The organism is Microbacterium dextranolyticum, from assembly GCF_016907295.1.
Lineage (GTDB): Bacteria > Actinomycetota > Actinomycetes > Actinomycetales > Microbacteriaceae > Microbacterium > Microbacterium dextranolyticum.
Window position 1 is genome coordinate 2,337,353 of record NZ_JAFBBR010000001.1, and the last position, 57,671, is coordinate 2,395,023.

At 70.3% G+C, this 57,671-nt stretch carries 49 protein-coding genes (2 of these 49 running past the window's edge); 19 read left to right on the plus strand and 30 right to left on the minus strand.

The window, feature by feature from the left end; genetic code table 11:
- The 4 genes from JOE64_RS10800 to JOE64_RS10815 all read right to left on the minus strand — a co-directional run.
- On the minus strand, positions 1-39 hold the 5' portion of the coding sequence (locus JOE64_RS10800; RefSeq protein ID WP_239532173.1) for an MFS transporter. It extends 1,098 nt beyond the left edge of the window; only the first 39 of its 1,137 coding nucleotides appear in the window; the start codon lies at positions 37-39; its stop codon lies off the left edge, out of view.
- A 134-nt stretch (positions 40-173) separates the two neighbouring features.
- Positions 174-509 (minus strand): thiamine-binding protein, encoded by a 336-nt coding sequence (locus JOE64_RS10805; RefSeq protein ID WP_204964257.1) that lies wholly within the window; start codon positions 507-509, stop codon positions 174-176.
- A gap of 35 nt (positions 510-544) precedes the next feature.
- The gene (locus tag JOE64_RS10810) at positions 545-1,762 is read right to left on the minus strand and encodes a glycosyltransferase 87 family protein (protein WP_204964258.1); all 1,218 of its coding nucleotides are present in this window, start codon (positions 1,760-1,762) and stop codon (positions 545-547) included.
- Between the two features lie 58 nt (positions 1,763-1,820).
- On the minus strand, positions 1,821-2,663 hold the full coding sequence (locus tag JOE64_RS10815) for an ADP-dependent NAD(P)H-hydrate dehydratase (protein ID WP_204964259.1): 843 nt from the start codon (positions 2,661-2,663) through the stop codon (positions 1,821-1,823).
- 74 nt (positions 2,664-2,737) lie between these two features.
- Between JOE64_RS10815 and JOE64_RS10820 the strand changes: the two genes are divergently transcribed.
- Positions 2,738-3,811: an NADH:flavin oxidoreductase/NADH oxidase gene (locus JOE64_RS10820; protein WP_204964260.1), complete on the plus strand. Its 1,074-nt coding sequence runs from the start codon at positions 2,738-2,740 to the stop codon at positions 3,809-3,811.
- A 106-nt stretch (positions 3,812-3,917) separates the two neighbouring features.
- On the opposite strand, the gene JOE64_RS10825 is transcribed toward JOE64_RS10820, so the two are convergent.
- On the minus strand, positions 3,918-4,976 hold the full coding sequence (locus JOE64_RS10825) for a hemolysin family protein (protein ID WP_204964261.1): 1,059 nt from the start codon (positions 4,974-4,976) through the stop codon (positions 3,918-3,920).
- On the minus strand, positions 4,973-6,301 hold the full coding sequence (locus tag JOE64_RS10830) for a hemolysin family protein (protein ID WP_204964262.1): 1,329 nt from the start codon (positions 6,299-6,301) through the stop codon (positions 4,973-4,975). The genes JOE64_RS10825 and JOE64_RS10830 overlap by 4 nt, the downstream gene beginning before the upstream one ends.
- A gap of 310 nt (positions 6,302-6,611) precedes the next feature.
- Between JOE64_RS10830 and JOE64_RS14555 the strand changes: the two genes are divergently transcribed.
- The gene (locus JOE64_RS14555) at positions 6,612-7,586 is read left to right on the plus strand and encodes a hypothetical protein (protein WP_239531748.1); all 975 of its coding nucleotides are present in this window, start codon (positions 6,612-6,614) and stop codon (positions 7,584-7,586) included.
- A gap of 103 nt (positions 7,587-7,689) precedes the next feature.
- On the opposite strand, the gene guaB1 is transcribed toward JOE64_RS14555, so the two are convergent.
- A complete protein-coding gene (gene guaB1, locus JOE64_RS10840) occupies positions 7,690-9,147 on the minus strand; it encodes a GMP reductase (RefSeq protein ID WP_204964263.1) in 1,458 nt (485 codons plus the stop codon).
- 108 nt (positions 9,148-9,255) lie between these two features.
- On the opposite strand from guaB1, the gene JOE64_RS10845 reads away from it, so the two are divergent.
- Both JOE64_RS10845 and JOE64_RS10850 read left to right on the plus strand, forming a co-directional pair.
- Entirely contained in the window at positions 9,256-12,954 is a 3,699-nt protein-coding gene (locus JOE64_RS10845) for a multifunctional oxoglutarate decarboxylase/oxoglutarate dehydrogenase thiamine pyrophosphate-binding subunit/dihydrolipoyllysine-residue succinyltransferase subunit (RefSeq protein WP_204964264.1), read from the plus strand.
- A 150-nt stretch (positions 12,955-13,104) separates the two neighbouring features.
- On the plus strand, positions 13,105-14,013 hold the full coding sequence (locus JOE64_RS10850) for a diacylglycerol kinase (RefSeq protein ID WP_204964265.1): 909 nt from the start codon (positions 13,105-13,107) through the stop codon (positions 14,011-14,013).
- A 28-nt stretch (positions 14,014-14,041) separates the two neighbouring features.
- On the opposite strand, the gene JOE64_RS10855 is transcribed toward JOE64_RS10850, so the two are convergent.
- Positions 14,042-14,287 carry a zf-HC2 domain-containing protein gene (locus JOE64_RS10855; protein ID WP_204964266.1) on the minus strand — a complete coding sequence of 82 codons (246 nt, stop codon included), beginning with the start codon at positions 14,285-14,287 and terminating at the stop codon, positions 14,042-14,044.
- The gene (locus JOE64_RS10860; RefSeq protein ID WP_239531749.1) at positions 14,284-14,928 is read right to left on the minus strand and encodes a sigma-70 family RNA polymerase sigma factor; all 645 of its coding nucleotides are present in this window, start codon (positions 14,926-14,928) and stop codon (positions 14,284-14,286) included. The genes JOE64_RS10855 and JOE64_RS10860 overlap by 4 nt, the downstream gene beginning before the upstream one ends.
- A 110-nt stretch (positions 14,929-15,038) precedes the next feature.
- Here JOE64_RS10860 and aroA point away from each other — a divergent pair, with 110 nt between their 5' ends.
- The 3 genes from aroA (at position 15,039) to bcp (ending at position 17,966) form a co-directional block, all read left to right on the plus strand.
- Complete coding sequence (gene aroA / locus JOE64_RS10865; protein WP_204964267.1) at positions 15,039-16,382, plus strand: 3-phosphoshikimate 1-carboxyvinyltransferase; 1,344 nt, start codon at positions 15,039-15,041, stop codon at positions 16,380-16,382.
- Positions 16,383-16,394: 12 nt separating this feature from the next.
- On the plus strand, positions 16,395-17,429 hold the full coding sequence (gene rsgA, locus JOE64_RS10870) for a ribosome small subunit-dependent GTPase A (protein ID WP_204964268.1): 1,035 nt from the start codon (positions 16,395-16,397) through the stop codon (positions 17,427-17,429).
- A 69-nt stretch (positions 17,430-17,498) separates the two neighbouring features.
- Positions 17,499-17,966 carry a thioredoxin-dependent thiol peroxidase gene (bcp, locus tag JOE64_RS10875; RefSeq protein WP_204964269.1) on the plus strand — a complete coding sequence of 156 codons (468 nt, stop codon included), beginning with the start codon at positions 17,499-17,501 and terminating at the stop codon, positions 17,964-17,966.
- Positions 17,967-18,025: 59 nt separating this feature from the next.
- Here bcp and JOE64_RS10880 read toward each other — a convergent pair whose 3' ends face one another.
- Entirely contained in the window at positions 18,026-18,442 is a 417-nt protein-coding gene (locus JOE64_RS10880) for a histidine kinase (protein WP_204964270.1), read from the minus strand.
- 238 nt (positions 18,443-18,680) lie between these two features.
- On the opposite strand from JOE64_RS10880, the gene JOE64_RS10885 reads away from it, so the two are divergent.
- Entirely contained in the window at positions 18,681-18,929 is a 249-nt protein-coding gene (locus JOE64_RS10885; RefSeq protein ID WP_196324119.1) for a WhiB family transcriptional regulator, read from the plus strand.
- 96 nt (positions 18,930-19,025) lie between these two features.
- Here the strand turns inward: JOE64_RS10885 and JOE64_RS10890 are convergent, their stop codons facing one another.
- The 3 genes from JOE64_RS10890 to JOE64_RS10900 are packed head-to-tail and all read right to left on the minus strand — an operon-like array spanning position 19,026 to position 22,503.
- On the minus strand, positions 19,026-20,531 hold the full coding sequence (locus tag JOE64_RS10890) for a sensor histidine kinase (RefSeq protein ID WP_204964271.1): 1,506 nt from the start codon (positions 20,529-20,531) through the stop codon (positions 19,026-19,028).
- 23 nt (positions 20,532-20,554) lie between these two features.
- Complete coding sequence (locus JOE64_RS10895) at positions 20,555-21,877, minus strand: CpaE/TadZ family protein (protein ID WP_271202580.1); 1,323 nt, start codon at positions 21,875-21,877, stop codon at positions 20,555-20,557.
- Positions 21,874-22,503, minus strand: a complete 630-nt coding sequence (locus JOE64_RS10900) for an SAF domain-containing protein (protein ID WP_239531750.1) — start codon at positions 22,501-22,503, stop codon at positions 21,874-21,876. Before JOE64_RS10900 ends, JOE64_RS10895 begins: the two co-directional genes overlap by 4 nt.
- A 96-nt stretch (positions 22,504-22,599) precedes the next feature.
- On the opposite strand from JOE64_RS10900, the gene JOE64_RS10905 reads away from it, so the two are divergent.
- Entirely contained in the window at positions 22,600-22,872 is a 273-nt protein-coding gene (locus tag JOE64_RS10905) for a helix-turn-helix domain-containing protein (protein ID WP_204964273.1), read from the plus strand.
- Between the two features lie 97 nt (positions 22,873-22,969).
- Here JOE64_RS10905 and JOE64_RS10910 read toward each other — a convergent pair whose 3' ends face one another.
- Complete coding sequence (locus JOE64_RS10910) at positions 22,970-23,566, minus strand: hypothetical protein (RefSeq protein ID WP_204964274.1); 597 nt, start codon at positions 23,564-23,566, stop codon at positions 22,970-22,972.
- A 169-nt stretch (positions 23,567-23,735) separates the two neighbouring features.
- On the opposite strand from JOE64_RS10910, the gene JOE64_RS10915 reads away from it, so the two are divergent.
- Positions 23,736-24,173: an Rv3235 family protein gene (locus JOE64_RS10915; protein WP_204964275.1), complete on the plus strand. Its 438-nt coding sequence runs from the start codon at positions 23,736-23,738 to the stop codon at positions 24,171-24,173.
- 24 nt (positions 24,174-24,197) lie between these two features.
- Here the strand turns inward: JOE64_RS10915 and JOE64_RS10920 are convergent, their stop codons facing one another.
- Both JOE64_RS10920 and secA read right to left on the minus strand, forming a co-directional pair.
- Positions 24,198-25,421 (minus strand): pyridoxal phosphate-dependent aminotransferase, encoded by a 1,224-nt coding sequence (locus tag JOE64_RS10920; RefSeq protein WP_204964276.1) that lies wholly within the window; start codon positions 25,419-25,421, stop codon positions 24,198-24,200.
- A 145-nt stretch (positions 25,422-25,566) separates the two neighbouring features.
- Complete coding sequence (gene secA / locus JOE64_RS10925) at positions 25,567-28,350, minus strand: preprotein translocase subunit SecA (protein ID WP_204964277.1); 2,784 nt, start codon at positions 28,348-28,350, stop codon at positions 25,567-25,569.
- 222 nt (positions 28,351-28,572) lie between these two features.
- Between secA and JOE64_RS10930 the strand changes: the two genes are divergently transcribed.
- The 5 genes from JOE64_RS10930 (at position 28,573) to JOE64_RS10950 (ending at position 34,870) form a co-directional block, all read left to right on the plus strand.
- Positions 28,573-29,901, plus strand: a complete 1,329-nt coding sequence (locus tag JOE64_RS10930; RefSeq protein WP_204964278.1) for a hypothetical protein — start codon at positions 28,573-28,575, stop codon at positions 29,899-29,901.
- A gap of 50 nt (positions 29,902-29,951) precedes the next feature.
- Positions 29,952-31,826, plus strand: coding sequence for a KAP family P-loop NTPase fold protein (locus JOE64_RS10935; RefSeq protein WP_204964279.1), 1,875 nt, complete (start codon positions 29,952-29,954; stop codon positions 31,824-31,826).
- 115 nt (positions 31,827-31,941) lie between these two features.
- Positions 31,942-32,868, plus strand: a complete 927-nt coding sequence (locus tag JOE64_RS10940; protein ID WP_204964280.1) for an efflux RND transporter periplasmic adaptor subunit — start codon at positions 31,942-31,944, stop codon at positions 32,866-32,868.
- Positions 32,865-33,656: an ABC transporter ATP-binding protein gene (locus JOE64_RS10945; protein ID WP_204964281.1), complete on the plus strand. Its 792-nt coding sequence runs from the start codon at positions 32,865-32,867 to the stop codon at positions 33,654-33,656. The genes JOE64_RS10940 and JOE64_RS10945 overlap by 4 nt, the downstream gene beginning before the upstream one ends.
- Complete coding sequence (locus JOE64_RS10950) at positions 33,653-34,870, plus strand: ABC transporter permease (RefSeq protein WP_204964282.1); 1,218 nt, start codon at positions 33,653-33,655, stop codon at positions 34,868-34,870. Before JOE64_RS10945 ends, JOE64_RS10950 begins: the two co-directional genes overlap by 4 nt.
- A gap of 57 nt (positions 34,871-34,927) precedes the next feature.
- On the opposite strand, the gene hpf is transcribed toward JOE64_RS10950, so the two are convergent.
- From hpf to mtrA, 5 genes are all read right to left on the minus strand, one after another.
- Entirely contained in the window at positions 34,928-35,593 is a 666-nt protein-coding gene (gene hpf, locus JOE64_RS10955) for a ribosome hibernation-promoting factor, HPF/YfiA family (RefSeq protein ID WP_204964283.1), read from the minus strand.
- 90 nt (positions 35,594-35,683) lie between these two features.
- Complete coding sequence (locus tag JOE64_RS10960) at positions 35,684-36,475, minus strand: ComF family protein (RefSeq protein WP_204964284.1); 792 nt, start codon at positions 36,473-36,475, stop codon at positions 35,684-35,686.
- Positions 36,476-36,578: 103 nt separating this feature from the next.
- On the minus strand, positions 36,579-38,267 hold the full coding sequence (locus JOE64_RS10965) for an LpqB family beta-propeller domain-containing protein (RefSeq protein WP_204964285.1): 1,689 nt from the start codon (positions 38,265-38,267) through the stop codon (positions 36,579-36,581).
- Positions 38,264-39,925 (minus strand): MtrAB system histidine kinase MtrB, encoded by a 1,662-nt coding sequence (mtrB, locus tag JOE64_RS10970; RefSeq protein ID WP_204965056.1) that lies wholly within the window; start codon positions 39,923-39,925, stop codon positions 38,264-38,266. The genes JOE64_RS10965 and mtrB overlap by 4 nt, the downstream gene beginning before the upstream one ends.
- A 45-nt stretch (positions 39,926-39,970) precedes the next feature.
- Complete coding sequence (mtrA, locus tag JOE64_RS10975) at positions 39,971-40,651, minus strand: MtrAB system response regulator MtrA (protein WP_204964286.1); 681 nt, start codon at positions 40,649-40,651, stop codon at positions 39,971-39,973.
- A 221-nt stretch (positions 40,652-40,872) separates the two neighbouring features.
- Here mtrA and aqpZ point away from each other — a divergent pair, with 221 nt between their 5' ends.
- On the plus strand, positions 40,873-41,691 hold the full coding sequence (gene aqpZ / locus JOE64_RS10980; protein ID WP_204964287.1) for an aquaporin Z: 819 nt from the start codon (positions 40,873-40,875) through the stop codon (positions 41,689-41,691).
- Positions 41,692-41,832: 141 nt separating this feature from the next.
- On the opposite strand, the gene katG is transcribed toward aqpZ, so the two are convergent.
- The 4 genes from katG to JOE64_RS11000 form a co-directional block, all read right to left on the minus strand.
- A complete protein-coding gene (katG, locus tag JOE64_RS10985) occupies positions 41,833-44,106 on the minus strand; it encodes a catalase/peroxidase HPI (RefSeq protein ID WP_204964288.1) in 2,274 nt (757 codons plus the stop codon).
- A 64-nt stretch (positions 44,107-44,170) separates the two neighbouring features.
- Entirely contained in the window at positions 44,171-44,635 is a 465-nt protein-coding gene (locus JOE64_RS10990; RefSeq protein WP_204964289.1) for a Fur family transcriptional regulator, read from the minus strand.
- Positions 44,636-45,543: 908 nt separating this feature from the next.
- Entirely contained in the window at positions 45,544-46,533 is a 990-nt protein-coding gene (locus JOE64_RS14805; protein WP_204964290.1) for a DUF559 domain-containing protein, read from the minus strand.
- A gap of 722 nt (positions 46,534-47,255) precedes the next feature.
- A complete protein-coding gene (locus JOE64_RS11000; RefSeq protein ID WP_204964291.1) occupies positions 47,256-47,462 on the minus strand; it encodes a DUF3499 family protein in 207 nt (68 codons plus the stop codon).
- A gap of 120 nt (positions 47,463-47,582) precedes the next feature.
- Between JOE64_RS11000 and JOE64_RS11005 the strand changes: the two genes are divergently transcribed.
- On the plus strand, positions 47,583-48,017 hold the full coding sequence (locus JOE64_RS11005) for a metallopeptidase family protein (protein ID WP_204964292.1): 435 nt from the start codon (positions 47,583-47,585) through the stop codon (positions 48,015-48,017).
- A 170-nt stretch (positions 48,018-48,187) separates the two neighbouring features.
- On the opposite strand, the gene JOE64_RS11010 is transcribed toward JOE64_RS11005, so the two are convergent.
- From JOE64_RS11010 to manA, 4 genes are all read right to left on the minus strand, one after another.
- Entirely contained in the window at positions 48,188-49,588 is a 1,401-nt protein-coding gene (locus tag JOE64_RS11010; RefSeq protein WP_204964293.1) for a DUF5719 family protein, read from the minus strand.
- Positions 49,585-52,497, minus strand: coding sequence for a glycosyltransferase (locus tag JOE64_RS11015; protein WP_204964294.1), 2,913 nt, complete (start codon positions 52,495-52,497; stop codon positions 49,585-49,587). Before JOE64_RS11015 ends, JOE64_RS11010 begins: the two co-directional genes overlap by 4 nt.
- Before the next feature lie 128 nt (positions 52,498-52,625).
- Positions 52,626-52,943 carry a WhiB family transcriptional regulator gene (locus JOE64_RS11020; protein WP_204964295.1) on the minus strand — a complete coding sequence of 106 codons (318 nt, stop codon included), beginning with the start codon at positions 52,941-52,943 and terminating at the stop codon, positions 52,626-52,628.
- 168 nt (positions 52,944-53,111) lie between these two features.
- On the minus strand, positions 53,112-54,278 hold the full coding sequence (gene manA, locus JOE64_RS11025) for a mannose-6-phosphate isomerase, class I (RefSeq protein WP_204964296.1): 1,167 nt from the start codon (positions 54,276-54,278) through the stop codon (positions 53,112-53,114).
- Between the two features lie 42 nt (positions 54,279-54,320).
- On the opposite strand from manA, the gene JOE64_RS11030 reads away from it, so the two are divergent.
- Positions 54,321-55,724 carry an O-antigen ligase family protein gene (locus tag JOE64_RS11030; RefSeq protein WP_204964297.1) on the plus strand — a complete coding sequence of 468 codons (1,404 nt, stop codon included), beginning with the start codon at positions 54,321-54,323 and terminating at the stop codon, positions 55,722-55,724.
- Positions 55,725-55,777: 53 nt separating this feature from the next.
- Positions 55,778-56,806, plus strand: a complete 1,029-nt coding sequence (locus tag JOE64_RS11035) for a glycosyltransferase (protein ID WP_204964298.1) — start codon at positions 55,778-55,780, stop codon at positions 56,804-56,806.
- A 61-nt stretch (positions 56,807-56,867) separates the two neighbouring features.
- Here JOE64_RS11035 and JOE64_RS11040 read toward each other — a convergent pair whose 3' ends face one another.
- Positions 56,868-57,671 carry the 3' portion of an acyltransferase gene (locus JOE64_RS11040; protein WP_204964299.1) on the minus strand. 282 nt of this gene lie beyond the right edge of the window, so 804 of the gene's 1,086 nt are visible here — the last part of the coding sequence; the start codon falls outside the window, past its right edge; its stop codon occupies positions 56,868-56,870.

Sequence of the window (57,671 nt, forward strand, 5' to 3'; positions counted from 1 at the left end):
GATCTGCGGCAGCAGCCCCATGACGACGAACTCGGTCATACCGATGCCGAAGGAGCCGATGGCGAGGGACAGGAGCGCCCAGGTCGCCGCCTGCCGCGAGCGGGTCGGGGAGGTCACCGCGCCATGCTACCGGGGCTCCGGAGCCGCGCGGGCCGTCCGGAACAGGCTCCGGGTCAGGACGCGAGGTCGTCGAGCGCCGCTTCGAGCCGCTCGATCTTGCCGTCGAGCTCGCCGGTGTGCCCGGGCCGGATGTCGGCCTTGAGCACGAGCGAGACGCGCGAGCCGAACGGCAGCACCGCCTCGGTCGCGGCCTTCACGACGGCGAACACCTCATCCCACTCCCCCTCGATCTCGGTGAACATCGAGGTGGTGCGGTGCGGCAGTCCGGACGCGCGGACGACCGCGACGGCGGCGGCCACCGCATCGTGCACCGACCCGTCGGCGGAGACCGATCCGCCGGCCGGACCAGAAGGGGCGCCGGACGGGGCGACGGAGAAGGCGATGAGCATGGGGACCTCCGGAGGGGATGGGGGGATGGCGACGGTCAGGGAGCGGCGACGGCGGGCGTCGTCGCGCGGAGAGGGGCCGGGAGGCGGATGACACGCACGACCATCCACACGAACAGCGCGATCAGCACGAGGTTCCGCAGCGTGAGGATCGTCACCGGCCCGACGGCCGGCGAGAGAATGCCGTCATAGAACACCGGGTAGACGAGCTGGGTGAGCACCGCGGCGACGAGTGAGAGCAGCGCAGGGGCGGCCCAGCGCCGGCGGGCGATGACGAGCCCGGTGACGAGCGACGGTACGAGCCAGGCCAGGTACTGGGGCGATCCGACCTTGTTGCAGACGATGAAGCCGAGCACCAGGGCCAGCGAGAGCGGTGGGAAGAGCGAGACGAATCGCACGCCGCGACGCACATGGACGATGCCGACCGCGACGAGAGCCGCCATCACGGTGAGCAGCAGCGGGGTCATCGCGGCGACGACGAGGCCGATCTGCGGTCCGTCGACCTGGTACGTGAGCAGTTCAGGCGAGTAATACACCTGAAAACCGGGCACGTGCAGCACCGTGCCCCACACGTAGGGTGTCGCGACGGGCGACTCGATCTGCAGCCCGCGGGTGGTCTGCTCTCCCACGAAGCCGAACGCGTAGGTTCCCCCGCCTGCAAGCGTCACCCCGCCGAGCGTCAGGGCGGTGAGCGCGACCGCCCCCCCGATGAGCGCGGCGCGGCGGCGAGCAGCGATCACGGCGGCGGCAAGCAGGGCCGCGGGCCACACCTTGATCCACGTGGCGGCGGCGAGCAGCAGCGAGGCCGCCCACGGGCGGCCGACGATCCACAGGCATCCGATGATCGAGAGGGCGACCGTCACCGCTTCGAGGCGGTACAGGCCCACGGGCCCCAGCGCGGCGATGAACGCGAGCCAGAATCCCCCCGCGATCACGCGCGGCCTCGACGATGCGCGCCCGACGAGCACGGCGAAGGCGGCCGCGTCGACAAGGGCGGCGACGATCGCCCACCCGACGATGTATCCCGCGATCGGATCGAACCCATGCGCGAGGATCATCGGCACGAGGGCGAGCTGCGGATACACCCACGGCTCGGTGATCCCGACGATGCCGGCACCGGTCAGCGCGTGCAGCGACCACGGTTCGTACACATGGTAGATGTCACCCATCGGCTCATTCGGCAGTGCGAAGCCGAGCCAGGCGACACCGATGTGCACGACCGCGAACGCGATCCACAGCCCTGCGCGCCTCGACACCCTCACCATCCTACGGACGCCCGCGGACGGCGCCGGGGCGCCTGAGCGTCCCGAAGGCTCACTCGCCGCTGCGCAGCATCGACCCGACGACGGATGCCACGGCATCCGCGACGTCGAGCGCGGCGACCGGGCCTCCGTTCCGCGCCTCGGACGCGGCGGCCGCGGCCTCGCCGTGGACGAGCGCGGCGGTGGCCGCCAGCGGCCCCAGGTGCTCGACGTCGCTCGCAGCGGCGGCAGCCACGAGGGCTCCGAGCACTCCACCCAGCACGTCGCCGGTGCCGGCGGTCGAAAGCCACGCCGTGGGCGCGTCGACGATCCGCGTCCATCCGGCGGGCGTCGCCACGACCGTCTGGGCACCCTTCAGCAGCACGGCGACCCCGAGCGCGCGCGCCGTGCCCACGGCGGCGGCCACCCGCGCATCGAGGGAGTCCTCGTCGATCGGAGGAAGACCGGCCGCCGCACGAAGACGCACGTGCTCCCGGGCGTGCGGGGTGACGATGACAGGAGCCGCGCCGACCCGCCCCACCACGAGATCGAGCGCGCCCGCGTCGACGACGACGGGCACGTCGCCGTCGAGGATGCTTCGGAGCGCCACCGCCTCGTCGGGGTGGCGGTCGGCGGCATCCGTTCCCGACCCGACGAGCCACGCCTGCACGCGACCGTCCGCACCGATCGTCTCGGGGCGTCGGGCGAGAACGAACGACAGCGCGCGATCGGGGCCGAGATAGCGGACCATGCCCACCCCGGCTCGGTGGGCCGCTTCGACACCGAGGACGGCGGCCCCCGGGTAGCGCTCCGATCCGGTGCGCACACCGAGCACGCCGCGGGAATACTTGTCGTCGTCGGGGGTTGGCCTCCGCAGGAGCCGCGCCGCCTCGGATCGGTTCCAGACGTGCGTCATGGCGCCACCCTATCCCCGGGGGGTGCGCCGCACACCGCCCGCGAGATCCGGACCCGCCCAGAGGAGACCCCCGCATGAGCCTGCTGTTCACCCCGATCGACGTGGGAACTCTGACCGCCCGCAACCGCCTGTGGGTCGCTCCCATGTGCCAGTATTCGGCGCACGACGGGGTGCCGAACGACTGGCACCACGTGCACCTGGCGCAGTTCGCGTCGGGCGGGGCCGGGGTCGTCATCGCCGAAGCGACGGCGGTCTCGCCCGAGGGCCGGATCTCCCCCGAGGACGTCGGCCTGTGGAACGACGCGCAGCGCGACGCCTGGGCGCCGATCGTGCGTGCGATCAGAGAGCGCGGCGCCGTCGCCGGCATCCAGCTCGCCCATGCCGGGCGGAAGGCCTCGACGTGGGCGCCGTTCGCGGCGCAGCGCGGGTCGGTGCCCGTCGCCGACGGCGGGTGGCACACCGTCGCCCCGTCCGCGATCGCCTATGAGGGCTACGCCGAGCCCGGCGCCCTGGACGAGGCCGGGATCGACGCGATCGTCGACGACTTCGCCTCCGCCGCGGCACGCGCGGTCGACGCCGGATTCGAGATGCTCGAGATCCACGCGGCGCACGGGTACCTGCTGCACCAGTTCCTGTCGCCGCTGTCGAACCATCGGGGCGACCAGTACGGCGGGTCGCTCGAGAACCGCGCGCGCCTGCTGCTGCGCGTCGTCGACGCGGTTCGCGCGGCGGCACCGGATGCCGCGACGACCGTGCGCTTCTCGGCCACCGACGCCGCCGACGGCGGCTGGGACGCCGCCCAGACGGCCACCGTTGCCGGCTGGGCCGCCGCGCGCGGCGCCGTGTTCTTCGACATCTCCAGCGGAGGCCTCGTCGCCCACCAGCGGATCGTGACCGGCCCCGGCTACCAAGTGCCCCTCGCCGCGGACGTCCGGGAGGGAGCAGGCGTCCTCGTCGGCGCCGTCGGCGAGATCACCTCGGGCCCGCAGGCCGAAGCGATCCTCGCCGCGGGCGATGCCGACGTCATCCTCGCCGGACGGGAATGGTTGCGCGACCCGCACTTCGCGCTGCGCGCCGGGGCTGAACTCGGCGATCCCACGGCGGCCCCGTGGCCGCCGCAGTACGTCCGCGCCCGCCCGCACGCCTGAGAGCCTCAGCCCTCGGGCGTTCGGGCCTCGCACGCCGGGGATGCACGCCTCGGGTGCATCGGCTGGGCGGTCGTGACGGGTGGGCCCGGCCCACCCGTCACGACGCTCAGCGGACGCCGCGACGGGTGGCGTCGTGCACTTCGCCGACGAGTTCCTCGATGATGTCCTCGAGGAACAGCACGCCGGTCGTCTCGCCGGAGGCATCCCGCACCTGGGCGAGATGGCGACTGGATCGACGCATCAGAGCGAGCGCGTCCTCGAGATCGGTGGTCTCGGTGATCGAGACCATGTGATGGATCCGCTTGGCCTTGATCGGCGCCGAACGGCGCACCTCGGCATCCGGTCCCTCAGCAACGCGCAGCACGTCCTTCAGGTGCACGTAGCCGCGCGGGGTGCCCTCGGCATCCACGATCACATAACGCGAGAAGCCGTGCTTGGCGACGGCGCGTTCGATCTCGTCGGGGGTCGTCGACTCCGGCAGCGTCACGAGCTCGGCGAGGGGCACGGCGATGTCGCGCGCCTTCTTCTCGGTGAACTCGACCGCCGCCGTCACTGCGCCGGAGGCGTCGTCGAGCACGCCCTCGATGCGCGACTGGTTCACGATCGTCGCGACCTCGTCGAGCGTGAAGGTCGAGGCGGCCTCGTTCTTCGGCTCGACACGGAACAGGCGCACGGCGTGGTTCGCGATCCAGTTCAGCGCGACGATGATCGGGTAGAAGATCTTCGAGACCCACACGAGCGGCGTCGCGAGCAGCAGCACCGCGCGGTCGGGCAGCGAGAACGCGAGGTTCTTCGGCACCATCTCGCCGAACACGACGTGCAGATACGACACGATGATCAGCGCGATCGCGAAGGCGACGCCGCCGATGACGGCCTCGCTCCACCCGGTGAGCCCGAGCGGCCCCTCCAGCAGATGGTGGATCGCCGGCTCCGACACATTCAGGATCAGCAGCGAGCAGATCGTGATGCCCAGCTGGCACGTCGCGAGCATGAGCGTCGCATGCTCCATCGCGTACAGCGCGGTCTGCGCCGACGTCGACCCGCGCTCGGCGAGCGGCTCGATCTGCGAGCGACGCGCCGAGATGACCGCGAACTCCGAGGCGACGAAGAAGGCGTTGAAGGCCAAGAGCACGACGAGCCAGGCGATTCCCGCCCAATCGTTCATCGGGTCTCACCCCCCTCGGCCTCTGCGGCATCGGGCAACGGGTGCGGCGTGAACCGCACGCGATCCACCCTCCGTCCGTCCATGCGCGCCACTTCCAGGGTGCCGTCCTCGATCTCGACGCTGTCGCCCACGGCGGGGATCCGCTCGAGCTGCGCCATCAGGAACCCTCCGACGGTGTCGTACACGTCGCCTTCCGGAACCCGGATGCCCGTGCGGTCGAGCACCTCGTCGGGCCGGAGATCGGCGGGGAAGATCACGGTGTCGGCGACGCGGACCACACCGGCGATGCTGCGATCGTGCTCGTCGAGCACCTCGCCGACGATCTCCTCGACGAGGTCTTCGAGGGTGACGACCCCGGCCGTACCGCCGTACTCGTCGACGACGATCGCCATCTGGTAGCCGCGCGAGCGCAGCTCCGTCATCACGGCGTCGAGATGGACCGCCTCGGGAACGCGCAGGGCATCTTCGGCGATCGCGGCGGCCGGTACCTCGGCACGGCGATCGCGCGGCACGCTCACGGCCTGCTTCAGATGCACGATGCCGGTGATGTCGTCCATCGATTCGTCGAACACGGGAAAACGGCTGTGCCCCGTGCGCCGTGCGAGCAGGATGACGTCCTCGACGCTGTCGCCCGCGGCCACCGCGTGCACGCTCGGGCGCGGCGTCATGACATCCGCCGTCGTGAGACGGGTGAAAGTGAGCGTGCGATCCAGCAGCGACGCGGTGTCCTGCTCGAGCACGCCGGCGCTCGCCGACCGGCGCACGAGGCTGGAGAGCTCTTCCGCGGTGCGCGCGCCCGACAGCTCTTCCTTGGGCTCGATGCCCATGCCCCGCAGGATGCCGTTGGCGCTGCCGTTGAGCACGGCGATCGCCGGGCGGAACACCGTGGTGAAGGCGACCTGGAAGGGCATGACGAGCTTCGCCGTCTGCCGCGGGATGGCGAGGGCGAAGTTCTTCGGCACCAGCTCGCCCAGGATCATCGAGAACGTCGTGGCGATGGCGATCGCCACGACCGTCGAGATCGCCCGGCCCGCGGCATCCGGCACACCGGCGGCGTGGAACAGAGGACTCAGCAGGTTCGTGAGCGCCGGCTCCATCGTGTAACCCGTGAGCAGGGTCGTCAGTGTGATGCCGAGCTGCGCGCTCGAGAGGTGCGTCGAGGTGATCCGCAATGCGCTGATGGTCAGCGACAGTCGGGACTCACCGGCGGCCTGGCGAGACTCGAGATCGGCGCGGTCGAGATTGACGAGGGCGAACTCACTCGCGACGAACAGGCCCGTTCCGATCGTCAGAAGCAGCCCCACGCCCAACATGACGTAATCCATCACACGTCACCCCCGATCACGATCGGGGAGGGTTGGTGGGGCGAGCGTCTACAACTGGGAGGGTCGTCCATTATGCGACGAGTTTACGGCACCGATTCCTGAGGCGGGGCTGGACGCCCCGCTCCGCGGTCGCGCGCTCGCCGGCGCTGTCGAAACCGGCATCCGCGCCCGAAACCAACACGGCGCGAGCAGATATCGACCGCGCGAACCGTGGATGCCTCGTCCTCCCCATGCGGGGTGGGCGAGGAGGTGTCCACAGTGGGGGCGCGCGAGCGAGGGGGTGGATGCCGCGGATGCGACGCTCGGGGGCATGACGCACGCTCCCGAGATCTCGGTCCTGCGACGACGAGAGCTCCACGATCCTCTCGACGATCGCCACGCCCGTCGGATGGTCGCGGACGGCACCTGGGTGCGCGTCGCTCCCGGCGTCTTCGTCACCGGCGCCGAGTGGCGGCGCCTGACCCCGATGGCGCAGCATCGCATCCGCGTCGAAGAGGTCATGGCGCGCAGCCGCACCCCAGCGCTGATCTCGCATTTCGCGGCGGCGGCCCTCTGGCAGATCGACGTGCTCGGAGCGTGGCCGACCCGGGTCGACGTGACCATCGATCGAGCCACCGGCGGACGCTCCGGTGGCGCGATCACACGGCGAGCGCTGGGCCGGGAGGGGCGCGCATCCGTGCCGTTTGGGCACCACCGGCTCGCCACGCCCGCGCAGACCGCCCTCGATCTCGCGCGTCTGCTCCCGTTCCTGCGGGGTGTCACGGCGATCGAGCAGGCGCTCTGGACGGGCCGCCACGGCGGCGCGCTCGCGACGGCCGCCGATCTCTCGGCGCTCCTCGATGAAGCGGCACCCGCGCGGGGCGACGCCCGCGTGCGGCGAGCGCTGGAGGCATCCGCGACTCTGGCCGCCAACGTCCGAGAGACGCACATGAGACTGCTGGTCGTGGCGCTGGGCTTTCCGACCCCGCGTCTGCAGGAGCGGCGCGTGCTCCGCAGCGGCCGGCTCGTCTACGGCGACCTGTACTTCCCCGACGCGGATCACTGGCTCGAGATCGACGGCCGCGGCAAGTACCTCAGCCCCGAGTACACGGCGGGCCGTACGCCCTCGACCGTCGTCATCGACGAGAAGAACCGCGAGAACGAGATCCGCCGCGAGGTCCGCGGCTTCTCCCGCCTCGAGGCGACCGACGCCGACCGCCCGCAGCGTGTCTACGACGTCCTCACCGCCGACGGGCTGCGCAGCACCAAACCGCGCCCGCACCCCGGCGACCCGATCCTGCGCTGACCTCCGCTCGCGCTGTCGAAACCGGCATCCGCGTCGGATATCCGCACAGCGCGAGCAGGTTTCGACCGCGCGAACGGCCAGCAGGGCACCGCGAGACTGACACTCACCAGCTGACGGGGAGCGCCTTGCCCTCCTCGTAGCCGGCGGCGGACTGCAGACCGACCGTCGCGCGCTCGTGGAAGGCCGCCACCGAGGACGCCCCCGCGTAGGTGAATGACGAGCGCACGCCCGAGGTGATCATGTCGACGAGATCCTCCACCGACGGACGCAGCGGGTCGAGGTAGATCTTCGACGACGAGATCCCCTCGGCGAACAGCTCCTTGCGGGCGCGGTCATAGGCATCCAGTCGCCCGAAGCGGCCCTGGACGGCCTTTGTGGATGCCATCCCCCACGACTCCTTGTACACGCGGCCGGCCTCGTCGACCTGCAGCTGCCCGGGGGCTTCGATGGTCCCCGCGAACCACGAGCCGATCATGACCGACGCGGCTCCCGCCGCGAGCGCCAGGGCTACATCCCGCGGGTAGCGCACTCCCCCGTCGGCCCAGACGTGCGCGCCGAGCGCGGCGGCGGCCTGGGCGGTCTCGAGCACGGCCGAGAACTGGGGCCGCCCGACGGCGGTCATCATGCGCGTCGTGCACATCGCGCCCGGGCCGACGCCGACCTTCAGGATCGACGCTCCCGCCTCGACGAGGTCGCGAGCGCCGTCGGCCGTGACGATGTTGCCGGCGACGATCGGGATGCCGAGACCGAGCCCCGACACGGTGCGGAGGGCTCGCAGCATCCCCTCCTGATGCCCGTGCGCGGTGTCGACGACGAGGACGTCGACACCCGCGGCGGCCAGGGCCTGCGCCTTGGCGGCGACGTCTCCGTTGATCCCGACGGCGGCGGCCACGATGAGTCGCCCGTCCGCGTCGACGGCCGGGCGGTAGAGGGTCGAGCGCAGGGCGGTGCGCTGCGAGAGCGTTCCGACGAGGTGGCCGTGGTGGAGGACGCAGACGGTCTCGGCCTCGGCCTCGACGATGAGGTCGAACGCGTGCCGGGCATCCGTCACGTCGTCGGCGTCGATCGACGGCGTGCGCCCGCGCACGAGGTCGCCGAGGCGGGCATCCGGGAGGGCCGTCCCCAGCCGCGTCGCCGGCACCACCCCCAGGATCTCGTCGACGTGCACACGCTCGGCGAGTGCGGAGACGACCACGATGCCGTGCCCGGCGGTCGCGGGCAGGAGCGCCGCCGCCTCGGCGACGGTGGCGTCGGCGGCGAGGACGACGGGGCTGTCCCACCGCACGGGCTGGTCCTTGACCCAGCGGATGGCCGCATCGAGATCTTGCAGCGCCATGTCCTGCGGCAGCACGCCGAGTCCCCCGCGGCGGGCGAGGGCGGCGGCCAGGCGCGGCCCGGTGACGGAGTTCATGTTGGATGCCACGAGAGGGATCGTCGCGCTCGTACCGTCGCCCGGCGAGAGGTCGACGTCCAGGCGGCTCGTGACGTCGGAGCGACGGGGCACGAGGAAGACGTCGGAGTAGGTCAGATCGACGGTGGGCTGAGCGCCGGAGAAGTGCATGACTCCACGGTACTCACCACAATCCTGGGATACCCTTGGTGGATGTGTGCGTGAGGGCCCGCACCGGCCCTCGCCTCGTGAACTTCATCGACGAAAGCAGGCGCTACCGTGTCCAGTCAGGTGACCGGCGTGGGAACTTCAAACGACGGCGATTTCGGAGCCAACGAATGGCTCGTCGCCGAGATGTACGACCAGTTCGCCAAGGACCGCAACTCCGTCGACCAGTCCTGGTGGCCGGTCCTCGAAGCCTATGAGAAGGCTCAGCGCGAGGGCGGCGCACCCGCCGCGAGCGCGCCGGCACCTGCGGCCTCTCCGGCCGCCACGGCGGAGCCGCGCCCGATGACCGCGCCGATCCCCGTCATCGGCGCCCAGCCGGTCGCACGCACGACGGCGCGTCCGGCCTCGCCGCAGCCGGTCCCGGCCCAGGCGCCCACGAAGGATCCGGCGCCCGCTCCTGCCGCGCGCGAGGACGTCGTCACCCCCCTGCGCGGCATGCCGAAGACCCTCGCCGCCAACATGGACGAGTCGCTGACCGTGCCGACCGCGACGAGCGTGCGGACGGTCCCGGCGAAGCTCATGATCGACAACCGCATCGTGATCAACAACCACATGTCGCGCACGCGCGGCGGCAAGGTGAGCTTCACGCATCTGATCGGTTGGGCTCTGATCCAGGCGCTCAAGGTCTTCCCGAGCCAGAACGTGTCGTACGCGGAGATCGACGGCAAGCCCTCCGTCGTCGCTCCCGCCCACATCAACCTCGGCATTGCGATCGACCTGCCCAAGCCCGACGGCACGCGCGCCCTCATGGTGCCGAGCATCAAGCAGGCCGAGTCCCTCACCTTCGGCGAGTACCTCTCGGCCTACGAGGATCTCGTCAAGCGCGCCCGCGGCGGCAAGCTGACCGCCGCCGATTTCCAGGGCACCACGATCTCGCTGACGAACCCGGGCGGCATCGGCACGGTGCACTCGGTGCCCCGTCTCATGAAGGGCCAGGGCTGCATCGTCGGGGCGGGAGCTCTGGAGTACCCGGCCGAGTTCCAGGGGTCGAGCGAGAAGACCCTCGTCGAGCTCGGCATCGGCAAGACGATCACGCTCACGAGCACGTACGACCACCGCGTCATCCAGGGTGCCGGCTCGGGCGAGTTCCTGAAGATCGTCCACGAGCTGCTCATCGGCCAGCGCGACTTCTACGAGAGCATCTTCGCGGCGCTGCGCATCCCCTACGCCCCCATCCACTGGGCCGGCGACATCAACGTCGACATCGCCGAGCGCGTCGACAAGACCGCCCGCGTGCAGGAGCTCATCAACTCCTACCGCGTGCGCGGGCACCTCATGGCCGACACCGATCCGCTCGAGTACGTGCAGCGCACGCATCCCGACCTCGAGATCGAGAACCACGGGCTCACCTTCTGGGACCTCGACCGCGAGTTCGTCACGGGCGGTTTCGGCGGCAAGCGCGTCATGAAGCTGCGCGACGTGCTCGGAGTCCTGCGCGACTCGTACTGCCGCACGATCGGCGTCGAGTACATGCACATCCAGGACCCGGCCCAGCGCAAGTGGTTCCAGGACAACGTCGAGGTCAAGTACCAGAAGCCGAGCCACGACGAGCAGCTGCGCATCCTCGACAAGCTGAACCAGGCCGAGGCGTTCGAGACGTTCCTGCAGACCAAGTACGTCGGCCAGAAGCGCTTCAGCCTCGAGGGCGGCGAGTCGCTGATCCCGCTGCTCGACGAGATCCTGCAGGGCGCCGCGGATGCCGCTCTCGACGGCGCCGCGATCGGCATGGCCCACCGCGGTCGCCTGAACGTCCTCACCAACATCGCCGGCAAGACCTACAGCCAGATCTTCCGCGAGTTCGAAGGGTCGGTCGCGATCGGCTCGAAGTCGGGCTCGGGCGACGTCAAGTACCACCTCGGCACCGAGGGCACGTTCGTGTCGGATGCCGGTGAGGAGCTCCCCGTCTACCTGGCCGCGAACCCGTCGCACCTCGAGACGGTGGACGGCGTGCTCGAGGGCATCGTCCGCGCGAAGCAGGACCGCCGTGCCATCGCGACCTTCTCGTGGTTGCCGATCCTCGTCCACGGCGACGCGGCCTTCGCCGGCCAGGGCGTCGTCGTCGAGACGCTGCAGATGTCGCAGCTGCGCGGCTACCGCACCGGCGGCACCGTGCACGTCGTGGTCAATAACCAGGTCGGGTTCACGACCCTCCCCCAGGACGGCCGCACGTCGGTGTACGCCACGGATGTCGCCAAGACGATCCAGGCACCGATCCTGCACGTCAACGGCGACGACCCCGAAGCCGTCGTCCGCGTCGCCGAGCTCGCGGTCGCCTACCGTCAGCAGTTCCACCGCGACGTCGTCATCGACCTCGTCTGCTACCGCCGGCGGGGCCACAACGAGGGCGACGACCCCTCGATGACGCAGCCGCTCATGACGAACCTCATCGAGGCGAAGCGCTCGGTGCGGCGTCTGTACACCGAGTCGCTCGTCGGCCGCGGCGACATCACCGAGGAAGAGTACGAGAAGGCCAAGCAGGACTTCCAGAGCCGCCTCGAGGTCGCCTTCGCCGAGACGCACGCCGCCGAGACCGGCACGACCGGCGTCGTCTCGCCGGCGACGGGCAGCATCGAGCAGGCCGTCGGCGAGCCCGAGACGACGGGTGTGTCGACCGAGGTCGTGCACCAGATCGGCGATGCGTTCGTCAACAAGCCCGACGGCTTCACGGTGCACCCGAAGATCCAGCAGCTACTGGAGAAGCGCCTGGAGATGAGCCGGACCGGCAAGATCGACTGGGGCTTCGGCGAGCTGCTCGCCTTCGGTTCGCTGCTCATGGAGGGCACCAACGTGCGCCTGGCCGGGCAGGACGCCCGCCGCGGCACGTTCGTGCAGCGGCACTCGGTCATGCACGACCGGGCGAACGGCCAGGAGTGGCTGCCTCTGGCCAACCTCAGCCAGACGCAGGGTCGTTTCTACGTCTACGACTCGCTGCTCAGCGAGTACGCGGCGATGGCGTTCGAGTACGGCTACTCCGTCGAGCGCCCCGACACCCTCACCCTGTGGGAGGCGCAGTTCGGCGACTTCGCCAACGGCGCCCAGTCGGTCATCGACGAGTACATCTCGGCGGCCGATCAGAAGTGGGGCCAGCAGTCGGGCGTCGTCCTGCTGCTGCCGCACGGCTACGAGGGCCAAGGGCCCGACCACTCGTCGGCGCGCATCGAGCGCTACCTGCAGCTGTGCGCGCAGGACAACATGACCGTCGCTCGACCCTCGACGCCCGCGTCGTACTTCCACCTCCTGCGCCGCCAGGCCTACGCCCGCCCGCGCCGTCCCCTGATCGTGTTCACCCCGAAGGCGATGCTGCGTCTGCGCGGAGCGACCAGCAGCGTCGAGGACGTCACCACGGGCCGGTTCCTGCCGGTGATCGACGACGGCCGCGGGCTCGACGCCGGATCGGTCAAGCGGGTCCTGCTGCACTCCGGCAAAATCCACTGGGACCTCGTCAGCGAGCTGGAGAAGAAGCCGAACCCCGAGATCGCCCTCGTGCGCATCGAGCAGCTCTACCCGGCGCCGATCGACGAGCTCAACGCCGTGATCGATCGGTACCCGAACGCCGAGATCGTCTGGGTGCAGGACGAGCCCGAGAACCAGGGCGCGTGGCCGTTCATCGCCCTCGAGGTCGTCAAGCACCTGCACGGCCGCACCATCCGGCGCGTCTCGCGCGCGGCCGCCGCGTCGACCGCCACGGGCTCGCCGAAGGTCCACGCCCGCGAGCAGGCCGCGATCATCGAGAAGGCGCTGACGCTCTGACCCGCTGACGTCGCGAACCGACACGAGTGAGGGGTGGATGCCGCGGCATCCACCCCTCACTCGTGTCGCGGCGCGCTCGTGATGGCCCGACACGGCAAGATGGGCGAGCACCTTCGCGCCCCGACGGGGCCCTCACACCGACAGGACGACATGGACGTCGCGCTCCTCGTCAATCCCACGGCTCGATCCGGCGGGAGCTCGCGCATGGTCGACAGCGCCGCGGAGCGCTTGCACGCGCACGGCATCCGCACGAACCTCGTCGTCGGCGCCGATGCCGCCGACTCGACGCGCCTGCTGCGCCGGGCGCTGGACACGGGGACGGATGCCGTGGTCGTGGCGGGCGGCGACGGCACCGTGAACCTCGCCGTTCAGGAACTCGCGGGCACTCCGGTCCCGCTCGGGATCGTGCCCGTCGGCACCGGCAACGATGCGGCGACCGCTCTCGGTCTGCGCGAGCGCGACGCGATCGGCGCGGCGGATGCCGTCATCTCGGGTGCACTGCGGACGATCGACCTTGCGCGGGTGCGTCGCGCGGACGGCACGACCCGACTTTTCGCGACCGTGCTCGCGAGCGGCTTCGACTCGCGCGTGAACGATCGGGCCAATCGCATGCGGTGGCCGCGCGGCCACCGCCGGTACGACATCGCCCTCCTGGTCGAGTTCCTCCGATTGCAGGCATGCTCGTTCGACGTGGAGCTCGAGAGCGCCGACGGCACCATCGAACGACTGTCGGAGGATCTCATCATCGCCGCCGTCGGGAACGGACCGACCTACGGCGGAGGGATCCCCATCTGCGCCGACGCCCGGATGGACGACGGGCTCCTCGATGTGACGATCGTCCGATCCATGTCACGCGCACGGATGCTGCGCCTGCTGCCGCACGTCTATCGCGGCACGCACACGGCGCTTCCCGAGGTGCGGACGATGCGGGTGCGACGGGTGCGCGTCGGGGCACTCGAGACCACGGCATCCGCAGACGGCGAGACGGTCGGACCGCTGCCGCTGGAGGTCGAGGCCGTCCCCGCAGCGCTGCGCGTCTTCTTACCCACGCCAGCGTGAGGACCGACCCCTCACTCCGGCGGACGCGTCAGTGGTGGGTCGCCTGCTCGCTGCGCAACCGAGCAAGAACCTGGTCGCGCAGCTGCTCGGGGGCGGTCTCTTTGCAGGCGCGGGCGATCACCGCGGTGAGAGTCGTCGCCACCAGGGCTTCGTCCCGGCATGCGGGACAGTTCTCGAGGTGCTCGGTGATGTCGGAGTGCTCGGTCTTGCAGACCTCGTTGCGGAGGTACTCCTCCAGGTCTTTACGTGCCTTGTCGCAGCCGCAGTCGCTCATTTCCTGCTCCCAGATGATGAAGTCGCGGGCGCCGGCACCGCGATGCCGCGCTCTCGCGCGTAGTCGGCCAGCAGGTCGCGCAGCAGTCGTCTGCCACGGTGCAGACGGCTCATGACCGTGCCGATCGGGGTTTTCATGATGTCCGCGATCTCCTGATACGCGAAGCCTTCGACGTCGGCGAGATACACCGCGAGTCGGAAATCCTCGGGGATGGACTGCAGGGCATCCTTCACGGCGGACGCCGGCATGTGGTCGATCGCCTCGGCCTCGGCCGAGCGCGAGCTCGTCGCCGTCGTCGACTCGGCACCGCCGAGCTGCCAGTCCTCGAGCTCGTCGATCGTGCCCTGGAACGGCTCGCGCTGCTTCTTGCGATACGTGTTGATGTACGTGTTCGTGAGAATGCGGTAGAGCCACGCCTTCAGGTTCGTGCCCTGGGTGAACGAGGCCCACGAGGCGAACGCCTTGACGAAGGTCTCCTGCACGAGGTCCGCAGCATCGGCGGGGTTGCGGGTCATCCGCATCGCGGCCGCGTACAGCGGGTCCATGAACGGCAGCGCCTGCTGCTCGAACTGTGCACGGGCATCCTCCGCGCGCAGCGCGTCCACCGGATGCGGGGTCTCTGACTGCGCCTGCTCTTCCATCGCGGCCCAGTCTACGTCCGCGAGGCCGCCGATAACCGGTGGGAGTGTCGCTGTCAACACCGAGATGATCCTTTCGATCGCGTCGGACGGGTTCGTTAGGGTAGAACTCGATGACCACGACCGGGTATTCCCCTTCTCACCCCGCTTCGCCGTCGACCTGGGTTGCGCCCCACGTGGACGAGCCGGTGCAGGCGACGGTCGCGGTGCCCGCGTCGAAGTCGCTGACCAACCGCAAGCTGGTCCTGGCGGCCCTCGCGGACGGCCCGAGCACACTGTCGTCGCCTCTGCATTCGGACGACTCGGATCGCATGGTCGATGCGCTCCGCACGCTCGGAGCCGTCATCGACGAGGTGCCGGGCGACGGCGCGTTCGGACCGGACTTCCACATCACTCCCCCGGCCTCGCTGCGCGGCGACGTCACGATCGACTGCGGCCAGGCCGGCACGGTCATGCGATTCATCGCACCGCTCGCGGGGCTCGCCGAGGGTGACGTGACCATCACGGCGCACGAGAGCGCCCTGCACCGCCCCATGGGCGAGATGATCAAGGCGCTGCGCGAGATCGGCGCCGACATCGACGACGGCGGGCGCTGGGCACTGCCGTTCACGGTGCGCGGCCGCGGCCGCATCCGCGGCGGCGAAGTCATGATCGATGCCAGCGGTTCGAGTCAGTTCGTCTCCGGTCTGCTCCTGGCCGCACCCCGGTTCGACGTGGGCCTGCATCTCATCCACTCGGGCGAGCGCCTTCCGTCGATCCCGCACATCGACATGACCGTCGAGACACTCGCACGCCGCGGCATCCAGATCGAGCACCCCACCCCGAACGAGTGGATCGTCCCGGCCGGCATCCCGCGCGGCCGCGACACGGTGATCGAGCCCGACCTGTCGAACGCCTCCCCGTTCCTGGCCGCGGCCCTGCTTACCGGCGGCTCCGTGACGATCCCCGGGTGGCCGCCCACCTCGACCCAGCCGGGTGCGCTGCTGCCCGAGATCCTGTCGCTGCTGGGAGCACGGACCGGCCGACGCGGCGGGGCTCTCACCGTGACCGGGTCGGGCCGGATCGCCGGCGTCGACCTCGATCTGACGGCGGCGAGCGAGCTCACCCCCACCCTCTTCGCTCTGGCGGCGTTCGCGGATGCCCCGACGACGCTCCACGGCATCGGTCACATCCGCGGCCACGAGACCAACCGCATCGACGCCCTCATCGGCAACCTCCGGGCCCTGGGCGGCCAGGCCGATGAGCTGCCCGATGGCATCCGCGTCACTCCGCGACCGCTGCACGGCGGGCTGTGGCGAGCGCACCACGACCACCGCATCGCGACCGCGGGCGCCCTCATCGGTCTGCGCGTTCCCGGCGTCGAGGTCGATGACATCGGCACGACGGCGAAGACCATGCCCGAGTTCCCGCAGCTGTGGCAGCGGATGCTCGACGGCGACGCCGCCGCGCGGTCCTGAGCTGAGCATCCGATGAGCTGGCTGGGCGACGTCGACGACGACGAGTTCGACGAAGCCGACATCCGGGTGCGCCCGAACCCGAAGGCCAACCGCCCGCGCACCAAACGCCGCCCCGCGCACGCCGACGCCCGCATCGCGCGGGTGCTGGGCGTCGACCGGGGACGATACACCGTGCTCGTCGACGAAGACGGCCCCGACGAGCACATCGCCCTGGCGACGCGCGCGAGAGAGCTGCGCAAGCAGCCGATCGTGACGGGCGACCGGGCCCGCGTCGTCGGCGACTCGAGCGGCGATGACGGCACGCTGGCGAGGATCGTCGGAATCGAGGAGCGCACGTCGCTCCTCCGCCGCAGCGCTGACGACACCGATCAGGTCGAACGGGTCATCGTGGCCAACGCCGACCAGATGCTGATCGTGGTCGCCGCGGCCGACCCCGAGCCCCGACCCCGCCTCGTCGACCGATACCTGATCGCCGCGCTCGACGCGGGCATCCACCCCCTGCTCGTGGTCACGAAGACCGACCTCGCCGACCCGGCCGAGTTCCTCGCGCATTTCGAAGGCGTCGACGACCTGCAGGTGTTCACGAGCGGTCGGGACGAGATGCCCGTGAACGAGATCGGGCGCCACCTCGTCGGTCACGCGACCGTCTTCGTCGGCCACTCCGGCGTCGGCAAGTCGACCCTCGTGAACGCCCTCGTCCCCACCGCCGACCGCGCGACCGGGCACGTGAACGAAGTGACCGGGCGGGGTCGGCACACGTCGAGCTCGACGGTGTCGCTGCGCTACGTCGGAGAGACGGGGCGCGGCTGGGTGATCGACACCCCCGGTGTCCGGTCGTTCGGGCTGGGGCACGTCGATCCCGCCAACATCCTGCGCGCCTTCAGCGACCTCGCCGCCGTCGCGGAGGACTGCCCGCGCGGGTGCACCCACCTTCCGGACGCCCCGGACTGCGCCATCGTCGAGGCCGTCGCCGAGGGCCGGCTCGGCGAGCGCGGCGCCGCGCGTCTGGACTCGCTGCAGCGTCTGCTCGCGACCTTCGCCGCGTAGTGCCGCTCGCCCGCGTCGGGTCCTTCTCGCACGTGCGCGTGCCGTGGCATCCCTCGTAGGCTGGATGCCATGACGCAGCTCACCCTCGGAACCGACGCCCCCGACTTCACCCTCGTCGATCAGGACGGATCCCCGGTCTCGCTCCGGGATCTGCGCGGCCAGAGCGTCATCCTGTTCTTCTATCCCGCGGCGATGACGCCCGGATGCACCACCGAGGCGTGCGACTTCCGCGACAGTCTCGCTCCCCTGCAGGCGGCGGGATACCGCGTCCTCGGCATCTCACGCGACGAGCCGGCGAAGCTCCGCGCCTTCCGCGAGCGCGACGCGCTCACCTACGATCTGCTCAGCGACCCCGACCACTCCGTGCACGAGGCGTACGGCGCATGGGGCGAGAAGATGAACTACGGCAAGGTCGTCGAAGGGGTCATCCGCTCCACCTTCGTGATCGACCCCGACGGTCGCATCGCGCACGCCCTGTACAACGTCAAGGCCACCGGTCATGTCGCACGGGTGCGGAAGCTCCTCGGGCTGGTCTGACCGCCTCTCCCGCAGCGGGGCACCGCGACGGCGCCGCAGTGCGCGCAGTCGCGGGTCCGTCAGAGCGTTCCCGGGTCGCCGTCACGCGATTGCTCGTCGCGACGGCGGAGTCCGGCACGTCGCGCCGCGGCGAACAGGACGATCAGACCCAGGATCGCGGGCACCGCGACCATCAGGGCGACCCCGGGTGCCGGAGCCGGACCGGTCACCGCTCCGAGGGCGACGGCGAGCATCAGCAGCTGGGTGACGATGCCACCCGAGCGGCCCCACGAGGCTCCGCGCGCGGTGGCGACGGCGAAGGCGAGCACGGCGGCCGCACCGACCGCGGTCAGGACGATCAGCGCGATCGACGTGCCGGTGTCATCGGAGTCCCCCGAGGCGAGCGCGACGATCTCCCAACCGGTCACGACCAAGAGCACGAGCCCCTCGAGCGCCAGCAGAGCCGCGGCAAGACGTTCCGGTGCGGTCTTCGGCATGTTTTTTCCTGGTCTCGGGGCGTAAAACCCGCGCACGTGCGGCATATACTCAGCAATCCACTGCGGGATGTCAGCAGTTCACCCTTGATTCATCCGAATCAGCATGGGACGATAGGTGAACCAGTGTGCTCCCACAGCGAAGTGGGGCGAGCCTCGAGCTCGCACACCCACCAGGGTATCGGACACCCGAGTCCTACCCTCACGTCACTTCACTTCCCTCATCAAGGAGCACCCCACTATGGACTGGCGCGACAAGTCTGCCTGCCTGACGGTCGACCCCGAGCTGTTCTTCCCCGTCGGTAACACCGGCCCCGCGGTGGAGCAGATCGAGAAGGCGAAAGCCGTCTGTGCACGCTGCACCGTCACCGAGGTCTGCCTGCAGTACGCCCTCGAGACCGGTCAGGACTCGGGTGTCTGGGGTGGACTCTCCGAAGACGAGCGCCGCGCACTGAAGCGTCGTGCAGCGCGCGCGCGTCGCGCAAGCTGAGCGCGTAAAGCCGCCGAGGCATCCCGCCCACGCCGTCCACGGCGCACCGGATGCCTCTCGTGAGGCACCTCGAGCCGAGACCGCGTCCGACGCCCGTCAGTCCCGAGAACGCGCCTCGCCCCGAGCGAGGTAGCGCATCGGAATCTCGATGGTCACCTCGGTGCCCGATCCGACCATCGTGTGCCAGTCGATCGAGCCGCTGAGCTCTCCCTGGATGAGGGTGCGCACGATCTGCGTGCCGAGGCCTCGGCCGACCTGCCCCTCGGGTAGGCCCACGCCGGTGTCGCGCACCTTCACATCGAGACGATCTGCGGTGCGCTCGGCGATGATCTCGACCTCGCCCTCCTGATCGACGAGGCCGTGCTCGACAGCGTTCGTCACCAGCTCCGTCAGCGCAAGCGCGAGGGGGGTGGCGTACTCGCTCGGAAGCGTGCCGAACGTGCCGGTCTTGAGCGTACGGGCCCGCGTGTTCGGCGATGCGGCGACCTCGGCGATGAGCTTCAGCACGCGGTCGAACACGTCGTCGAAGTCGACGTTCTGCGCGAGGCCCTCCGAGAGGGTGTCGTGTACGACGGCGATCGCTGCGACCCGCCGCATGGCATGCGTCAGCGCGTCACGGGCCTCGTCGGAATGAGTACGGCGCGACTGGATGCGCAGCAGGGACGCGACCGTCTGCAGGTTGTTCTTGACCCGGTGGTGGATCTCGCGGATCGTGGCATCCTTCGTGATGAGCTCCTGCTCCTGGTGCCGGATCTCGGTCACATCGCGGCACAGCACGATCGCGCCGATGCGGTGCCCGTTCTGCTTCAGCGGGATCGTCCGCAGCGACACGGTCACCCCCCGCGCTTCGAGATCGGCGCGCCACGGGGCGCGCCCCGCCATCACGATGGGCAGCGACTCATCGAACTCGCGTCCTTTGGGGAGGATGCCCGTGGCGACCTCGAGCAGCGATTCGCCTTCGAGCTCGTCTTCGAACCCGAGTCGGTTGAACGCAGAGAGCGCGTTGGGGCTCGCGAACGTCGTGACCCCGTCGACATCGATGCGGATGAGACCGTCGGATGCCCGCGGCGCGCCACGGCGAGGCGAGGTGGGAGCGGCGAGGTCGGGGAAATCGGCCGAGGCGACCATGCCCGACAGCTCGTCGGCGCACTCGATGAAGGTGATCTGCTGCCGCGACGGCGTGCGCGCCTCGCCCAGGTTGGTGTGCCGGGTGAGCACTCCGATGATCCTCGGAGGATGCCCCGCGACGCCGCGCTCGCGAACGATCGGCACGGCGCGCACGCGCGTCGGGGTCTCCTCGAACCAGTCCGGCGAGGCCGAGTCGACGATCTCCCCGCGGGTGAACGCCTCGCGAACCTGGGTGCGCCACTGCGGACGCACGAGGTCTCCGACGATGTCGCGGTAGAAGAGGGTCGCCGCACCGCTCGGGCGCGTGTGGGCGACTGCGATGAACGAGTCATCCGGGGTCGGCACCCAGACCACGATGTCCGCGAAGGCGAGGTCGGCGAGCAGCTGGCCGTCGCCGGCGAGGCGATGGAGCCACTCGACATCCGCCTCGGTGGAGCGGCCCTGGGCATACACGAGATCGCTGAGCGTCGACACGAGCCCAGCCTATTCGGCGCCGCTCAGGCCGCGCGTGCACGACGCCGCGACGGGCGCGTCGAACGAGCCGAAGCCGCCTCCGCGTCGGCCTCGACCGCAGTCGCCGCGCGACGCGTCGCGCGCGCAGACACCGGCGGATCGATCGCTTCGCCCACGAACCGGCGCACCGCTCCGGCGAAGGCGGATCGCGCCGCGACCTGGGCGACCGGCTGGGCAGCGAGAGTCGCGGCATCCAGCGCTTTCGGGTCCCACGGGACGAACCAGGTGTCGCGAGCGTCGGTGTACCGCTCCAGAGTGCGACGCAGCTGGCCGCGGGCATCGATGCCGAGGGTCGCCGCACGCAGTTTGTTCGCGACGATCCGCACCGGCGTCGCGCCGACGACGGCACGCAGCTCGGCGTACGCGCGCACGAACCGCGACACTCCGATCGGATCGGCGGACACCACGGCCACGACGAGGTCGGCGCTCTCGAGCGCGGCGAGCGTCGCCGCGTTACGACGCGGCCCCGCCAGGTCGCTCACGATCTCCTCGTCGCGCTCAAGCGGTGCCGCGACGTCCACGACGATGTCATCGGCCCACCCTCGGCAGCATTCGAGCGCCGCGATCACGCGATCGCGCGCGAGCTCAGGCCATCGAGCGGGACGGTTGATCCCCGTGAGCACGTCGATCGCCCCGAGTGGGACGGCGATGCGCGTGAGCTCCGCAGGCGTCAGGGTGCCGCGTTCGGCCTGCCGGCACGCGGCCGCGAAACCTGGCCCTTCGTCGGGGAGACCGGTGGCCATCGCGACCGACGGCGCATGGGCGTCGGCATCCACCAAGGCGACGTGGCGGCCGCCGCGCGCGAGCTCGCAGGCGAGGTCGATGGCGAGCGTCGTGCGGCCGGGCGATCCCGCCGCGCCCCAGACGGCGATCATCCGTCCACGCGCGGGTGCTCCGGACGAGGGAGGAGCCGAGCCCGGCCCGAGGATGTCCCGTGCCGCGGCATCCTCATCGCGCGCATCGACGCCGAAGGCCGCCGCCACGCGCCGCTGCGCGTCACCGCCGCACAGCGCGACGATGCGGACGCCGAACCGGTCGCAGGCCTCGACGAGGGGTGCGGTGAGTGTGCGTCGATCCGCGGCGAGCACCAGGAGGTCGGTGCGGGTGAGCTCGCCGAGCAGCTCCGCGGCGTCGCGTCCGCGGGCACCGTCCGCCGCGGCCTGGGCGGGCGCGTCGGCGGCGACCACGAGGCGCACCTCCGCTCCGGCATCGGCCAGGTCATCCGCGAGCGTTCGAGCGCGTCGTCCGTCGACCGCGACGACGACAGCGACACCGGCGCCGGCGCCCGACCGGCCCGTGCGCGTCACGGCGACACCGCCGCGGTGGGGACGACGGACAGACTCGCGCGACCCGAGATCGCGGCGAGGGTGTCGGCGACCTCGGCTCGGCCGATCACGAGCTCGACCGTCGACCCGGCGCCGCCGATCATCGAGTCGTCGGCGGTGACCGAGACGACGGTCGCGGTGGGAACGAGGATGCGGGGCGTGTCGAACGCGCCCCGCTCCAGCTGCGGAGCGGACCACACCTCGACGGTCGCGCCCGGCGTCACCGCGGCAGGCAGGTCGGTGGATGTCCGCACCACGACGGTCGTCGTGCGCAGCGACGCCGCGTCTCCGACCGCGTCTCGTGGGACGAGCTGGCCCGACGGCACGGTGCGGGTCGCCACGGCGCCGGGTGCCAGGGTCGCGGGCGAGGCGTACGCTCCCTCGAGCTGTCCGAGCGCCACCTCGACGACGCGGAGGTCGTCGGCGCCGACGGCATCCCCGGGAACGAGCGTGCGTGCGGCGGCGAACACCGGCACAGTCTGCCGCGCGGCGGCGACCACGAGCCAGACGCCGATGACGGATGCCACCACGAGCGCGACACCGACGAGGAATCGGATGTCGGCCCAGAAGGCACGGGGCCGCGGACGCGCGGCGGGGAGTTCACTCATGGCCATATCGTGGCGCTCGTGCCGGCGCTTCGCCGACGTTATCCACAGGCGGCACGTCTGGCCCGCGCTGTCGGACGGGGCGACCATAATTGCCTCATGCCCGAAACCCCCGCTGACGGCGTGCGCCTGTTCACGCCTGCCGAAGTCGCGGAGATGCTCCAGCTCTCCGTCGATGAGGTGATCGCGCTCGTGCTCGACGCGCGTCTGCGCGGCATGAAGATCGGATCCCCCGCCCGATGGCGCATCGAGGCCGACAGCGTCGAGGGCTACCTGGACGACCAGGTGGAGGAGGCGCGACGCATGGCGCTGTGGCGCGAATCGAACGCCGCGAGCTTTCCCGAACTGTGGGGGCGCAGCCGACGCGACTGATCCGCGATCCACGCGGTGAGAAAGCACGGATCGGCGATGTCGCCGCCGGGGAGCAGCACTCATGTGGAGCGGGCCCGGTCTCGCCGCTCGAGAGGACTCAGGCGAGATCGTCCGCCTCGGCCAATCGCACGGCCGCGAGGGCCTCGAAGGGCACCAGGCGGTAGCCCGTCACGCTCGTCGCGCGACGCGGAGTCCCCGGTTCGTGCAGCGCGAGATCGAAGTGGTCGACACCGGCGCGATCGATGGTGCCGTCGAGGGCCGTGCCGTCCACCAGCCGTGCGGTCACGGCGCTGCGTCGGCGCACCAGATCGCGCAGAACGAACCCGACACCCATGCGCTGCGTGAGCGACGTTCCCGGCTGAGCGTCCCGCACCGACACGAGTACCGTGTCGAGCGAGGCGCCGACGGAGACGACAGCGCCGAGCGGGACGATCGTCACCCGGGCGGACGCCTCGTCGCCCGCGAGCGCGAACCAGTCAGCCCCGACCCTGGTGACGCGACCGGTCATCGCCCCGGCACCTCGCAGGGCGACGCTCACCGCTCGCGTGTCGCGGGCCATCGCCACGAGGCGGTCTCGCAGCGGCACCCGCGCCAGGCGCAGTCGCTCCGCCTCGGTGTCCAGCGCGGCGCGCTCGGCCTCCCACTCGGAGTCGAGCTGATCCTCCAGGTCCTCGAAGAACCGATCCCATCGCACGCGGCGACAGTACGCCACGACCGGCGGCGGGCGCGGGCACTGTCCACAGGTGAGGACTTTCTCATCCCGTAGACGGGCCGCGTGTGCTGTACTCGGTCCACGTCACCCCGCGTCGTCCCCGCAACGATCCGGTCCGGCATCGGCGCCGGTCCGACACGAGGAGGTCCCCATGGTCCCGCCGCCCGCACCCGGTCGCCGCACGTCGCGCTCGGGATCGGCACTCGAGGTCGAGGAGTACTTCGCTCCGCAACGCACGTCGACCGAGAGCCTGCCCGACCCCGAACCCCTGCTCGCGAATCTCACGATCGGCGTGCTCGAGGTGCTCGCCGGTGTGCGCGAGGTCGATCAGCTGGCACGGTGGCTCGGCGAAGACGCCTTTCGTTCCTTGGTCACGCGCGCGAACCTCTCGACCCGGGCCCGCAGCGCCCGCGGCATCGCACCGGCGCGCCCTTCGTACCGCATCCTCTCGACGCGCTGGTCCTCTCCCGCCGACGGCGTCGTCGAAGGCGTCGTCATCACCGCCGGCCCGGCTCGCACGCGCGCCGTCGCGGTGCGTCTTGAGGGATGGGACGGTCGTTGGAGGGCGACGTCGCTCGCCGCGCTCTGAGCCGCGGTCCGCTCGCAACGGCCGCTACTGCTTGTACGACGACAGGAAGTTGCCCAGCCGTTCGATCGCCTCGGTGAGAACGCGAGCCTCGGGTAGCGTCACGATCCGCAGGTGATCGGGCGTCGGCCAGTTGAAGCCCGTCCCCTGCACGAGCAGCACGTGCTCGGCGACGAGGAAGTCGTAGACGAGCTTCGCGTCGTCGTGGATGTCGTAGACCTCGGGATCCAGCCGCGGGAACGCGTAGAGCGCGCCCGCCGGCTTGAGGCACGACACGCCCGGGATCGCGGACAGTCCCTCCCACGCGGCATCCCGTTGCTCGTGCAGCCGCCCGGACGGCCCGATCAACGCGTCGATCGACTGCACGCCCGACAGTGCGGCCTGCACGGCGTGCTGCGCCGGCACGTTGGGGCACAGACGCGTCGACGCGAGCAGCTGGATGCCCTGGAGGAACCCCGAGGCGTGCGCCTTCGGCCCCGTGATCACGAGCCACCCGGAGCGGTACCCGGCCACACGGTAGGTCTTCGACAGACCGTTGAAGGTGAGGCAGAGGAGGTCGGGCGCGAGGGTCGCCAGCGGGATGTGCACCGCGTCGTCGAAGAGGATGCGGTCGTAGATCTCGTCGGAGAGCAGCAGCAGCTCGTGCTCGCGGGCGATCTCGACGATCCCCTGCAGCACCTCGCGCGAGTAGACGGCACCGGTCGGGTTGTTCGGGTTGATGACGACGATCGCCTTGGTGCGATCGGTGATCTTCGCCCGGATGTCTTCGAGCGAGGGCTGCCATCCGTCCTCGTTGTCGCAGAGGTAGTGCACGGGGGTGCCGCCGGCGAGGCTCGTCATCGCCGTCCACAGCGGATAGTCGGGTGCGGGGATCAGCACTTCGTCGCCCGTGTCGAGAAGGGCCTGCATCGTCATCGTGATGAGCTCGGACACCCCGTTGCCGAGGTAGACGTCGTCAGGGTCGACGTGCGGGAATCCGGGCGTCTGCTCGTAGCGCGACACGACGGCGCGACGTGCGGACATGATGCCGCGGCTGTCGCTGTAGCCGTGCGCGTGCGGGACGGCCTCGATCATGTCGCGGACGATCTGGTACGGCGCCTCGAACCCGAAGGTCGCGGGGTTCCCCGTGTTGAGCTTGAGGATCCGATGCCCGTCGGCCTCGAGCCGGTCGGCCTCGACGAGGGCTGCTCCGCGGATCTCGTAGAGGACGTCCTTCAGTTTGCTCGATTGGTCCAGGATGCGCGGAGTCATCGCATCAGGATATCGCCGCCTCCTGAGCGGGCCGCGTCCACCGGCCCGGGCCAATCGTTCCACCGTGGACCGCCGGGAGCACGCGAGACCTCCCGTGTGTCACGCTTTCGGCCCGAAAGCGTGACACACGGGAGGTCTCGTGGGGTTACTTCTTCTTGTCGGCCGCGCGACGGTCGGCACGGTTCTGCGGCGCGGATGCCGGGGCATCCGTCCGCTGGCCGAACGCTCCGCGCGGTGCCTCGGCGGCGGGCGCCTGCTCCGCGGGAGCGGCGGCCTGGCGGGCCTTGGCCGTCGCCGCCTGCTGGACCTGTCCTCGGTCGTTGCGGACCTCGACCTCGCCGTCCGCGCCCGGAGCCGTGTACTGCAGCTTCTGCGCCTCGACGGGGGGCGCCTGCAGACCCTTCGCCTCGACCTGTCCGTCGCCTGCCTGGCGCACCTCGACCTCGAGGTTGTAGAGGAAGCCGACCGACTCCTCCTTGATCTGCCCCATCATGGCTTGGAACATCTGGTAGCCCTCGCGCTGATACTCGATCAGCGGGTCACGCTGGGCCATCGCCCGCAGGCCGATGCCGTCCTTGAGGTAGTCCATCTCGTACAGGTGGTCGCGCCAGCGGCGGTCGAGCACCTGCAGCACGACGCGGCGCTCGAGCTCTCGCATCGCGGGCGATCCCAACGCCTCCTCACGGCTCGCGTAGGCGATCTTCGCGTCGGAGAGGATCTCGCGCTTGAGCCCTTCCGGCGTGACCCGCCCCTTGCTGCCGCTCTCGGCGACGACCTCGTCGATCGTGACGCTCACCGGGTACAGCGTCTTCAGCTCGGTCCAGAGCGCGTCGAAGTCCCAGCTCTCGTTGTGGCCCGCTCCGGTGTGGTCGTCGATCACAGCACCGATGGCATCCTCGACGAAATGCTCGACGCGGCTCGACAGGTCGTCGCCTTCGAGCATCTGACGGCGGTCGGCGTAGATCGCCTCGCGCTGGCGGTTGAGGACGTCGTCGTACTTCAGGACGTTCTTGCGGATCTCGGCGTTGCGGGCCTCGACCTGGCTCTGCGCGCTCTTGATGGCCCGCGACACCATGCTGGATTCGATCGCGACGTCGTCGGGGAAGTTCGCGCGGGCGAGGATCGCCTCGGCCGCACCGGACTGGAACAGACGCATGAGGTCGTCGGTCAGCGACAGGTAGAAACGGCTCTCACCGGGGTCGCCCTGACGCCCCGACCGGCCTCGCAGCTGGTTGTCGATGCGGCGCGACTCGTGACGCTCGGTGCCGAGGACGTACAGACCGCCGGCCTCGACGACCTTCGTCGCCTCCTCGGCGACGGTGTCGCGCATCTGTGTGTAGACCTCGTCCCAGGCCGTCTCGTACTCCTCCGGAGTCTCGACGGGGTCGAGGCCGCGCGACTTCATCTCCTGCACCGCGAGGAACTCGGCGTTGCCGCCGAGCATGATGTCGGTGCCGCGCCCGGCCATGTTGGTGGCGACGGTGACCGCGCCCAGGCGGCCGGCGCGAGCGACGATCTCCGCCTCGCGCGCATGGTTCTTCGCGTTCAGGACCTCGTGCTTGACGCCCTTCTTGGCGAGCAGGCGCGACAGGTACTCGCTCTTCTCGACCGAGACGGTGCCGACCAGCACCGGCTGACCGCTCTCGTGACGGTGCGCGATGTCCTCGACGACCTGTGCGAACTTCGCCGGCTCGTTCTTGTAGACGAGGTCGGGCTGGTCCTTGCGGATCATCGGCTTGTTCGTCGGGATCGGCACGACGCCGAGCTTGTAGGTCGACATGAACTCGGCCGCCTCGGTCTCGGCGGTACCGGTCATGCCGGCGAGCTTGTCGTAGAGGCGGAAGTAGTTCTGCAGCGTGACGGTGGCGAGGGTCTGGTTCTCCGCCTTGACGGGAACGCTCTCTTTGGCCTCGATGGCCTGATGGATGCCTTCGTTGTAGCGCCGGCCCACGAGGATACGACCGGTGTGCTCGTCGACGATCATGACTTCGTCGTTCATGACGACGTAGTCCGTGTCGCGCTTGAAGAGCGCGAGCGCCTTGATCGAGTTGTTGAGGAACGAGATGAGCGGTGTGTTCGCCGACTCGTACAGGTTGTCGATGCCGAGGTAGTCCTCGACCTTCTCGATGCCGGGCTCGAGCACGCCGATGGTGCGCTTCTTCTCGTCGACTTCGTAGTCGAGGCCCGGTTCGAGGGTCTTCGCGATTTTCGCGAACTCGACGAACCAGCGGTTGGCCTCGCCCGACGAGGGGCCGGAGATGATGAGCGGCGTGCGGGCCTCGTCGATGAGGATGGAGTCGACCTCGTCGACGATCGCGAAGAAGTGGCCGCGCTGCACGAGGTCCTGCTTCTGCCACGCCATGTTGTCGCGCAGATAGTCGAAGCCGAACTCGTTGTTCGTGCCGTACGTGATGTCGGCGTTGTACTGCTCGCGGCGGACCTCGGGGGTCTGGCCCGCGATGATCGTGCCGGTGGTCATCCCGAGCGCCCGGTAGACGCGGCCCATCAGCTCGGACTGGTACGACGCCAGGAAGTCGTTGACCGTGATGACGTGCACGCCCTGCGCGGCGATCGCGTTGAGGTACACCGCGAAGGTCGCCGTCAGGGTCTTGCCCTCACCGGTCTTCATTTCGGCGATGTTGCCGAGATGAAGTGCCGCGCCACCCATGATCTGCACGTCGTAGGGGCGCTGGCCCAGCGTCCGCTTGGCGGCCTCGCGGACGGCGGCGAATGCCTCGGGCATGAGCTTGTCGAGCGATTCGCCGGCCTCGTGGCGCGCGCGGAGCTCGGCGGTCTCGCCGCGCAGCTCTTCGTCGGTGAGCTGTGCGTAGTCCTCCTCGAGAGCACCGACGGCCTTGACGACCTGCTGAAGTCGCCGAAGGATGCGTCCTTCACCGGCGCGGAGCAGTTTCTCGAGAGGGTTGGCCACGGAGGATCTCCAGACGTTCGGGCTCGTGCGGCGTCGCACGCGATCGGCGCGCGTCAGACCCACGCGCATCCGGTGGGCATATGGTGTCATGTTACCCGTTCGTGACCTACGCGTGCGCGGCGCCCCGCGACGCGCCGACGGATGCTGTGGAACTGCTCGGATTCCGCGTCATGCGCGGCTCCGGCACGGCCGCAATCCGCGCGCCGACCGTAGGATCGAGCCATGGCCGGATTCTGGGGCTCCCGCAAGCAGGAACGCACGCAGCGCGCGCACGAAGACGCGGAACTCGGGCGACGTGCCGATGCGGCGCTCGTCGCCGTGGACGAGCGCCTGCGAACAACCGGAGACGAGCTCATGTTCGCCGAGCTCGAGCTCGGCCGCGACGCCACCCGCGATCTGCGCGATGCGCTCGATGCCGTGCGCACGCACCTGGGAGAGGCGTTCCAGCTCAACCAGCTGAACCACGATGAGATCCCCGACACGCCCGAAGAACTGCGCACCCGGCACGCGCGTATCGTGCAGCTGTGCGACTGGGCCGAGGATCTCCTCGACGATCGCCTGCAGGCCCTCGCCGAGCCGGTCGCCCGCGCCCGGCGCGCGCCCGAGATCATCGACGGCATCCGCGCCCAGGTGGAGCGCGACGCAGCCCGCATCCCCCGGGTCGAGGCAGTGCTCGCGCGCCTTTCCGAGCGCTACTCCCCCGATGCGATGCGCAAGATCGCCGGCAACACGCGCGAAGCGTCCCAGCTGCTCGAATTCGCCTCGCATGGATCCGACGTGTCGACCTCGCGACGTGAGAGCGGTCAGCGCGAGCAGGCCAACCTCGCCCTCGAGACCGCGATCGAGGCGAGCCGCCGCGCGACGACGCTGCTCGACGCCGTCGACTCGTTCGAGATCGAGGCCCTGCGGGCCGAGTCGACGTTGGATGCCATCATCGACGACTCCCGGCAGGATCTCGCCGCCGCGCGTGAGTTCCGCAGCGTGCCCGCCGTGACGGAGGCCACGATCGCGCTCGAGCGGGAGCTCGACGCCCTCGCCCCCGCCGGCACCAAGCCCGATCCGTTCACCGAGCTCACGCGGCTGCGCGCCGCGAACGCCGCTCTCGACGCGGCTGTCGCGAAGGCTCGGGAGAGAGCCGCACGTCCTGTTCCGCCGGAGGCGCACGTGCGTCACGCGATCGACGACGCCGATCGGCAGCTGGGAGTCGCCCGCACGGTGATCTCCGGGCACCGAGGCTGGATCGGTGCGGATGCGCGGACGCGTCTCGCCGAAGCGGAGCGTCTGCGCATCGACCTCGGCACCCTCGCCGCGACGCCCATCGAGGAGGACGACCGCGAGCAGGCTCTCGCCGACGCCCGCCGGTGCGGACAGCTCGCCGCCGAGGCGCTGCATCTCGCGCAGCGCGACATCGATTCGTCACGTCCGGACGACGGCGGTTGGGGCGGGCCCGGTCAGGGCGGAGGCGGGCGCCGCAGCGGCGGCGGCGACCTCGCCAGCGGCATCCTCGGCGGCCTCGTCATCGGATCGATCCTCGACGGCATCTTCGACTGATCGCGCGTCGGCTCGGCGGCGCAGGACTGAGACCCGCTAGGGTCACCAGCGTGACTTCCGTGCCGCACACCGGTCAAGGCCTGTCCGACCGTCCCGCACCCGAGGACCATCTGGGTCTCGAGCCGTACATCCAGGGCCTGTCCGAGTTCATCCGCAACTGCACGACGCCCCTCACCCTCGCCATCCAGGGCGACTGGGGGTCGGGCAAAACGAACACGATGCTGCTCATCGAGCAGGCGCTGGAGCCGACGGCGCGACTCTCGGCCGTGCGCTCCGACGCGCAGCGGGCCGAGCTGGTGTCCCACCTGGCCGCGTCCGAGCACGCGCCGCTGTTCACGATCAGCTTCAACACGTGGCAGTACTCGCAGTTCAACCTCGACGGCCAGCTGGCGGTCATGATGCTCCAAGCGCTCGTCGCAGAGCTGGAGAAGACGGTGCCCGGCCCGGGAGCGCGGGAGCGGTGGGCGCGAGTACTGACCGAATCCGCGACGTACGCGAAGACACTGACCAACGCTCTTGCCAATGTCGCGTCCAACATGACGATGGGCGTCAGCGTCGGTCAGATTTTCTCCGCCGATCCGTCGGCCGGGGATGCCGGCGCGGGATCGGTCGTCGACCTGCTCGCTACCCTGCGCGACAGCCTCGCATCTCTCGTGAGCGCTGCTGTCACCCATCCCTCCGGCGCAGGCGACCCCGGGCGCATCGTGATCTTCATCGACGACCTCGACCGCCTCGAGCCGCGCCGTGCCGTCGAGCTGATGGAGACCCTGAAGATCTTCCTCGATCTCGAGCACTGCGTCTTCGTGCTCGCGATCGACTTCGATGTGGTCGCGCAGGGGGTCAGCGACAAGTACGGCTCCGACGGAATCGACGCGAGAAAGGCACGCTCGTTCTTCGACAAGATCATCCAGGTGCCGTTCCACATGCCTGTGGCGAACTATCGGATCGACGAACTCCTCGCCGCCAGCTGCGACAAGGCGGGGATCGAACTCACGCACACGCAGCGGGATCATTTCCGCGACCTCATCCGCAGCTCGGTCGGGAACAATCCGCGATCGATCAAGCGCCTGATGAACACGCTCATGCTGCTGCGCGGCATTCTCGGCACCCAGACGAGCGTCGATCGACTGTTCGCCGTGCTGTGCCTCCAGCTTGCCTTCCCACCGGTGTTCACGGATCTGAGTTCGGATGCCTTCGGCGAGGCGCTCGGAGCGGTGTTCTCGGATGTCGGGGGGATCGACGCGCTGGCTTCCGTACTGGCGGATCTCGGCATGGACGATGCCGCCGCAGCCGACCTGATGCAGCGCTGGGGCCTCGGGACGATCGCGGATCAGCGCAGCATGAAGCAGTTCTCGGCGAGCGTGCGCGACGTGTTCCTCACTGAGGACCGCGAATTCGACTCCGCATCATTCCTGCGCACCCTCTCACAGTCGGCGATCACCGGCACCCGCTCCGAGTCTTCCGACGACCGCGCCGGTTCCCGAGGATGGGGACACAAGTTCTATCTGCCGGAGGAGCGCAGCACCCAGTGGCAGGAGCGCTTCGCCGCCGAGTCCAGGCTCCGCGCGACCTACGATCTGGCCGAGGATCTCATCGAACGGCTTTCGGCGATCGAGCTGCCCGGCGGCAGAGCCGTCGCCGTCGGGATGCAGGCGGGCAACAACAGGCACTGGACCGTCGAATGCGAGGGACGTCGCATCGGCCTCCTCGAAGTGCATCAGAAATTCTTCCACGTGTACTTCGGTCCGCGGGCGTGGATGCACTGGCATGGCGAACCCGTCACCGACGACGACAACGGCCTGAATGAGTTCTGCCGGAAGTCGATCGCGAACCAGCGCACCGTCGACGAGGTCGCCGCGTCGTGGGAGGAACTCCTCACCCGTCGGCTGGATCTCGCGGCGACCTTCGGGGACGATCACCGCTGACCGAACGCACGCCGGCTCGTCGCCATCACCCCGGCGATCATCCTTCAGGATGATGCCGCCCCGGCGCGGCTCCCCTACGTTCGGACCAGACGTCCCTTCCCCGTAAGGAGAGCCCATGGTCGTGTGGCGCCGCTGGATCTTCCCCCTGCTGATGCTCGTCGTCTGCGCCGTCATCGCGGCGGCACTGGTGAAGCTCGCGTTCTTCCCGGACCGCACGGATGCCGCTGCCATCACTCCGGGTGGGGCGGTCACGAGCCCGGTGATCCCCGTCCAACGGGCGAACCTCACGTCGGAGCTGACAGTCAACGGCACCGTCGCGCGCGATGACGCCGTCACCGTCCGCGCGACCGTCGAGGGGACAGTCACCGACGTCGCGGTCGGTGCCGGGCAGAGCGTGCAGGCCGGCCAGACCCTCGTCACCGTCACGCAGGTCGAGACGAACCGCCGCATCGATATCACCGCGCCCGAGGCGGGCGACGTGTCCTCCTTCGAGCTCGTCCCGGGGCAGTCGGTGTCGCTCGGCGCCGAGGTGGCCAAGCTCACGCCCGCCCGATTCCATGTGACCGGCAAGGTCGACCCCGTCCTGCTGTATCGCCTCGTCGGCGCTCCCACCGATGCCCAGACGACCATCCAGGGCGGTCCTGCGCCCTTCACCTGCACCGGTCTGCGCGTTCAGGTCGCTGAAGACGGCACGACCAGCGTCGTCTGCGCGGTGCCCGCGGACCAGCAGGTGTTCGCGGGGCTCACCGCCCGCCTCGACGTGCGCGTCGGGTCGGCGGAGGGCGTGCTCGTGGTTCCCACGACGGCGGTCAAGGGCGGAGCGGGCACCGGCACCGTGTGGCTCGACACCGACGGCGCCGCCGAGGAGCGCGCAGTGAAGCTCGGACTCAGCGACGGCACCTCCGTCGAGGTCGTCGAGGGCCTCTCCGAAGGAGACACGGTGCGCCAGTTCGTGCCCGGGGTGTCCACAGGGACCGAACCGATCTGCCACGACGACGGCGCGGGCGGAACCTTCTGCGAGGCCCCGGGGATGAGCTGGTGAGTCTCGTCGAGCTGCGGGGCGTGACACGGCACGTCCTGCTTCCCGACGACTCGCGCCTGGACATCCTGCGCGGCATCGATCTGACCGTCGACGCGGGCGACCACGTCGCCATCGTGGGACGCAGCGGCTCGGGCAAGAGCACGCTGCTGAACATCCTCGGGATGCTCGATCTGCCGTCCTCCGGATCGGTCGCCTTCCGTGGCGAGCCGGTCGCAAGGGAGAACGGACGGCGGATGCGGCGCGGCGCGCTGGACCGTCTGCGCGGGCGCGAGGTCGGGTTCGTCTTCCAGCAGTTCAACCTGCTACCCGGCCGCAGCGCGACCGACAACGTGGCGATGCCCCTCGGGTACGCCACCGGGCGCCCGTTCTGGCATCGCCGACGCCTGGCCGAAGAGATGCTCGAGCGGGTCGGGCTCGGGCATCGCCTCACGTCGCCGCCCGAGCAGCTGTCCGGCGGCGAGCAGCAGCGCGTCGCTATCGCCCGCGCGCTCGTGCGGCGCCCCGCGCTGATCCTCGCAGACGAGCCGACGGGCGCGCTCGACCTCGACACGGGCGAGGCCGTGATGAGCCTTCTGGACGAAGTCGCCTCCGAAACCGAGGCGGCGCTGGTCACGATCACGCACGACCTGCATGTGGCGGCGCGGGCGCGCCGGCACTACCGGCTCGATGGGGGCATCCTGTCCCCCGTCGACCTGGAGGAGGCGACGCGGACGACGGCTGTCGGCGCAGCGGGGGCCGCCGAGTCGGCGGATGCGACGATGGCCGCGAGCGCGAGGGGCGCGTCGTGAGCGGTCTCGTCGGAGCACTCAGCGAGGCCTGGGCCGAACTGCGACACCATAAGCTGCGCGTTCTGCTGAGCCTCATCGGCATCGCCGTCTCGGTCGCCGCGATCGCCTCGGTGCTCGCCCTCGGCGACTACATACGGCAGAGCCAGACCGAGCAGTCCGATCGGTTCGGCGGCCGGGCGGCGACGATCTCGGTCGGAGCGGGGCGCACCGATGGCGCGGCGATGGACTGGGCGGTGATGGATGCCGCGGTGCAGAGCGCGACGGAACGCTTCGGACTGACGCATGTCACGCGGCGCGTCGATCAGCTCTCGGCGCCGGCGATGATCCAGACCCCGGACTACGTGCGCCCCGTCACGGTGCGCCTGGCCGACCCCGACTACGCGGTCATCCACCGCACCGCTCTGCTCGCCGGCCGATGGTTCACCGCGGACGACACCGCCGCGCTGGCGCCGCCCGTGGTGATCACCGAGGCCCTGTGGAACGGGATCGGCGCGCCGCCCCTCGCCGGCCACCCCACGATCGAGTTCACCGATGCCCTGGCCGGCACGTATCGCATCGTCGGTGTGACGCCGGCCGAGTGGCAGGGCGACACCCAGAAGACCGTCACGCTGCTGCCGCAGACATACCTGGCGCACGCCGAGGCGTTGCCCGCCGACCAGTCGATGACGTGGGAGATGTGGATGGGGCCGGATCGCGTCGATGCGATCGCACCGGAGCTCGCGGCCCAGCTGCGTGCCGCGATGGGGCCCGACGTCCATGTGTCGGTCTCTCGCTCGGACTGGGCGACGCGCCCGGATGTGCGGCAGAGCGCACAGCTGTTCGAGCTGGTCACGGGGCTCATCGCCGGCCTCGTGCTGCTGCTGGGCGGACTCGGGCTCGTGAACATCCAGCTCGTGGCGATGCGCCAGCGCATCCGCGAGATCGGGGTGCGCCGCAGCTTCGGGGCCACCAGCGCCCGGATCTTCACCACCGTGCTGTTCGAGAACGTCGTGGCCACGGCCGTCGCGGGGATCGCAGGCATCGTCCTCGCGATCATCGTCCTGCGGGTGCTGTTCGGCATGAACGTGCTGCCCCCGCTGCAGGACACTCCACCGTTCCCGTTGCGGGCCGCGCTCGTCGCCCTCGCCGCCGCCGTCGGCATCGGCGCCGTCGCCGGGTTCCTCCCCGCCCTGGCCGCCGTGCGCGCCAAGGTCATCGACGCGCTGCGCATCTGAGCACGCCGGGCAGACGAGAGGGGTCGGATGCCCGGCATCCGACCCCTCTCGTCGCCGTCAGGAGGCGAGTTCCTCCTCGACCGGCGGAGTGTTCGCGGTCAGTGAGATGACACCGTAGTCCCACCCCTTGCGGCGGTAGACCACGCTCGGGTGATCGGTGCGCGCGTCGATGAACAGGAAGAAGTCGTGCCCGACGAGCTCCATCCGATCGACGGCCTCTTCGAGGGTCATCCATTCCGCGTCGAAGTGCTTGGTGCGGATGACGACGGGACTGTAGTCCTCGTCGGCCTCGCCGTCGCCGATGACGGGGATCTCGCCGGTGGCGACGGCACGCAGCACGTCGACGGAGGCGGGCTGCACATCGATGCCCGCGAGCGCGCCGCTGCCCTTGTCGAGCTTGGGTCCGCGCGGGTGGTTGCGGGCGTCGACACGCTTGTCCTTCGCGCGGCGGAGCTGTTCGGCGAGCTTGTCGACCGCGAGGTCGAGAGCCGTGAACTTGTCGGCATCCGTGGCCTCGGCCCGGACCACCGGGCCTTTGCCCGTGATGGTGAGTTCCACGGTCTCCTCTTCGCGACTGCCGTTGTGGTAGGCGCGGTGGGTGACCTTGACGTCGAGACGCTGCGCGCGGGGGGCGAGGTTCTCGATCCGGACGGACTTGTCTTCGGCGACGGTGCGGAATCGATCCGAGACGCTCACACCCACGCCGACGATGCTGGTTTCCATCCTTGACCTCCTTGTTCGGGGTTCTCCCGGTCAAGAAAGAACCCTGGGTTCGTCTTGTGGCCTCCACCGTATCGAGATGGACGGCGGGTGTCACGTAGGAATCGCGGGCGCATCCGTTGTGCGTCTGCTGTGTGTCCATATCCGCGGCGTCGAGGCGACCGTGGCGGCGGCGATGACCTCGGCGCCGGCCTCGCGCAGCGTGCGCGCGGCCTCCGCCAGAGTGGCTCCGGTCGTGACCACGTCGTCGACGAGGAGCACAGTGCGCCCCTCCAGCCGCGACCGCAGGCGCGCCGACACGTGGAAGGCACCGACCATGTTGCGCGCGCGATCGGCGACACCCAGCGCGCGCTGATCGGCCGTGCGCCCGGTGGCTCTCAGCAGCCGCTGCGGATGCAGATCGGCACGCGAAGCCAACAGCTCGACCACCCGGTAGCCGCGTCGGCGCATCGCCGCAGCCGTGGTCGGGACGGCGACGACCAGTACCGGGCCACCGGACGCACCCGACGCGCCGGATGCACCGGGCACATGGGCGAGGGCCGCCTCGGCCGCCGCCGCGAGAGCCGGGCCGAGGGCGCGCGCGAGCCCGGTACGCCCCTCTTCCTTGCAGGCACGGACGATGCGCGCCGGCGCCCCGTCGAACACGACGCCGGCATAGACGGGGAGCCCCGCGACCTCACGCCGCACGACACGGGGCGCGAGCGCCTCGCGACACGACGAGCAGACGACCACATCGGGGGCGTCGCAGCCCGCGCACCACGTCGGGAACACGAGCGAGAGCGCTCCGGCGACGGCGGCGCCGATCAGAGGGCGGACGTCGCGGCGGGATCGTGGAGCGGCCGACCCGGAGGCGGGTCGGGGGCCGGATGCGAGAGCGCGAGGCATCCGCTCACTCTGGCAGCGGCGCCCGCGGTGCAGGGCGCGGACGAGCGGATCGGTGGACGATCTGCCCGGCGCAGGCCGTGGGGAGGGGCCGCGTCGCGGTGTGTCAGCGCGGCGACCCCTGCTGCACGGCGAGGACGCGGATCCCCGAGGCGAGACTCTGCCAATTGGCGCCCCGCTGTCCGAAGAGCTCTCCCGACCCGTCGCGCAGCTCCACGTCGCCGGCCTGAGTGCTGCCGGCCACGGCGGTGATCCCGGGCGGCGTGCGCTGCGGCGTGCCGAACCCGCCGACCGACTGCGTCAGGAGAGAAAAGTCGCCCGTCGCCTCCGAGATGACGGCGATCGTCGAGGCGTCGAGCCAGGTCAGCGCGCGACCGGTTCCAGACAGCACCGCGAGGACTTTGTGCTCACCCAACCCCGTCGGGGTGTTCGATCGATCGCGGAGGATGCCGGCGACCCACAGCGCGTAGCTGCTGCCGTCGCGGACGACGGCGGCCAGGCGCGTGCCGTCGCGCGACACCTGCTGCGCCACGATCTGCGAGGCGCCGGGCCAGGCCCCGGTGATGGCGACCTGACCCGTGTCCGGTCCGTGCGCGATGACCGCGGCGGGCGAGCTCTCGGGAACCGTCCAGATGTAGCCGAGCGGGTCGATGGTCGGCGCGATGAGGCCGGCGCGGGTGTCGACGGTCGTGACGGTGCCGCTGTCGTCGACGCGTCGCACGGTTCCCGTGCCGTCGCGCAGCGTCGCCGTCGTGCGGTCGGCGTCGACCTCGATGTCGGTGGCGCCGAGGGGCGGAATCGCGTCCGAGAGGCCGGGGATGCGTTCGATCGACGCGCCCGAGAAGAACCCGAACGCATCGGCGGTCTGCACGAGCGGGCGCGAGTAGATCCGGGTCTGCCGCACGGGCACGGATTGCGCCGGCAGGGTCTGGCTGCCGACGATCATGTCGACCTCGTCGATGCCGACGGGTTTCAGGCTCTCTTCGAGCTGGGTCTGCATACGATCGCGCACGTCGGGCTCGAGGGCGCGCGCACCGTCTTCCAGCGTCACGGAGGCGACTTTGTCGGACCCGACGGGCACGGCCGCCTGCGCAAGGCGCGCCCCGTCGACGAAGGCCGTCTTGACCGACTGCGCGAGCCAGGCACTCGGGCCACCGTTCACGAGCGTCTCGGCGATGTTGGTCGCCGCGTACAGGCGCGGGAACCACCGCTCGTCGGGAACGAGGTAGGTCCACGTGGGGTCGAAGAACTGCAGCGCGTAGTTGTTGTAGACGACGTCGAAACGGTTGCGATCGAGGACGATCCCATCCGGAGCCTGAGTGATGCGCCACTGCCCGTCGGCCTGTTGGGCCAGCACGAACGGCAGTGAGACGTCGCCACCTTCGTCCCAGGTCGACAGCTCCCCCGACGCATCGACCGTCGCCGTGGGGGTCACGGTCACCGAGAACGAGTTCGTCGCGATCTGCTGCAGAGTGCGATCGCCCGTCCGATAGACCGTCACCCCGGCGCGCGGGTTCCACTGTCCGCGGAAGCTCGGCGCGAGGAATTCTTTCGCGGTGCCCCAGTTGTCCTTCGGCCCGGATCCGGCGGCGATGAAGCCCTCGACGATCTGCTGCGGAGTGGCATCCTTGCTCGGTCCGTCCGGCAGGAAGATGACGTTCCCTCCCGTGTCGTCGTCGGGCACGGGCTGACCGGCGTTGACGGGGCCCGAGGTGGGAAGCCCGCCGCACGCGGCGAGCAGCACAGCAAGAAGCGCGGCCGCCCCCAGCGCCCCCAGACGACGCAGTCCCCTCATGACCCCGCTCCCTTCGTGCGCTCGCGGCCGCCCGAGGGCGGAACGGCGATCGGCTGGGTCAGCCCGATGTCGTCGAGCGCCGCACCGTCCTCGCCCGGGTCGACCGGGATCGGCGAGGCGCCGCCCAGCGGCTGCCCGTGCCGGGGCAGCGTCAGTACGAAGTTGGTGCCGCGGCCCAGCTCCGACCAGACCGCGAGCGTCCCGCCGTGCAGGCGCGCGTCACCGAGGGCGATCGACAGGCCGAGCCCGGTACCGCCGATCGTGCGCTTACGCGAGGGGTCCGCCCGCCAGAAGCGGTCGAAGACGCGTTCCGAGTCTGCGGCGCTCATACCCAGCCCGAAGTCGCGCACACCGATGGCGACGGCGTTCTGGTCGCTGTCGACGGTGACGACGATCGGGCGCCCCTCGCCGTGCTCGATGGCGTTGCCGAGGAGGTTGCGCACCACCCGGCGCACCCGGCGGGGATCCATGTCGACGGGCGAGTATCCCCCCGGCGCGACCAGCCGCACGTCGTTGCCGTGCTGCTCGGACAGCTGCTGCATCGAGGCGATGACATCCTCGGCGAGGTGGGCGAGACTCGTCGCCTCGTTCTCCAACTGGACGGATCCCGCATCGTACCGGCTGATCTCGAGCAGGTCGGTGAGCAACACCTCGAAGCGCTGCACCTGGGCGTGCAGCAGTTCGGCGGCCCGGGCCGTCGTGCCGTCGAAGTTCTCGCGCTGATCGTTGAGCATGTCGCTGGCGAGCCGGATGGTGGTGAGCGGCGTGCGCAGCTCGTGCGAGACGTCCGACACGAACCGCTGCTGCACGAGCGACAGTTCGGCGAGCTCTTTGATTTGGGATTCGATGCTGTCGGCCATGGCGTTGAACGAGCGGCCGAGCGTCGCGAACTCGTCGTCGCCGCGCACCGGCAGTCGCACGCCGAGGTCTCCGGATGCCAGCAGGGCGCTCGTCTCGGCGGCCTGCGCGATCGGCACGGTGATGGTGCGCACCACCACCCACGAGATCGCCCCGATGAGAAGGACGAGCCCGGCCCCGACCAACCACAGGGTGACCTGAACGAAACGAAGCGTCTGCGCCTCGGAGGCGAGGTCGAAGGCGAAGTAGAACTCGTACGCACCCACGTCGGGGAAGATGAGCTGCTGGCCGACGACGATGCCGGGCACCGTGCCGTCGCCGGAGGGCAGCGCGATGGACTGCCACCAGCGCTGATCGGCATCGCGCTGCACGGCGGTGCGGAGCCCCTCGGTGATCATGTCGACGTCGAGCCCGCCGTCGAAGTCCTGCGGCGCGATCACGGAGGGCTCGTTCGACACCCGGAAGCCGGCGATCATGTCGGTGCCGGCCTGTCGCGTCATCGATCCGATCGCGGTGTCCATGAGCGCCTGGAGGGCGGCAGCATCACCGTCGACCTGCGCCGCGTAGAGGGTGCGCTGGGTCGAGGCCGTCGCCCGTCCCACCGCCTCTTGCACCTGCTGCACGCGCGACTCGAACAGGTCGTTCTGGATGGCCAGGGCCATCGTCACGAACCCGCCCAGGATGGCGAACGCGGTCAGCCCCAGCGTGACCGCGAGGGTGCGGAACCGCAGCGATCCGCGCCAGGTGTGCGCGATACGACGCGGCCACGACCGCCAATCGCGCCACACGCCGCGCCACATGCGCAGCCGCGACGCGGTGCCCGTCTGCGACACCACGGCGCCCGGTCAGACGACCGCGCCGGCGCGGTAGCCGACGCCGCGCACCGTCGTGACGATCTTGGGGTTGTCGGGATCGATCTCGACCTTCGCGCGCAGTCTCTGCACGTGCACGTTCACGAGACGGGTGTCCGCTTTGTAGTGGTAGCCCCACACCTGCTCGAGCAGCATCTCGCGCGAGAACACCTGCTGGGGCTTGGATGCCAGAGCCACGAGCAGCTCGAACTCGAGCGGTGTCAGCGCGATGGCATCCGCCCCGCGTCGCACCTCGTGTGCGGCGACGTCGACGACGACGTCGCCCACACGCAGCGATTCGCTCTCCGTCGAGGCTCCGGGGCGCAGGCGCGTACGGATGCGTGCGACGAGCTCTTTCGGGTTGAACGGCTTGACGATGTAGTCGTCCGCCCCCGATTCGAGCCCGCGGACGACATCGGCGGTGTCGGTGCGGGCGGTGAGCATGATGATCGGCACGCCCGACTCCGCACGAATGCGGGTGCAGATCTCGATGCCGTCCATCCCGGGAAGCATGAGATCGAGCAGGACAAGATCGGGGTGCTCCGTACGCCACGCGTCGACGGCGGCGGCACCGTCGGCGCAGAAGACGGGCTCGAAGCCCTCCGTGCGCAACACGATACCGATCATCTCCGCGAGCGCGGTGTCGTCGTCGACAACCAGGATGCGAGAAGTCATGGCGGCGGATTCGTCCTTCGATGGCGGCTGAGTGCCGGTGGCATCCTCGCCGCACGGGAACGGGAGGACGCAGGGATACAGTATCGGACCCCGCTGAAGACCAGCCGAGCGCCGCGGCACGTCGCGCACCCCGTGATACGCGCCGTCATATCTCCCACACGGATCGGCCCGGGTGGAGGACAATCACGATCACACGCGTCCCGCGATGAAAGGAACCCGTCATGAGCAGTGATCCGCGCCCGGACACGCCAATCGATCCCACCGAGCTGTCCCACACGCCGGCGCCGCCGGCGTCGGCCGACGCTCCCGCGACGTCGACCAAACTCATCGCCGAAGCCGCCGGAACGTTCCTGCTCGTCTTCGGCGGCGTCGGCACGGCCCTGTTCGCCGCCAACAACGGCCTGGCCGCGAACGGCTTCCCGGTCGGTGTGGGGTATGTGGGCGTGGCGCTCGCGTTCGGCCTCACCGTCGTCGCCGGCGCGTACGCGTGGGGGCCCATCTCGGGCGGCCATTTCAACCCCGCGATCACGCTGGGCCTCGCCGCGGCGGGCCGCTTCCCCTGGCGGGACGCACTCGGCTACATCATCGCCCAGCTCGTGGGCGGCGTCCTCGCCACGAGCGTCATCGTGCTGATCGGGCTGTTCGGTCCCGACGGATGGCTCTCGAAGGCACAGTCCGGCGGATTCGCCAGCAACGGGTTCGGGGCGCACTCCCCCGGCGGGTTCGGGCTCGGCGCGGCGATCATCGTCGAGGTGCTCCTGACCGCCGTGTTCGTCCTCGTGATCCTCGGCGTGACGCACGCGACCCGCGGCAACGCGACCACCGCCGGCCTCGTGATCGGCCTGACTCTGACTCTCATCCACCTGATCTCGATCCCGATCGACAACACCTCGGTCAACCCGGCACGCTCGCTCGCCGCCGCGATCTACGGCGGACCCGACGCGCTGGCTCAGCTGTGGGTGTTCCTCGTCTTCCCGATCGTGGGCGGACTCATCGCGGGCTTCGGGCACCGCGCTCTCTTCGAGCGCACCGCTCGCTGAGACCGAACGGCCGCCACACGACGCGAGGCCCTCTCCCGGATCGGATCCGGGAGAGGGCCTCGTCGTCTGACGGCGTCACCGCCGACGCGTCATCGCTGGGTCGGGACCCAGAGATGGGCGGCCTCAGCGATGCGCTCGGCCTCAGCGGTGCAGGTCGAACCGGTCGAGCTCGGTGACCTTGCCCCACGCCGCGGCGAAGTCGCGGACGAACTTCTCCTGGGCGTCGTCCGAGGCGTAGACCTCGGCGAGGGCGCGCAGCTCGGAATTCGACCCGAACAGCAGGTCGACCCGGGTGCCGATCCCGACCGGCTGGCCGGAGCCGTCCTTCGCACCGCGGAAGGCGTGCGAGCCGGGGTCGAGCGGCTTCCACGTCGTGCCGAGGTCGAGCAGGTTCACGAAGAAATCGTTCGTGAGCACACCCACCCGGTCGGTGAACACACCGTGGTCCGATCCGTCCCAGTTCGCGCCGAGAACGCGCAGGCCGCCGACGAGCACCGTCATCTCGGGCGCGGTCAGGGTCAGCAGGTTCGCCTTGTCGACCAGGTGGTACTCGGCGGGCATCGGGGCGAGGGGGCCCTGATAGTTGCGGAAACCGTCGGCGGCGGGCTCGAGGTAGCCGAACGACTCGACGTCGGTCTGCTCCTGCGTGGCGTCGGTGCGGCCCGGGTGGAACGTCACCTCGACATCGACCCCGGCATCCGCCGCCGCCTTCTCGACCGCCGCGTTGCCGGCGAGCACGATCAGGTCGGCGAGCGAGACGGTCACACCCGACGCGTCGAACTCGGCCTTGATCTGCTCGAGCACCGACAGCACCTTCTGCAGCTGGGCGGGGTTGTTGACCGTCCAGTCCTTCTGCGGTGCGAGGCGGATGCGTGCACCGTTGACGCCGCCGCGCTTGTCGCTGCCGCGGAACGAGGATGCCGCGGCCCACGTCGTCGCCACGAGCTCGGAGACGGTGAGGCCCGACGCCAGCACGCGCTTCTTCAGCTCGGCGGCATCCGCTGCCGTGATCTGCGTCTCGGCGGGCGCGGGCACCGGGTCCTGCCAGAGGAGCTCTTCGGCGGGCACCTCGGGTCCGAGGTAGCGGGCGAGGGGGCCCATGTCACGGTGGGTGAGCTTGAACCACGCACGGGCGAACGCCTTCGAGAAGGCCTCGGGGTCGTCCTTGAACTTCCGCGAGATGGTGTCGTAGGCGGGGTCGACGCGGAGGGCCAGGTCGCTCGTGAGCATGCGCGGCTCGCGACGACCGTTCGAGTGCGCGAGCGGCACCATGTCGGCGCCCCCGCCGTTGCTCGGACGCCACTGGTTGGCGCCCGCGGCGCTCTGGAAGAGCTCCCACTCGTAGGCGTACAGGATGTGGAAGAACTCGTTGTCCCAGCGCGTCGGGTGGTAGGTCCAGGTGACCTCGAGGCCGGACGTGATCTGGTCGTCGCCCTTGCCGGTGCCGTTGTTGTTCTTCCAGCCGAGGCCCTGCATCTCGAGGCCCGCGGCCTCGGGGTTGCCCTCGAGGTTCGAGTCGGGGGCGGCGCCGTGGGTCTTGCCGAAGGTGTGACCGCCGGCGATCAGCGCGACCGTCTCTTCGTCGTCCATGGCCATGCGGGCGAACGTCTCGCGGATGTCGCGCGCCGATGCCAGCGGGTCGGGGTTGCCGTTGGGGCCCTCGGGGTTGACGTAGATGAGGCCCATCTGCACCGCGGCGAGGGGGCGCTCGAGCTCGCGGTCGCCCGAGTAGCGCTCGTCGCCGAGCCAGGTCGTCTCGGGGCCCCAGTACACGTCGTCGTCGGACTCCCAGACATCCTGGCGTCCGCCGGCGAAGCCGAACGTCTCGAAGCCCATCGTCTCGAGGGCGACGTTGCCGGTGAGGATCATGAGGTCGGCCCACGAGATCGCCTGGCCGTACTTCTTCTTGACCGGCCACAGCAGGCGTCGCGCCTTGTCGAGGCCGACGTTGTCGGGCCAGCTGTTCAGCGGGGCGAAGCGCTGCATGCCGGCGCCGGCGCCGCCGCGGCCGTCGGTCACACGGTAGGTGCCCGCCGAGTGCCACGCCATGCGCACCATGAGGGGGCCGTAGTTGCCGAAGTCGGCCGGCCACCAGTCCTGGCTCGTGGTGAGCAGGTCGGCGATGTCCTTCTTGACGGCGTCGAGGTCGAGCGTGGCGAAGGCGGCCGCGTAGTCGAAGTCGGGGGCCAGCGGGTTCCGCGCCGGAGCGTTCTTCGCGAGGATCTTCAGGTTCAGCTGGTTCGGCCACCACACGCGGTTCGCCGAACCGCTCGTGGGGTGCGGCTGCGCGTGGATGACGGGGCAGGTCGCCGCCTCTTCGGCGCGGGCCTCATCGGTGTCGCTGACGGTGACGGACTGGTCGATGTCGGTGACATCCTCACCGATACCGGCGGTGCTCGGGTCGTGCTCGGTCATGCTGTTCCTTCCTCGGATGACGGATGGGGTCGGGTGTGGGTCGGTGGGGTGCGGATGCCTGAGGTCACGCGGTTCCGGGCGCGGCGGTCGCAGCGTGAGGCTCGGCCGCGCAATCGGCGCAGATGCCCCAGTACGTGACCTCGGCGGACGCGACCGTGAAACCGTGCGTGTCGGAGGGCTCGAGGCAGGGTGCGGCGCCGACGGCGCAGTCGACATCGACCACCGCGCCGCACGACGTGCAGACGAGGTGGTGATGGTTGTCGTCGATTCGCAGCTCGAAGAGCATCGGACGCCCCGCCGGCTCGATGCGCCGCGCGATGCCGGCGTCGGCGAAGTCCCCGAGGGCGTTGTAGACCGACTGGCGATTGGTGCCGGGCATCCTCTCCGCGATGCGCGAGAACACCTCGTCGGCGCTTGCATGCGGGGCATCCCGCAGGACGTCGTAGACCGCCGTGCGCGACCGGGTCACGCGCAGCCCCGCCCGTCGCAGCGCCTCGGCTGCGGGTTCGGAGATGCTGACGTCGTGCATGCTGCGAGTCTACCCTTGTTTTGACTTCATCAAAACAAGGACATCCCTCGTTCGATGATTGTTGACGCGCCGGACATCTTTCCTGTGCGGCCTCCCCCTGCCTCCCCGCGAGGCTCTCGTCGCGTTTCGCCATGCGGGCCTCGGGGCTCTCCCGCCTCACCCCAGCCCGCCCCGCCCCGCCCCGCCCAGCCCCGCCCCGCCCAGCCCCGCCCCGCCCAGCCCGCCCGCCCCGCCCAGCGGTTCGGGGTCGCGTCGTGCCGCTCGAAGCTCGCGCACGCGACACCTGGCGACCTCATACCCTCGCGCACCCGACATCGTGCGGCCCCGAACTCGGGCAGGAGGACGGGGGGGGAACCCCCGAGCCACCGCGGGCACGGCCAGAGGCGACCCCGAACCACCGGACGCACGGCCAGAGGCGACCCCGATGAACCCCGGACTTCGAACACCCGCGAGACACGGCCCCACACGGGTTCTGGGTCGCGTGAGGCCGCTCGGGATGGACGGGTGCGGCCTCTGGCGACCCCGAACCACCGGGCGCACGACCAGAGGCGACCCCGAACCTCGAACCACGAACCACGAACCACGAACCACGAACCACGAACCACGAACCACGAACCACGAAGCCACGAAGCCACGAAGCCACGAAGCCACGAAGCCACGAAGCCACGAAGCCACGGAGCCACGGAGCCACGGAGCCACGGAGCCACGGGCAGATGCGACCTCGTGCGAGTGCGGGGTCGGATCGCGCCGCCCCGGAACGCACGAGCGAGTCCCCCGACGACCTCGAACAACCGGGCAGACGAACAGATACGGCCCCGAATTCGACGGCCTCAGATCACACCCGACGCACGACGACGTCGCTCCCCGCGCTCGGCATGCCGCGGAGAGTCGCGACCCCGGGCGCTGCGTCAGACGAGCGGATGCCTCGCGAGGGCATCCCGCACGATCTCGACTGCTCGCGGGCGGTCGCCGTCGAGATGCCGCGCCGTGATGCGGACGACCTCCCATCCGGCGGCGGCGAGCGCGGCGTACTTGTCGAGGTCACGGTTCCATTGACGCTCGTTCAGCGCATGCTGGCGACCTTCGATCTCGACCACGACACGGTGGCCGCGGTACACGGCATCGCTGATCCCGATCCTGGCGCCGTGCCGGTCGAAGATCTCCACATCGAGTTCGGGTTCGGGAAGCCCCGCACGCGCAGCCGCGAGTCGAAATCTCGTCTCGAGAGGCGACATGCTCCCGACGCGAATGAGCTCGATCGCATCGAGCAGGTTCTCACGACCGCGCCGCCACGGCACGAGCGCAGCCGCGCGCAGATCGTCGATCGTCGCGTGCTGCGCTTCCGGACATGCACGCCCGTACGCATCGCGGGGCACCCGCACGATCGCGTCGCCGATGACAGTGAGCGCGTCAAGGTCGAGTGAGACACCGCTGAGCGCCCACGCCGAGACAGCGTCGGCGACGGGAAGACCTCCGACATCGACAACGCGAACAAGTCGGCGTGAAATCTTGACCCCGCGCACGCCCTGCGCACGAGCCGCATGCGCAGGCGGGTGTACGCCGACGGTCAGCGCTGCGCATTTCCATTCAGAGCGCAACGGCAGTCCGTGCGCCGCGAACGCCACCGCTCCGACGAAGAGGATCCCCGCGGGCGCGACGGCGCTGTATGCGGATGCCCGGCGCAGAAGCTCGCTTCCGATCGCCCTGTCCTGGGCGTACGGAACACCGCCCGGCGCGTCGAACGGGTCCGGTTCAGAACGGATCAGCCGCGCGCCACGAAACGGAGTCTCGAGGTCGCCGGCGCGCAGCCTTCTCCGGCTGACGCCCTGCGCGAGGGCCTCCGCGCAGGTGAAGCTCACGCCGAGGGATGCCGGCAACGCCCGAGGTCTGCTGCTCACGCCCCCAGTGTGCGGCGAGGCATCCGAGTGTCTCTGCCCGGATCGAGATCTCGTGGAGAGATTCGGCGAACAACCCGTTGGGGAGGGAGGCACCGCGGCGTTCGGCGCCGGCCGGAGGTCGGTCACCTCAGCAGCCTCGGGCAGCTCGAGCACCTCATCCACCTCGAGCACCTCGTGTACCTCGTGTACCTCGTGTACCTCGTGCAGCCTGAGCGTCCCGCCGAAATCGCGCGCGTTGCGGGTCGCGTGTGGTCGCACTCTTCGGCATCCACCGACAACACGAGACCCCCAACCACCGAACGAGGTCGCGCCACCGACAGCACGAGACCCCCAACCACCGAACGAGGTCGCGCCACCGACAACACGAGACCCCCAACCACCGAACGAAGTCGCGCCACCGACAACACGAGACCCCCGACCACCCGGCGACGTCCACCCACCGACAACACGAGACCCCCAACCACCCGGCGACGTCCACCCACCGACAGCACGAGACCCCCAACCACCCGGCGAGTTCGCGCCACCGAGAGCACGAGACCTCGAACACGTGGCGCGATGCGGCCCCAGCTCGCCGCTCGCTCCTCGGGTCCGCATCGATCTCCGAGACCATCGAGCCGCATGGGTGTGCATCCGTCGCCCGCGGCACGCAAGTTCAGGGCGTGCAGTGCTCCACGCCCGCATGGGGCCACCACGGGGTGCCGACGGCGCGCGGCCGGGAGGGATCAGACGCGCAGCGTCTCGTGCCGGACGACGAGCCAGCCCTTGGGCACCGAGAGACGCTCGGTGTGGATGCGGCACAGGTCGTGGGCGTGGGGGTCGCCGGCCGCGCCGAGCGGACCGACTGCGGCCATCTGGTCGGCGTAGTCGTAGGTCAGGGTCGTGACCGCTTCGCGGGCGCAGCCCACTTTCGAGCACAGTCTGGTTCGCATCACGTCCACGCTAGGGCGGTGCACCCGGGTCACGCGGATGCCGCGCCGCACGCACCTCGAAACGACGCCGGCCTCGCGCCTCGATCGGCTCGCACCGGCCCGGCAACCTAGACTGAACGCATGATCAGGCGGCGCGCGACGAGCACCCCGCGGCACCGACCGGCGCGGCACGGACGCCACGGGCGCGAGGATCGCAGCCCGGTCGTCCGCCCGCCGTTGCTCCCGCTGGAGACCCGCCAGGAGCGCTTCGACTTCTCGGTCGGCACCGCCGCGGAATTCCTCCGCAGCGCGTGGCCCGAACTGCGCGAGGTGCGCTTCGAGGTCGGCGCCATGCCGCCCGCATCGGATCGTGACGGCATCCCGCGGTGGAGCATCGACACCGACCGCAAGCTCATCGTGCTCTACCGCCTGCCGATCGAACGGCTCGGCGATCTGCACCGCGAGGACGACCTGCACCGTCGGATGGCCATCGAGGGGTGCGTCTTCCGCGCGGCCGCCGAATACCTCGACCGGGATCCGTGGGATCTCGGGCCGGAGCGGTTCCGCTATTTCTGACGCGCCGTCAGGCAGGACGCGGGCGCGTAAAGCTTCGACGTGCGACGGAGCGGGGCATCGTTCGAGAGCCGAGCCCGGCCTGAGGAGCCCTGCCTGAGGAGCCCTGCCTGAGGAGCCCTGCCTGCAGAACCCTGTGGAAACAGCCCGGTGCACGGAGCCCCGCGCCGCCGTCAGCGGGGGCGGACGACGATCGCCGAGGTCGCAGCGTCGCCCGGCTGCGCGGAGTACCCCGCGATCGCACCGTTCGCCGCGTACGACACGCTTGCGGCGAACGGCCCCGACTCGGAGGAGAGACGATAGACCGCGTCGGCGTCGACGGGTACCGTGGCCGAGCCTCCGGCGGGCACCGGGATCTGCCGCGCGTCGCTTCCGTCGGCACGGCTGAGGGTCACCTGCTCCGCGGCGCCATCGGGAGCTGCGAACGTGATTCTCGACGACGGCCCCGCCGCGACGGCGACGAGCGCCGGCTCGCCGAGCAGGTGCGCCGGCGTGAACCATCCGAAATCGCTGCCCTGCCCGAAGCCGGTGGTCGCCCAGACGGCACCGGTCACAGGCACCGTCGCGGCGACCCGGACGGTGTACGTGCCCACCGGAAGACTCCCGAGGTCCAGATGCAGGGGGACGCCCGCGATCAGGGGCACGGACTGGGTCTGCACGGCACCGGCACCGCTTTCCACGGTCACGGTAGCGGTGCCGGCGCCGTCCGGCGCGACCAGGCGCAGGCTCGTGGCGACGTTGCTTGCTCCTGCATCACCCGGCGGAACGACGACCGGCACACCCGGGATCAGGAGCGTCGTCGCGGGCGCACCGGCCGCCGAGACCTGGTCGACGCCGGTGGGTACGAGGCCGCGCGTGAAGCTCGTCTGCAGAGCGGCGCGCACCGGCGCCTGCGACGACACCACGTGCACGACCGGATTCTCCTCACCGAGGGCGAGTGAGGCGAGGGCCACGGTGCGCTGCGAGTGGGCCGCGACGACGATACCCTTGCCCGCTGCCGGAGCGGTGCGCCCCGTCGCACCGTAGACGGTGAGAGTGACCAGGGCGGGCACATCGCCCGGGTTGGCGAGCAGCACCAGGTCGGCGGCGCCCGTCGTCGCCGCACCTCCCACGAGCCAGGTCTCCGGCTGGGCGCGCATGCACGCGGAGGCCGCGAAGCCGCTCAGATCGGCCGCCGAGACACGCGCCGAGCCGGCAGCGGACAGATCGGTGCGGGTGCCGTCGGATGCCGGTGGCGCGCTCACCACCGTCGCACCCTCGCCTGCGGCGACATCGGTCTGCGTCAGCGAAGTCGAGGCCTCGGAACCGCCCGACGCGACGCCGGATGTGACGGCCTGCGCCGCGGCATCCGTCAGCAGTGCGGCCTGCGTCGAGTCGCGGCCGCTCGCGAGAAGCGGTCCCACGCACGCCGCGACCGATTCGGCCGCGGGCGGCTGGGCGTCGACCGCGACGACGTCGCGGGTCACGCTCGGGGCGTCGAACACGATGACGGCGCCCGCCGCGGCCACGACTGCGGCCGTGACGAGGGCCCCGACGACGTATCCGATGGCGCGGGTGCGGGGGGACGAGCTCATCGCGAGCCTCCCTCGGTGTCGGCCTGCGGATCGGTCTGCGGCTCGGCGCCGGGTTCGGGGGCGCCTGCCTCCGACGCGGCGATAGCAGGGGTCTTTCTCATCGCACGCGCGGGAGTGCGCCCCCCGGGGCGTGCCGCACGGTCACGTCCGACGACGCGCGGCCGGCGTCGTGCCTCGGCGAGCGAGTGGCGCGTCGGCACCGCGAGCAGCAGCGCCACCAGTACGACGCCGATCTGCACCAGAGCGATACGCCAGGCGCGACCCGAGTCGACGGGCGGCCGCTCCTGCACGGGGGTCGTCACGCGCCAGAGCTTGCCCTTGGCGGTATCGCCGACGATCTCGAGATCGTCGCGCTGGTCGAGGGATGCCTCGGCCTGCAGACGCATGCTCGCTGCGGCATCCGCGCTCGACGACGTCGGATCGGTGAGGAGGACGTAGGCGATTCCGTGCGCGGCGAGCTCGCCCACCGCCGATCCCTTCGGGTCGGAGACGAGCTGGGCCGCGAGAGCCGAGGAGACCTCGTCGCCCGGATCGGCGGCGAGGCGCGCGGAGCGCAGCGTCGTCTGGCCGCCCAGTGCGGCCGTCGATCCCCAGACGATGTCGGTCACCACGGCGCCGTCGCGGGCGGGGGTCAGCACGAACGTCGCCGTGCCGAGCCCGTCGCGTCCCTCTGCCTCGACGTAGGCGGGCAGCGTGCTCGTCGACGACGCGGAGATGGTGGCCGTGCCGCGCATCAGGGCGGTGAGGGCCGGAACGGCGCTGACCGCGAGGGTCGCCATGACGAGGACGGCGAGCGGTGCGCGGACGCGCGCCCGATCCGGAAGCGCGTCGAGCGCGAGCGCGGCGGAGCAGAGCGCCGCGAGCCAGTACAGGCTGAGCGCGGCGCCGGGCCAGAGGGTGACGGCGGACGTGCCGTCGGATGCCACGGATACGCCGATCGCGGCGAGGGCCGTCGCGAGGGCGCCGAGACCGGCGACGGCGAGAATCGCAGCCGGCAGCGTCCGGGCGATGATCGGGGCGGCCAGCGCGAGCACGAGCAGGGGCGCGACGAGAAGCGGTGTCCAGAGCGCGATCTGCGGACCGCTCAGCGCACCCCAGCCGTCGGCCCCGGGGAAGCCGAGAGCCACGTGGAGTCGACGCAGCAGGTCGGTGCCGGAGGGGTCGCCGAGAGGCAGGCCCGGATCGGCCAGGAGCGACCACAGGTCGCCCGTCGTGACACGCCGCCAGGCGAGCGGCGCGAACGCGACGGCGGCCGGAACGACGAGCCACAGCACGCGGGCGATTCCTCGGCCGTGCGCCAGGGTCGCCGTCAGGAGCAGGGCGATCGCCCAGCAGAGCACCAGGGCCGGGGCGAGAGAGGGGGCGCAGGCGACGATGACGGCGGCGATGAGCGAGCCGACGCCGGCGGCGCTCCAGGAGCGATGCGCCACGGTCGCGGTCCAGACCAGCCACGGCAGCAGAAGGTGGGCGATGACCACCGTCGGACGCCCGGTCATGAGGGCGTCGAGAAGGCTCGGCGCCAGGCACCATCCCACGGCCACGAGTGCGCGGACGACCGCACGGTCACTGAACCGCGTCGCGGCGAACCAGCCGCCGAGCGCCGCCAGCGGCATCGCCAGCAGCCACAGCGCGACCATGACGCGCGACGGGGCGGCGGGCCACAGCGAGCCGAGTGCGGCGATCACGGCGCTGAAGGGGTCGGCCGGGCCGATCGTCTCCCAGCCGAGCGGTCGGGCGCCGTACGCGGCATCCGCCCAGAGCGTTCCCAGCGTTGCGCGCAGGGGTGCCAGAGCGCCCCCACCCAGCACGGGCCACGTCACCAGCGAGAGGAAGGCCACGACGGAGAGCACGAGGGCGCCGAGCACGATCCAGGCACCCCCGCCGCTGAAGAAGCGCAGTTCCGCGCGATGCGTGTCTGCCGATCCCGCATCGTCCAGACGTTCGCGCAACGCGCGCTCGGTGACGCGCAACGGCGCGAGCTGCGCCCATGAGACGCGGCGCGTCGTGCGGATGCCGTGGCGCGTCCGCGCGACGGCGGCGACACGGACCAGGACGGTGGCGGCCGCCCCCCATTCGGGAAGGATCCGCGACGGGCGCTTCTCGAGCAGGGCGATGATCGTCCGCAGCACGGCCAGCGGCAGCAGGCTCAGCCAGTGCAGCGGCACGGCGGCAACCGGGGCGTAGGTCAGGCGACGGTGAAGCTGAGCGGTGCGCTGACGGTAGGCGGTGCGCATCGGCGAGGTCTCGTGGCGCGAGACCGACACGATCGCCGTCGGCGCGAGCACGACACGTCCTCCGCGCAGGCGCGCACGCACGCCGAGGTCGAGACCTTCGTCGGCCCCGGCGAGGGCACGGTCGAGACCGCCCAGGCCTTTCCAGGCATCCGCCCGGACGAGGATGCCGCGAACGTCCGCCCCGAGCACGTCTTCACCCGCATCATGCTGCCCCTGATCGCGTTCCCCGTCGGCGAGACCGATGGTGCGACCGAATCGCGTCATCGAGACGCCCAGCGAGACGATCCGCTTCTTCTTGTCGGCCCGCACCAGCTTGGGCGCCGCGAATGCGACCGACGGTGCCGTCTCGAGAGCGCCGGCCAGCCGGGCGAGGGCGTCGGGCTCGGGCGAGGAATCCTGACTGAGGATCCAGACCGCGTCCCCGTCCATCCGGCGCGAGCCGAGGGCGAGGGCATCGGCGAAGCTCGTGCCGCGATCGGCGGAGACCACGGCCTCGGCGGTCGAACCGGCGGCGATGGCATGCACCGCGGCATCCGCGTCGCACAGGATGATGGTGAGCGCATCGACCGGACGCGACTGCGCACGGAGCGCGTCGAGGGTCCGCTGCAGCTGGATGTCCGCGGACGCGCGCCCCTCGGGGCGCACGACCAGCAACGCGTGAACTCGGGAGGGCATGACCCCGTCAGCCTAAGCGGGTCACCTATGTGACCGAAACCGCCACGCCCGAACCCCGCGGATCGTCCCCGACCGGCATCTGCCGAGGGGCGCCGGCCCCTCTCAGCGGGCGGTGATGAGGGCCGCGCTCAGGCGCGACGCTTGAGCTTGCGACGCTCGCGCTCGCTGAGTCCGCCCCAGATTCCGAAGCGCTCGTCGTTCTGCAGGGCGTACTCGAGGCACTGGTCGCGCACGTCGCACGTGGTGCAGATCCGCTTGGCGTCGCGCGTCGAGCCGCCCTTCTCAGGGAAGAACGCTTCGGGATCGGTCTGTGCGCACAGTGCGTCCGCCTGCCAGGCGAGGGCGGCGTCGACATCGGCTTCCGCCGGACGGCGCACCCCGGGAACACCGAGGTTCACCGGGTCGACGAACCAGTTGTCGGGAACCCCGGAACGGTATTCGGCCATATCGTTCTTCCCTCTCGATTCGACGCACACAACACGCGTGTTGGGAATAATTACACCTCTGTCATTCCCGTGGGTCAAGTCGCGGATCGTAAACCCTCAAGGCGTCATTGAACCTTCACGGCGCGTCATCGGCGTGTCGCGCCCGCGCGACGGTCGTCGCCGCGGGCGTCAGATCGGTGCGCCGGGCTGGGCGACGAAGGCCTCGCCGGCGCCGGTGAGGACGAGGTCGTCGTCCGCTCCCCCGACGTACACAGCCTCACCGGGCGCGAGCAGCACGGACTCGCCTGCGGAGGCGACCGTGACTCGACCGACGGTCGCGAGGACGATGGCCGGGCCGCGCCGTGCGATCCGGTGCCCCTCACCCTCGAGCTCGGCGCGCACCAGGGCGAAATCGGGCACCGGCGGGGCGAACAGCTCGACGCCGGGCTCGAGCACCTGCGGCTCGACCAGGGGTGCAGGCCCGGTCGCGGGGTCGAGGACGCGCAGCAGCTCGGGCACGTCGACGTGCTTGGGGGTGAGGCCGCCGCGGAGCACGTTGTCGCTCGCCGCCATCAGCTCGACGCCGAGGCCGGACTGGTACGCGTGCAGAACGCCGGCGGGCGCGAACAGCGCTTCGCCGCGGCGCAGGACCACGAGGTTCATCAGGAGCGCGACGAACAGGCCCGCGTCACCGGGGAAGTCGCCGGCTGCGACGCGCAGCGAGGCGACCTCGGCGGCGAACGAGTCGCCCGTGGCGGTGTCGAGGGCCGCCGTCAACTGCGCGACGTCGGCGGCGGATGCCTCGGTCAGCGCCCACTCCAATGCGTTGCGGACCGCGGTCTCGTCCTCGGTCGACAGGAGGGCGTCGAGATGCGCGAGTGCACCGCCGGTCTCACCTTGTGCGTCGAGGAGCACGTGGAGGAGCCGACGCGTCGTTCCCAGCTCGCGGATGCCGACGAGCGCGTGGAACTCGTCGCTGAGGGCGACGATGATCTCGGGCTTGTGGTTGTCGTCTCGGTAGAGCCGATCGGCGGCGTCGCGGGCGATGCCGGCCGCCTCTTCGCGCGCGAATCCCTCCTCGGCCTGAGCCTTCGTCGGGTGGGCCTGGATCGACAGCGACGACCCGGCCGCGAGGAGCTTCAGAAGGTAGGGAAGAGGCTGCTCCCCCGCCGCGGCGAGGGCGACATCCAGAGTCTGTCCCGAGCCGCCCGTGACGAGTGACGGGTTGCCCGGGTGGTCGCCGTACCAGATCTCCGCCTCGGGGCCGCCGGTGGGCGTACGGCCGAGGAGCGCGGGGATCAGCTCCGTCGACCCCCAGGAGTAATCACGCGGGACGTTCGAGATGGGGATCAGCATGACCCTCAGCCTAGAGGCGGCCCACGGTACCCTGATATCACCATGCCCGTGCATACCAACCACCCCGTCGCGGCGCCGCCGTCCGCTCCGATCCGCGAGAAGACCGGGCAGCTGCTGCTTCGTGGATGGTGCGTCTTCGTCATGGCGGCCGCACTCGGTGGGACCTCGTGGCTGATGGCCGTGGGGGTCACCGGCGCCGGAATCGTCGCCGTCGGATCCACTCTCGTCTCGCTGGCGCTGTGGGTGCGACTGCGCCCCGAGGTGCAGTGGCGCCGCCTGCCCTGGTTCGCGCTGCTGTACGTGGCCTGGGCGGTCGCATCCCTCACCTGGACGGCGTACCCGGATGCCACCATGCTGACCCTCGTGCTGCTGCTGTCGACAACGGCGCAGGCGATGTTCGTCGGCTCGGTGCTGACGTGGCGCGAGATCGTGCGCGCGATGGCATCCGCCCTCAAATGGATCCTCGGACTGTCGATCGCCTTCGAGCTGTGGGTCGCCCTCGTCTGGGGCGGACCCATCCTGCCCGGCTTCGAGCGCCCGAGCGGTCACGTGGAGTTCGCCGTCGTCTTCTGGTCGCGAGATCACCTGTTCGACGGAGACCGCATCCAGGGGCTGTTCGGCGATGCCAACTCGCTCGCGTATGTCTCGCTGCTCGCCATGATCGTGTTCGCCGTGCGGTACGCCTCGCGCGCGCATCGGCGTGGCACGCTGATCGCATGGTTCGCTCTCGCCGCGTTCCTGTTCTGGCGCGCGAGTTCGGCGACCGCCACGCTCGCCGCGGTCGGTGTGCTCCTCGTCTTCGCCGCGATCGTGCTCATGCGCGGAGCCCAGACGCCGCGGGAGCGCGCGCGCTGGTACGCCCTCTTCTCGACGGTCGGCGTGCTCTTCATCGGCGTGCTCTTCTGGGGCCGACAGTGGGTGTTCTCGCTGTTGGATCGATCGTCCGACCTCAGCGGGCGCGAACGCATCTGGGGAGAGGTGTGGGAACGCGCCGTCCAGCACCCCCTGCACGGCTGGGGCTTCTCGACACCGTGGGTTCCGACCGATCCGCAGTTCGACGGCTGGATCGTCGATCAAGGCGAGACGGTGATGCAGGCGCACAACATGTGGGTCGACATCTTCTTCCAGCTCGGCGCCGTGGGCGTCTTCTGCACGGCTCTGACGACCCTCGCGTTCACCTGGCGATCCTGGTTCTTCGCCGTCGACCGCCCCCGCTGGGACCTCGTCGCGACGCGCCCGTACTCGCCCGTCACGCTCGTGTCGGCGTTGACCGCCACGGTGCTGCTCGTGCAGGGGCTCAGCGAGTCGTCGCCGCTCATGGGCTGGGGCTGGTTCTTCCTGATCCTCCTCGCCTTCAAGATCAAGCAGGCCCCGCTGATCGGCCGCGGACCGACCGAACAGAGGCTCGTCGCCGAGCAGGGCGAACCGGCCGCTGCGGCGCGCTGAGCGGTTCGGCTCACACCGTCGGCGCAGAGGCGCCACGGTACAATCGCTGTGCCATGTCGCTCCCTTCTTCTTCGCCGTCCCCCTCCGACGACGCCACCGCTTCTACCGTGCAGCCCCCCGCCGACGGGCAGCCGTTCGACCCCGCAACGGCGACGATCGCGATCGTGACGTACAACCGCTCGGCGCTGCTCACCCGCCTGCTCGACAGCATCACGGCGATGGATCCGAAGCCCGGTCACGTCGTCATCGTCGACAACGCGTCGAGCGACAACACGACCGAGCTGGTCGAGTCGTACCGAGACCGCCTCGGCACTGAGCTCGTCTACCGACGCCTCGACACCAACACCGGTGGGTCGGGCGGTTTCAGTGAGGGCATGCGCGTCGCGTACGAGCTCGGCTCGACGTGGATCTGGGTGATGGACGATGACGTCGAGGTCATGCCCGACGGCCTCGCGCGCATGGGCGCGTGGGCGCCCCGCTTCAAGTCGATCCAGGGCCGGCGCTACGACTTCGACGGCAGCGAGTTCTATTGGCAGTACCGCATCGCCGAACGCATGGGCATTCCCATCCCGTTCGCGCCGAGCGGCTTCGACGCCTCGGGATACAAGGAGATGAACTCCGGATGCTTCGAGGGCATGTTCATCCACCGCGACATCGTCGGGCAGATCGGTCTGCCCGATCCGCGGTTCTTCATCTATTGGGACGACCAGACTTACGGCTGGCTGGCCTCTCGCGTGACCACCTCGGTGATCGTGAACGAGTTCGTGCTGCGGCGCACGCGCGAGATCAAGCAGTGGGACATGGGCATCCGTCACATGAACGCGTCGAGCGACGCGTACCGGTACTACATCATGCGCAACCGCGCGATCATCAAGCGCTACTACCGTGCAGCCGGCGTCTACAACCCGGTGCTGTTCGGCCTGGGAACGACCCTCACCTTCGGCAAGGAGCTCATTCGACTGCTCCTCGTCGAGCGCACCGTTCGCGGCACGTCGAACCTCTTCCGGGGGCTGAGCGACGGACGCAAGATCGCGAAGGATGCCTCATGGCAGCCGATGCCGCCGCTGGTGGCCGGCGACTGACCCCACTCGTACTCGCGGCCGCCCGCGCAACGAACAGACGGCCAGAGGCTCTGAAAACGGCTCACGTCACCCGTTGCTGACTCGAGCGAATCAAAGCCACCCGATTGACCCATCGGGCTGGTAAAGGAAGCACGAAAAGTGCCTCTACAAGCGAGCTGCGCGCGCGAAGGAAGACTAGCGCGCTTCCGACTGCCAACGACAGGGCGACCCCTCCGAGGATGTGCCATTCCCACGCCCACACCTCATGTGAACCGAGCCACATCGTCCAGGCGATTTGCAAGGGGAAATGGCTGACATAGTAGACGATGGAGTTTCGGCCCAAGAATCGAGTCCAGGGCGTCGCGACATTCGGGACAGCGCGCGCCGTAACGATGAGGCCCCCTATCGCCACGAGGACGATGGGAGCGACCAACGGATCGAAATGACCGAAGATCATCGGCACGCGCTCATCGTAAATCTGGGCGACGTAGAAGGCTGCGTATCCCAACGCAACTGCCGCCGCTGGCCACCGCCAGCGAGGCCGATCCCACGCTTGTAGATAGCGCCGAACACGCCAAATCGCGTCTCCTGCGAAAAAGAATGCGGCAAGGAAGAAGAACTGCGTCCAATGCGTTGAAGGTGCAAGCACGGATGCGCCCCATGCAGCAGCGGGTGCCAGCCACGCGGGCGCGCGGCGAAGCAATGGCGCTATGGCATAGAACACAGCGAGATAGCACAGGAACCACAGCCACGTTCCGCCGAGCCAGAGCTTCCACGAACTCAGCTGTTCCATGCCTGCGACTGCTCCGTAGGCGAGTACCCAGACGAAGCTTGGCCAGACGATTCGCCGTAGTTTACCGAGGTAGTAGCGCCCTGGAGATGCTTC

Excerpts from the sequence above, each read along its gene's own strand:
- JOE64_RS10805 (WP_204964257.1), bottom strand. The coding sequence starts at position 509 with ATGCTCATCGCCTTCTCCGTCGCCCCGTCCGGCGCCCCTTCTGGTCCG.
- JOE64_RS10815 (WP_204964259.1), bottom strand. The coding sequence starts at position 2,663 with ATGACGCACGTCTGGAACCGATCCGAGGCGGCGCGGCTCCTGCGGAGG.
- JOE64_RS10820 (WP_204964260.1), top strand. The coding sequence starts at position 2,738 with ATGAGCCTGCTGTTCACCCCGATCGACGTGGGAACTCTGACCGCCCGC.
- JOE64_RS10825 (WP_204964261.1), bottom strand. The coding sequence starts at position 4,976 with ATGAACGATTGGGCGGGAATCGCCTGGCTCGTCGTGCTCTTGGCCTTC.
- JOE64_RS10830 (WP_204964262.1), bottom strand. The coding sequence starts at position 6,301 with ATGGATTACGTCATGTTGGGCGTGGGGCTGCTTCTGACGATCGGAACG.
- JOE64_RS14555 (WP_239531748.1), top strand. The coding sequence starts at position 6,612 with ATGACGCACGCTCCCGAGATCTCGGTCCTGCGACGACGAGAGCTCCAC.
- guaB1 (WP_204964263.1), bottom strand. The coding sequence starts at position 9,147 with ATGCACTTCTCCGGCGCTCAGCCCACCGTCGATCTGACCTACTCCGAC.
- JOE64_RS10850 (WP_204964265.1), top strand. The coding sequence starts at position 13,105 with ATGGACGTCGCGCTCCTCGTCAATCCCACGGCTCGATCCGGCGGGAGC.
- JOE64_RS10855 (WP_204964266.1), bottom strand. The coding sequence starts at position 14,287 with ATGAGCGACTGCGGCTGCGACAAGGCACGTAAAGACCTGGAGGAGTAC.
- JOE64_RS10860 (WP_239531749.1), bottom strand. The coding sequence starts at position 14,928 with ATGGAAGAGCAGGCGCAGTCAGAGACCCCGCATCCGGTGGACGCGCTG.
- aroA (WP_204964267.1), top strand. The coding sequence starts at position 15,039 with ATGACCACGACCGGGTATTCCCCTTCTCACCCCGCTTCGCCGTCGACC.
- rsgA (WP_204964268.1), top strand. The coding sequence starts at position 16,395 with ATGAGCTGGCTGGGCGACGTCGACGACGACGAGTTCGACGAAGCCGAC.
- bcp (WP_204964269.1), top strand. The coding sequence starts at position 17,499 with ATGACGCAGCTCACCCTCGGAACCGACGCCCCCGACTTCACCCTCGTC.
- JOE64_RS10880 (WP_204964270.1), bottom strand. The coding sequence starts at position 18,442 with ATGCCGAAGACCGCACCGGAACGTCTTGCCGCGGCTCTGCTGGCGCTC.
- JOE64_RS10885 (WP_196324119.1), top strand. The coding sequence starts at position 18,681 with ATGGACTGGCGCGACAAGTCTGCCTGCCTGACGGTCGACCCCGAGCTG.
- JOE64_RS10900 (WP_239531750.1), bottom strand. The coding sequence starts at position 22,503 with ATGAGTGAACTCCCCGCCGCGCGTCCGCGGCCCCGTGCCTTCTGGGCC.
- JOE64_RS10905 (WP_204964273.1), top strand. The coding sequence starts at position 22,600 with ATGCCCGAAACCCCCGCTGACGGCGTGCGCCTGTTCACGCCTGCCGAA.
- JOE64_RS10915 (WP_204964275.1), top strand. The coding sequence starts at position 23,736 with ATGGTCCCGCCGCCCGCACCCGGTCGCCGCACGTCGCGCTCGGGATCG.
- JOE64_RS10920 (WP_204964276.1), bottom strand. The coding sequence starts at position 25,421 with ATGACTCCGCGCATCCTGGACCAATCGAGCAAACTGAAGGACGTCCTC.
- JOE64_RS10930 (WP_204964278.1), top strand. The coding sequence starts at position 28,573 with ATGGCCGGATTCTGGGGCTCCCGCAAGCAGGAACGCACGCAGCGCGCG.
- JOE64_RS10940 (WP_204964280.1), top strand. The coding sequence starts at position 31,942 with ATGGTCGTGTGGCGCCGCTGGATCTTCCCCCTGCTGATGCTCGTCGTC.
- hpf (WP_204964283.1), bottom strand. The coding sequence starts at position 35,593 with ATGGAAACCAGCATCGTCGGCGTGGGTGTGAGCGTCTCGGATCGATTC.
- JOE64_RS10960 (WP_204964284.1), bottom strand. The coding sequence starts at position 36,475 with ATGCCTCGCGCTCTCGCATCCGGCCCCCGACCCGCCTCCGGGTCGGCC.
- JOE64_RS10965 (WP_204964285.1), bottom strand. The coding sequence starts at position 38,267 with ATGAGGGGACTGCGTCGTCTGGGGGCGCTGGGGGCGGCCGCGCTTCTT.
- mtrB (WP_204965056.1), bottom strand. The coding sequence starts at position 39,925 with ATGTGGCGCGGCGTGTGGCGCGATTGGCGGTCGTGGCCGCGTCGTATC.
- mtrA (WP_204964286.1), bottom strand. The coding sequence starts at position 40,651 with ATGACTTCTCGCATCCTGGTTGTCGACGACGACACCGCGCTCGCGGAG.
- aqpZ (WP_204964287.1), top strand. The coding sequence starts at position 40,873 with ATGAGCAGTGATCCGCGCCCGGACACGCCAATCGATCCCACCGAGCTG.
- katG (WP_204964288.1), bottom strand. The coding sequence starts at position 44,106 with ATGACCGAGCACGACCCGAGCACCGCCGGTATCGGTGAGGATGTCACC.
- JOE64_RS10990 (WP_204964289.1), bottom strand. The coding sequence starts at position 44,635 with ATGCACGACGTCAGCATCTCCGAACCCGCAGCCGAGGCGCTGCGACGG.
- JOE64_RS11000 (WP_204964291.1), bottom strand. The coding sequence starts at position 47,462 with ATGCGAACCAGACTGTGCTCGAAAGTGGGCTGCGCCCGCGAAGCGGTC.
- JOE64_RS11005 (WP_204964292.1), top strand. The coding sequence starts at position 47,583 with ATGATCAGGCGGCGCGCGACGAGCACCCCGCGGCACCGACCGGCGCGG.
- JOE64_RS11010 (WP_204964293.1), bottom strand. The coding sequence starts at position 49,588 with ATGAGCTCGTCCCCCCGCACCCGCGCCATCGGATACGTCGTCGGGGCC.
- JOE64_RS11015 (WP_204964294.1), bottom strand. The coding sequence starts at position 52,497 with ATGCCCTCCCGAGTTCACGCGTTGCTGGTCGTGCGCCCCGAGGGGCGC.
- JOE64_RS11020 (WP_204964295.1), bottom strand. The coding sequence starts at position 52,943 with ATGGCCGAATACCGTTCCGGGGTTCCCGACAACTGGTTCGTCGACCCG.
- manA (WP_204964296.1), bottom strand. The coding sequence starts at position 54,278 with ATGCTGATCCCCATCTCGAACGTCCCGCGTGATTACTCCTGGGGGTCG.
- JOE64_RS11030 (WP_204964297.1), top strand. The coding sequence starts at position 54,321 with ATGCCCGTGCATACCAACCACCCCGTCGCGGCGCCGCCGTCCGCTCCG.
- JOE64_RS11035 (WP_204964298.1), top strand. The coding sequence starts at position 55,778 with ATGTCGCTCCCTTCTTCTTCGCCGTCCCCCTCCGACGACGCCACCGCT.